39 protein-coding genes and 1 pseudogene are annotated in these 46937 nt (G+C 70.5%); 22 read left to right on the top strand and 18 right to left on the bottom strand.

Annotated features, from left to right (window positions below):
• From ACFU8Q_RS06875 to ACFU8Q_RS06865, 3 genes are all read left to right on the top strand, one after another.
• A partial coding sequence (locus ACFU8Q_RS06875; RefSeq protein WP_384448854.1) for an alpha/beta fold hydrolase occupies nucleotides 1-149 on the top strand: 149 nt, incomplete at its 5' end.
• A gap of 875 nt (nucleotides 150-1024) precedes the next feature.
• Nucleotides 1025-4078, top strand: a complete 3054-nt coding sequence (locus tag ACFU8Q_RS06870) for an FG-GAP-like repeat-containing protein (protein WP_384448842.1) — start codon at nucleotides 1025-1027, stop codon at nucleotides 4076-4078.
• 598 nt (nucleotides 4079-4676) lie between these two features.
• Complete coding sequence (locus tag ACFU8Q_RS06865) at nucleotides 4677-6494, top strand: glycoside hydrolase family 15 protein (RefSeq protein WP_384448851.1); 1818 nt, start codon at nucleotides 4677-4679, stop codon at nucleotides 6492-6494.
• Nucleotides 6495-6533: 39 nt separating this feature from the next.
• Here the strand turns inward: ACFU8Q_RS06865 and ACFU8Q_RS06860 are convergent, their stop codons facing one another.
• The gene (locus ACFU8Q_RS06860) at nucleotides 6534-7373 is read right to left on the bottom strand and encodes an SDR family oxidoreductase (RefSeq protein ID WP_384448839.1); all 840 of its coding nucleotides are present in this window, start codon (nucleotides 7371-7373) and stop codon (nucleotides 6534-6536) included.
• 474 nt (nucleotides 7374-7847) lie between these two features.
• Between ACFU8Q_RS06860 and ACFU8Q_RS06855 the strand changes: the two genes are divergently transcribed.
• Genes ACFU8Q_RS06855 through ACFU8Q_RS06845 form a run of 3 tightly spaced genes read left to right on the top strand, consistent with a single transcriptional unit; the run spans nucleotide 7848 to nucleotide 10697 of the window.
• On the top strand, nucleotides 7848-8075 hold the full coding sequence (locus tag ACFU8Q_RS06855) for a ferredoxin (RefSeq protein ID WP_384448836.1): 228 nt from the start codon (nucleotides 7848-7850) through the stop codon (nucleotides 8073-8075).
• Nucleotides 8072-9463, top strand: coding sequence for an NAD(P)/FAD-dependent oxidoreductase (locus ACFU8Q_RS06850; RefSeq protein WP_384448833.1), 1392 nt, complete (start codon nucleotides 8072-8074; stop codon nucleotides 9461-9463). The genes ACFU8Q_RS06855 and ACFU8Q_RS06850 overlap by 4 nt, the downstream gene beginning before the upstream one ends.
• 13 nt (nucleotides 9464-9476) lie before the next feature.
• A complete protein-coding gene (locus tag ACFU8Q_RS06845) occupies nucleotides 9477-10697 on the top strand; it encodes a cytochrome P450 (RefSeq protein WP_384448830.1) in 1221 nt (406 codons plus the stop codon).
• 69 nt (nucleotides 10698-10766) lie between these two features.
• Here the strand turns inward: ACFU8Q_RS06845 and ACFU8Q_RS06840 are convergent, their stop codons facing one another.
• The 3 genes from ACFU8Q_RS06840 to ACFU8Q_RS06830 form a co-directional block, all read right to left on the bottom strand.
• A complete protein-coding gene (locus tag ACFU8Q_RS06840) occupies nucleotides 10767-11444 on the bottom strand; it encodes a GAP family protein (RefSeq protein WP_384448827.1) in 678 nt (225 codons plus the stop codon).
• Nucleotides 11445-12068: 624 nt separating this feature from the next.
• On the bottom strand, nucleotides 12069-12851 hold the full coding sequence (locus tag ACFU8Q_RS06835; protein WP_384448825.1) for a polysaccharide deacetylase family protein: 783 nt from the start codon (nucleotides 12849-12851) through the stop codon (nucleotides 12069-12071).
• Nucleotides 12852-13205: 354 nt separating this feature from the next.
• Nucleotides 13206-14210 carry a helix-turn-helix transcriptional regulator gene (locus tag ACFU8Q_RS06830; protein WP_384448824.1) on the bottom strand — a complete coding sequence of 335 codons (1005 nt, stop codon included), beginning with the start codon at nucleotides 14208-14210 and terminating at the stop codon, nucleotides 13206-13208.
• Between the two features lie 125 nt (nucleotides 14211-14335).
• Between ACFU8Q_RS06830 and ACFU8Q_RS06825 the strand changes: the two genes are divergently transcribed.
• A complete protein-coding gene (locus ACFU8Q_RS06825) occupies nucleotides 14336-15073 on the top strand; it encodes an NIPSNAP family protein (RefSeq protein ID WP_384448821.1) in 738 nt (245 codons plus the stop codon).
• 224 nt (nucleotides 15074-15297) lie between these two features.
• Here the strand turns inward: ACFU8Q_RS06825 and ACFU8Q_RS06820 are convergent, their stop codons facing one another.
• From ACFU8Q_RS06820 to ACFU8Q_RS06810, 3 genes are all read right to left on the bottom strand, one after another.
• On the bottom strand, nucleotides 15298-16605 hold the full coding sequence (locus tag ACFU8Q_RS06820; protein WP_384448818.1) for an LAETG motif-containing sortase-dependent surface protein: 1308 nt from the start codon (nucleotides 16603-16605) through the stop codon (nucleotides 15298-15300).
• A gap of 232 nt (nucleotides 16606-16837) precedes the next feature.
• Nucleotides 16838-16978: a hypothetical protein gene (locus ACFU8Q_RS06815; protein ID WP_384448815.1), complete on the bottom strand. Its 141-nt coding sequence runs from the start codon at nucleotides 16976-16978 to the stop codon at nucleotides 16838-16840.
• Nucleotides 16979-17421: 443 nt separating this feature from the next.
• On the bottom strand, nucleotides 17422-17739 hold the full coding sequence (locus ACFU8Q_RS06810; protein ID WP_384448812.1) for a hypothetical protein: 318 nt from the start codon (nucleotides 17737-17739) through the stop codon (nucleotides 17422-17424).
• A 425-nt stretch (nucleotides 17740-18164) separates the two neighbouring features.
• Between ACFU8Q_RS06810 and ACFU8Q_RS06805 the strand changes: the two genes are divergently transcribed.
• Nucleotides 18165-18722, top strand: a complete 558-nt coding sequence (locus ACFU8Q_RS06805) for a hypothetical protein (protein WP_384448809.1) — start codon at nucleotides 18165-18167, stop codon at nucleotides 18720-18722.
• A gap of 69 nt (nucleotides 18723-18791) precedes the next feature.
• Nucleotides 18792-23396 carry an HAD-IC family P-type ATPase gene (locus ACFU8Q_RS06800; protein WP_384448806.1) on the top strand — a complete coding sequence of 1535 codons (4605 nt, stop codon included), beginning with the start codon at nucleotides 18792-18794 and terminating at the stop codon, nucleotides 23394-23396.
• Here ACFU8Q_RS06800 and ACFU8Q_RS06795 read toward each other — a convergent pair.
• Nucleotides 23356-23562 carry a hypothetical protein gene (locus ACFU8Q_RS06795; RefSeq protein WP_384448857.1) on the bottom strand — a complete coding sequence of 69 codons (207 nt, stop codon included), beginning with the start codon at nucleotides 23560-23562 and terminating at the stop codon, nucleotides 23356-23358. The genes ACFU8Q_RS06800 and ACFU8Q_RS06795 overlap by 41 nt on opposite strands.
• On the opposite strand from ACFU8Q_RS06795, the pseudogene ACFU8Q_RS06790 reads away from it, so the two are divergent.
• Nucleotides 23563-23864, top strand: a pseudogene (locus tag ACFU8Q_RS06790) (cytochrome P450); the annotation flags it as partial.
• Between the two features lie 289 nt (nucleotides 23865-24153).
• On the opposite strand, the gene ACFU8Q_RS06785 reads toward ACFU8Q_RS06790, so the two are convergent.
• The 3 genes from ACFU8Q_RS06785 to ACFU8Q_RS06775 form a co-directional block, all read right to left on the bottom strand.
• Nucleotides 24154-24366 (bottom strand): DUF4287 domain-containing protein, encoded by a 213-nt coding sequence (locus ACFU8Q_RS06785; RefSeq protein ID WP_384448802.1) that lies wholly within the window; start codon nucleotides 24364-24366, stop codon nucleotides 24154-24156.
• A gap of 25 nt (nucleotides 24367-24391) precedes the next feature.
• On the bottom strand, nucleotides 24392-25111 hold the full coding sequence (locus ACFU8Q_RS06780) for a DUF998 domain-containing protein (protein WP_384448799.1): 720 nt from the start codon (nucleotides 25109-25111) through the stop codon (nucleotides 24392-24394).
• 240 nt (nucleotides 25112-25351) lie between these two features.
• Complete coding sequence (locus ACFU8Q_RS06775) at nucleotides 25352-26482, bottom strand: site-2 protease family protein (RefSeq protein WP_384448848.1); 1131 nt, start codon at nucleotides 26480-26482, stop codon at nucleotides 25352-25354.
• Nucleotides 26483-26725: 243 nt separating this feature from the next.
• Between ACFU8Q_RS06775 and ACFU8Q_RS06770 the strand changes: the two genes are divergently transcribed.
• The 8 genes from ACFU8Q_RS06770 to ACFU8Q_RS06735 all read left to right on the top strand — a co-directional run bounded on the left by ACFU8Q_RS06770 (nucleotide 26726) and on the right by ACFU8Q_RS06735 (nucleotide 35022).
• Nucleotides 26726-27013: a hypothetical protein gene (locus tag ACFU8Q_RS06770; protein WP_384448796.1), complete on the top strand. Its 288-nt coding sequence runs from the start codon at nucleotides 26726-26728 to the stop codon at nucleotides 27011-27013.
• A 268-nt stretch (nucleotides 27014-27281) separates the two neighbouring features.
• On the top strand, nucleotides 27282-28208 hold the full coding sequence (locus tag ACFU8Q_RS06765; protein WP_384448793.1) for a serine/threonine protein kinase: 927 nt from the start codon (nucleotides 27282-27284) through the stop codon (nucleotides 28206-28208).
• 4 nt (nucleotides 28209-28212) lie between these two features.
• Nucleotides 28213-30414, top strand: coding sequence for a protein kinase (locus tag ACFU8Q_RS06760; protein WP_384448791.1), 2202 nt, complete (start codon nucleotides 28213-28215; stop codon nucleotides 30412-30414).
• 40 nt (nucleotides 30415-30454) lie between these two features.
• The gene (locus tag ACFU8Q_RS06755; protein ID WP_384448788.1) at nucleotides 30455-32539 is read left to right on the top strand and encodes a PQQ-binding-like beta-propeller repeat protein; all 2085 of its coding nucleotides are present in this window, start codon (nucleotides 30455-30457) and stop codon (nucleotides 32537-32539) included.
• Nucleotides 32540-32745: 206 nt separating this feature from the next.
• On the top strand, nucleotides 32746-33156 hold the full coding sequence (locus ACFU8Q_RS06750; protein WP_384448785.1) for a VOC family protein: 411 nt from the start codon (nucleotides 32746-32748) through the stop codon (nucleotides 33154-33156).
• A gap of 126 nt (nucleotides 33157-33282) precedes the next feature.
• On the top strand, nucleotides 33283-33723 hold the full coding sequence (locus ACFU8Q_RS06745; protein WP_384448783.1) for a helix-turn-helix transcriptional regulator: 441 nt from the start codon (nucleotides 33283-33285) through the stop codon (nucleotides 33721-33723).
• 10 nt (nucleotides 33724-33733) lie between these two features.
• Nucleotides 33734-34357 (top strand): glyoxalase, encoded by a 624-nt coding sequence (locus tag ACFU8Q_RS06740; protein WP_384448780.1) that lies wholly within the window; start codon nucleotides 33734-33736, stop codon nucleotides 34355-34357.
• A gap of 188 nt (nucleotides 34358-34545) precedes the next feature.
• Nucleotides 34546-35022: an iron chaperone gene (locus tag ACFU8Q_RS06735; RefSeq protein WP_384448777.1), complete on the top strand. Its 477-nt coding sequence runs from the start codon at nucleotides 34546-34548 to the stop codon at nucleotides 35020-35022.
• 239 nt (nucleotides 35023-35261) lie between these two features.
• Here the strand turns inward: ACFU8Q_RS06735 and metG are convergent, their stop codons facing one another.
• Nucleotides 35262-36866 (bottom strand): methionine--tRNA ligase, encoded by a 1605-nt coding sequence (gene metG, locus ACFU8Q_RS06730; protein WP_384448774.1) that lies wholly within the window; start codon nucleotides 36864-36866, stop codon nucleotides 35262-35264.
• 42 nt (nucleotides 36867-36908) lie between these two features.
• Nucleotides 36909-37094 carry a hypothetical protein gene (locus ACFU8Q_RS06725; RefSeq protein WP_384448771.1) on the bottom strand — a complete coding sequence of 62 codons (186 nt, stop codon included), beginning with the start codon at nucleotides 37092-37094 and terminating at the stop codon, nucleotides 36909-36911.
• Between the two features lie 197 nt (nucleotides 37095-37291).
• On the opposite strand from ACFU8Q_RS06725, the gene ACFU8Q_RS06720 reads away from it, so the two are divergent.
• Nucleotides 37292-37945, top strand: coding sequence for a response regulator transcription factor (locus tag ACFU8Q_RS06720; RefSeq protein WP_384448845.1), 654 nt, complete (start codon nucleotides 37292-37294; stop codon nucleotides 37943-37945).
• Entirely contained in the window at nucleotides 37942-39189 is a 1248-nt protein-coding gene (locus ACFU8Q_RS06715; protein ID WP_384448768.1) for a sensor histidine kinase, read from the top strand. The genes ACFU8Q_RS06720 and ACFU8Q_RS06715 overlap by 4 nt, the downstream gene beginning before the upstream one ends.
• Here the strand turns inward: ACFU8Q_RS06715 and ACFU8Q_RS06710 are convergent.
• A complete protein-coding gene (locus ACFU8Q_RS06710) occupies nucleotides 39123-40880 on the bottom strand; it encodes a VWA domain-containing protein (RefSeq protein WP_384448765.1) in 1758 nt (585 codons plus the stop codon). The genes ACFU8Q_RS06715 and ACFU8Q_RS06710 overlap by 67 nt on opposite strands.
• Before the next feature lie 489 nt (nucleotides 40881-41369).
• Between ACFU8Q_RS06710 and ACFU8Q_RS06705 the strand changes: the two genes are divergently transcribed.
• Nucleotides 41370-41771, top strand: a complete 402-nt coding sequence (locus ACFU8Q_RS06705; RefSeq protein WP_266747186.1) for an RNA-binding S4 domain-containing protein — start codon at nucleotides 41370-41372, stop codon at nucleotides 41769-41771.
• A gap of 252 nt (nucleotides 41772-42023) precedes the next feature.
• Here ACFU8Q_RS06705 and ACFU8Q_RS06700 read toward each other — a convergent pair whose 3' ends face one another.
• The 4 genes from ACFU8Q_RS06700 to ACFU8Q_RS06685 all read right to left on the bottom strand — a co-directional run bounded on the left by ACFU8Q_RS06700 (nucleotide 42024) and on the right by ACFU8Q_RS06685 (nucleotide 46333).
• Entirely contained in the window at nucleotides 42024-43982 is a 1959-nt protein-coding gene (locus ACFU8Q_RS06700) for an FUSC family protein (RefSeq protein WP_384448761.1), read from the bottom strand.
• A gap of 22 nt (nucleotides 43983-44004) precedes the next feature.
• A complete protein-coding gene (locus ACFU8Q_RS06695) occupies nucleotides 44005-44268 on the bottom strand; it encodes a DUF2630 family protein (RefSeq protein WP_384448758.1) in 264 nt (87 codons plus the stop codon).
• Between the two features lie 83 nt (nucleotides 44269-44351).
• Nucleotides 44352-45359: an NADP-dependent oxidoreductase gene (locus ACFU8Q_RS06690; protein WP_384448755.1), complete on the bottom strand. Its 1008-nt coding sequence runs from the start codon at nucleotides 45357-45359 to the stop codon at nucleotides 44352-44354.
• A gap of 89 nt (nucleotides 45360-45448) precedes the next feature.
• Complete coding sequence (locus ACFU8Q_RS06685) at nucleotides 45449-46333, bottom strand: hypothetical protein (RefSeq protein WP_384448752.1); 885 nt, start codon at nucleotides 46331-46333, stop codon at nucleotides 45449-45451.
• A 145-nt stretch (nucleotides 46334-46478) separates the two neighbouring features.
• On the opposite strand from ACFU8Q_RS06685, the gene ACFU8Q_RS06680 reads away from it, so the two are divergent.
• Nucleotides 46479-46889 (top strand): hypothetical protein, encoded by a 411-nt coding sequence (locus ACFU8Q_RS06680; protein WP_384448749.1) that lies wholly within the window; start codon nucleotides 46479-46481, stop codon nucleotides 46887-46889.
• Nucleotides 46890-46937 lie beyond the last annotated feature (48 nt).

Here is a 46937-nt window from a genome sequence, read left to right as displayed (position 1 = left end):
TGCCGCGCCTGATCCCCGGGGCCCGCGCCGAGATCATCGCCGCGACGGGCCACGGACCGCAGATCGACCATCCCGACGTGGTCAACGCCCGGATGTTGAGCTTCATGGAGGATGTCGACTCCCTCGACCCGGCCGCATTCGACGCGTAGGACCTGCGGCTGGGGAACACTGGCGCCGGTGTGGCGGCTCCAGTCAGAGCACGTGCAGCGGTGGTACGACCAGGACCACGGCGAGGAGACGTGGCCTTGTCCGGGGGTGTGCCTGTCTCGAACCATCCGCCGGAGGCGAGCATGTGACGGCGAGCCGTGCCGGGGGTGGGATCACCGAGTTCGGCCGGGTCGATGCCGAGGTCGGCAAGTTCGACGATCTGGTCGGCGACGGCCTTCATCTCGTCGCGCACAGCCTTCGGGTAGCCGGCCTCGTCCTCAGCTTGGAAGGCGTACTCCCATACCCAACGGTCGTCGGTCACCCGGCGGCCCCGCCGGCGGTACGGATGCCTGCCTCGGCGGCGGCGCTGCGAATGCGGCTGATCTCGGAAAGGGGGAGTCGGCTGATCCGCGAAGCGCTCAGACACGGGGCGCCGAGGTTTCCTCACACCAGACAGGAGCCGTGCGGCGTCTGCGGCCGTGCCACAACGTGCCAGTAGAGGCGGTAAACAGCGGTCGGTAAAGCATCCGACGCGGCAGTCCGGCCGGCGCATTTCGCGGCTGTTTCCGCAGGTCAGCAGCCATGCTTACTCCCAAGCGCCGGGTGATTCCCAAGCTCAGAGCGCGAGTTCGATTCTCGTCACCCGCTCCATGATTGGGACCAGGTCAGGAGCCTGGGTCTTGTTGTAGTGCGCGGTGATCAGTCATCACCATACTCCCCGGCCCGTAGGTCATGCACAGGTAAAGTGCTAAAATCCGGCCACTCGCCTGGGGGGGTGTCTGAACGTCATATGTGCCGCGCGTCCATGACCTGCGGCTCAACGGCGTACGCACAAGTCTCTCCAAGCCTTCACCTACTGTCCCCGGAGAGATTCTGCATGGGCAGACGTGCGCTCGTACGAGGCGCCACCGCCACGGCTGTTTCCTTCACGCTCGCCCTCGGGCTCGGCCCGCTCACGGCAGGCAGTGCGCATGCGGAGACGGTCACCGGAGAGGTGGTCGTGCCGGCCACCATGGCCCTGGCTCCCCGGACGGGCCTGCTGAGCGCGGGGCCCTCGGGGTTCCTCCGGTACGAGGAGGGGCGGGGCCAGCTGTGGACGACGTACGCAGGTGTCGACACGGTCGTCGACGCCTCGGGCACGGACGTGTACGGCGTCACGAGTGCCGGCGCGGGCTCGGACGTCGTCGCCCGCTACGACAGCTCCGCCAGGACCGTGACGCTGCGGAACATGACGTCCGGGCAGGTCAGTATGGTCGCGCTCCCCGACGGACACTCGTACTTCAGCACCCTCGGGTCGACGGTCGTCACGACGGCGGGAACCCCGGGCACCGACTCCGGGTGGCATCTGCTGGACGCCCGGGCCGACGGCTCCGTCACCGACCGCACGGTGGAAGGCGTCCCCTCCGGCGTCTACCTGTGGTCCGCCGCGGGGCTGGGCGACGCGCGCGGACAGGTCGTGCGGTACCGAAAAGGCGATGACGAGGTCACCGGGTGGCTCGATGTCGGGCAGGGGCGCTTCACCGCCCTGCCGTACACCGTGCAGTCGTGGCACCACCTGGTCGCGCTCAGCGCCACCCACCTGGTGTGGTTCTACGACGGCACCCTGCACGTCGCCTCCCGCCAGGACCCGTCCGCCGCCGTGCGGACCGTTCCGGTCGGCGACATCGCGCAGGTACTGGGCCTGGTCGGGGACACCGTCGTCGTGTCCCGGTACGACTCCTCCCTGGGCCGCTACGACATCAGCCGCGCGGTCTCGCGGGTGGAAGCCGTCCCCCTCGACGGCTCCGCGCCGAGGACGCTGCTGGCCAGGACGTCGCGCCAGGCCGTGCCGACTCCGGACGGCGGGCTGCTGGTCGCGGGCGGCGCCGACCCGGACCACTGGGGCGTCTCCCTCATCGAGACCGCCAGGGGCGGCGGGGTCACCGTGCGCCGGATCGCGGACGCGTACCCCCGGCAGATCGCCCGCACGGTCTCCCAACTGACTCTCACCCAGGGGCGGTTGACCACCGTGGAACAGGATCCCGTGGGTGACTGGACGTATCTCCACACCCGTGAGACCGGAGTGGCCGACTCCCCCACTGCGGGGGCACGCACCACCCGCGGCCGTATAGCGCCGGAGAACTACTCGGAGGGCCGCCCGCGCCTCATCGACACCGGCGACGGCCGGACGGTCGTCTCCGGCTACGGCACGAGCGCCGCCCAGCAGCCCCAGCTCCTCGGCGCCGCCCAGTCGCTGCCAGGCACCCGGATCGACAGCTCCCGCAGCTACCAGACCGCGACCGCCGCGGGCGGCCGCTTCGCCGCCCTGACCAGGCCGTACGACAGCGCCGGCGTGGCGGAGACCCGGATCGTCGATCTCGACTCCGGGCGCACGGTGTACACAACGACGGATGCCGTGCGGGCGGTGTGGGGCACCACCCTGTGGGTGATGTCGGGCAATGACAGCGTGACCCCTGTCGACCTGCCGACCGGGCGGCAGGGCGAGCCGGTGTGGTTCGGGCGCGGTTGCCTGCTGAACGACTTCCAGGCGGTGGGCCGTTGGCTGCTGTGGAACTGCGTGCTCGCCTCGGAGGGACAGGGCGTCTACGACACCGTCACGAAGCGGAACCTGACCCTCGTCTCCGGCTCCGGCCGGGAGCAGGCGCAACTCGGCGACGGCTTCGTCGCGACGGTCGAGGCCGGCCGGCTGAAGGTGATCGACGTCCGCAGCGGGACGCCCGTGTCGCACACCGCCGGGAAGTTCGAGGGGAACGCCTGGGACGTCGACCCGTACACCGGCGTGATCGCCCAGCTCCGCTCCGACAACACCATCCGTCTGACCTCCAGCGACGTCCCCGTCTCCGCCCTCGTCCAGCGCGACGCCACCGTCGCCGCCTCGGTGGACGTCAAGGGCGGCGCCGCGCAGTGGAGCCCGAAGTGGTGGCTGAACAAGCCCGCGGCCTCCTGGAAGCTCGTGATCAACAACAGAGCCGATACGGCCGTGCGCACGCTCTCCGGCGGTCTGGCGCGCGGCGTGGTGACCCCGGCCTGGAACGGCAAGGACGGCTCCGGCCGGCTGGTGCCCAACGGCGCCTACACCTGGAAGCTGACCGTCGCTCCCGCGGACGGGCAGGGCGCGGCGCTGACGAAGACGGGCACGGTCAAGGTCACCGGAGCCGCCGCGGCCCGCCGCGACTTCGTCGGATCGGACGGCTTCGGCGAGCTGATGACGCTGAACGGCTCGGGCGGGCTGACGTACCAGTACGGGACGGGGAAGGGAACGTTCACCGGGAAGCGAACGGGCTCCGGGTGGCCGACCACGGTGAAGGCGGTGCCTTTCGGCGACCTGAGCGGTGACCGGTGCAACGACGTGCTCGTCCGGTTCAGCAGCGGTGCGTTGCGCGCCTACCGGCCCGCGTGCGGGGCGGCGGTGACGCCTTCCACCGCATACACCTCGCTGGGCACGGGCTGGAACCAGTACGACGTGCTGACCTCGCCCGGGGACATCAGCGGAGACGGCCGGGCCGACCTGATCGCCCGCCAGTCCTCGACCGGCGACGTCTACCTCTACAAGGCGACGAGCACGGGCAAGCTCTCCGCCAGGGTGAAGATCGCGTCCAAGTGGACGGGTTACAAGAAGATCCTGGGCGCGGGTGACCTCAACGGCGACGGTTACGGCGACCTGCTGGTGCAGGACAGGTCGAACGAGCTGTGGCGCTACGACGGCACCGCGACCGGCAAGTTCAAGAGCCGCGTGAAGGTCTTCAACAACTGGGGCTCGTCGTACAACGTGATCGTGGGCGTCGGCGACATCACCGGCGACGGCAAAGCCGACATCGTCTCCCGCGACACCTCCGGGACCGTCTGGCGCAACAACGGCAACGGCAAGGGCTCCTTCGGCGGCCGTACGAAGATCGCCACCGGTTGGCAGGGGTACAAGGGCCTGTTCTGAGCCGGTCTTCGCCACTGCCCCGCGGGCCCGGACGAGGTGATTCGTCCGGGCCCGTTCCATGCCGCATGCCCAAGACACCCCGGCCACCGCTGCCCGGCGAACGAACCGCGGGCGAATTCCGGCTCTGCCCCCGGTCCGGAACTCGAACTGCTCATTCTGCTCGCAGGCCATGACCTGCGAGCAGAACCATTTCTACGGTCCCGAGCAGTACGCCGACGGCGGCACGACCGACAAGTACGTCGAGAACACCGACGTCCGCGAGTGCGGCGCCGGATGTCGGGTGCGCCAATCAGTTGCGCACGCAACGCCGTTCAGCAGGCTTGAACCACCCTGCGCCTGGCACGCTGCCCACACGGCTTTACCGTGGTGCCGGACCACACAGTCCGGGGCCGTGCCCCATCCCTGCCCGTAAGAGCGTGGCTCGGCCGCCACGCCGGGGGCAAGGCGCCGGAGCAGTGGCTGAGGCGGGTCGAGGACGGCACCGGCACGCTCACCTCCTGACGGTGGCCCTCGCATCTCCCTCGTGACCACATCCCGTGGCAGCCTCGTCGCGCAGGGCGGACAGTGGAATCGGGGGCATCAGGGAAGCGAGATGATCATGGACCGTTACCCGCCCATCGCCGACCACGGCCTCGTCGGCGACCTGCAGACCGCTGCCCTGGTGTCGTCCCAGGGGGTCGTCGACTGGTTCGCGGCTCCCCGGTTCGACTCGCCCAGCGTCTTCGCTGCCCTGCTCGACCACGACCGCGGCGGCTACTTCCTGTTCGCGCCGGAAAGCCGGAACACCACCTGCAAGCAGCTCTACTACCCCGACACCGCAGTCCTGGTTACGCGGTTCATGTCGCCGGACGGGGTCGGCGAGATCTTCGACTGCATGCCACCGGATCGCACCGGCACCCCCACTGACAGGCACGTGCTGATGCGCGGTGTGCGAGCGGTGCGCGGAACGGTGCACTTCACTTTGGAGTGCCGTCCGCGCTTCGACTACGGCCGGGCCACCCACCATCTCGACATGCAGGACGGTGACGCCACGTTCCGGGCACCGAACGTCACCGCCCATCTGCAAAGCACCTTCCCCCTGCAACAGGACGGCACGGACGTGCGGGGAGCAGTGACCTTGAGGGCGGGTGAGGTGGCCGCGGCGGTGTTCACCTTCGGCGGACCCGATGACGACCCCCCGCCGCCGATCACCCCGGACCGGGCGATGGAACGGTTCTGGGACACGGTGGACTTCTGGCAGCGCTGGGTGCGCTCCTCGCAGTACCGCGGCCGGTGGCCGGGTGTGGTGCACCGCTCGGCTATCACGCTCAAGCTGCTCACCTATGCGCCCACAGGTGCGCCCGTCGCCGCCGCGACCATGGGTCTGCCCGAGCAGATCGAGGGTGAACGCAACTGGGACTACCGCTACACCTGGGTCCGCGACGGCTCCCTGTCCGTGCGTGCCCTGCTCGACCTGGGGTTCGCCGAGGAGGCGGCTCAGTTCACACGCTGGATGAGCGACCGCCTCCAGGCCCGGGAGGGCGTCGGTGGCGAGCCGCTGCAGATCATGTACCGCGTCGACGGAGACCCCGAGGTGCCGGAAGAGGTTCTCTCGCACTTCGAGGGCTATCGGGGTTCGTATCCGGTGCGGCTGGGGAACGCGGCGGCCGATCAGCTGCAGCTGGACATCTATGGGGAGGCGCTCTACGCCTTGTCGGAGGGGCGCCAGGTCACCATGGGAGGCAGCTACCACGGCTGGAAGAACGTCGCGCGCACGCTGGACTGGCTCGCCGATTCCTGGGACCGCCCCGACGAGGGCATCTGGGAGACCCGTGGCGGGCGCCAGGACTACACCTTCAGCCGGGTGATGGCGTGGGTGGCCTTCGACCGGGGACTGCGCCTGGCGAGGGAGCACAGCCGCCCGGCCGACGCTCCTCGTTGGACTGCGGCTCGCGACGCGATCCTCGAACAGGTGATGGAGCGGGGCTGGAACGAGAAGGAGCAGGCCCTCGTCCAGCACTACGGAAGCGATGTCCTCGACGCTTCGCTGCTGCTCATTCCGCGCGTCGGATTCCTGGCGCCCAGGACGGTGAGCTGGCTGTCGACCTTGGACGCGATGGAACGCACGCTGGTGTCGGACAGCCTCGTCTATCGCTACGACCCCGCGGCCTCCCCGGACGGTCTGCGGGGCTCCGAAGGCACCTTCAGCCTCTGCACCTTCCTCTACGTGGACGCTCTTGCCCGTGCCGGACGGATTCGTCCGGCACGCTATGCCTTCGAGAAGATGCAGACCTATGCCAACCACGTCGGCCTGTTCGCCGAGGAGATCGGCCCCAGTGGCGAGCAGTTGGGCAACTTCCCGCAGGCTTTCACGCATCTGTCGCTGATCATGGCCGCCACCACCCTGGACGACGCCCTCGACCAGCAGCGTGACTGAGTACCGCGGTCCGGCTGTCGCCCTGAATCGCGTGGCGGTTCAGCCGCCCGTGGCGAAACCAGGAAAGAGGGTCATGCCGCCGTCCACGTAGAGGGTGGTGCCCACCACGTAATCCATGAGGTCCGAGGCGAGCCCGACAACCGCGTGGGCGATGTCCTCCGGATCACCGACGCGCCCGTAAGGAATCAGCTCCAGCAGGTCCTTCTCGGCATCGGGAGTGTCCCAAGCGCCGCGGTTGATGGGCGTCCTGATGGCTCCCGGAGCAATCGCGTTGACCCTGACCCGGTGGGGGGCGAGTTCCTGGGCGAGCGTCTCCATCATCATCTGCACGCCGCCCTTGGAGGCCGCGTAGTTGACGTGACCGGCCCAAGGGATCAACTGGTGCACCGAGCTCATGCAGATGATCTTCCCAGCCGCGCGCGACACCTCAGGGACGACCCCTCTCCTCAAGAACTCCTTCGTCGCCTCCCGCGCGCACAGGAACTGGCCGGTGAGGTTGACGTCCAGCACCTTCTGCCACTGTGCCGTCGTCATCTCGGTGAACGGAGCGTCGCGCTGCAGCCCCGCGTTGGCCACGAGGATGTCGATGGTCCCGAACTCCTGCACCATCCGTTCGATCATCGCGACGACCTGGTCCTCCTGGGACACATCGGCCTCGTACGCCATCGCGCGCACCCCGAACCCGGAGATCTCCTCGACCACCTGCTCGGCCTCCCCGCGCCCGGCGACGTAGTTCACGACCACGTCGGCTCCGGCCCGCCCCAGGCCGATGGCCGTCGCCTTGCCGATGCCCGAGTTCGCGCCGGTGACGAGTGCCTTCTGGCCTTTCAGCAGATGCCCGGGAATGACGCCCTGAGGGGCTCCCTGAATCACGCTCACGCCGGTACTCCTTCTCGAGTGGCTGCCCTCACGACCTCATGCGGGTCAGGTCGGCCTCTCTCGACACCGAATCATCCGGGAGCCCGGGCCACACGCCGGGCGCGGGCAGAATGCGCCGATCGGTCGAACGCGACCGGGCGACCAGGACATGTGGCTCCGGCACCGATCGGCAGGGCAGCCGTTTCCCCGGGTGCGGGCGATGTGTGCGCGGGATAGGCTTTTTCAACAGGAAGGTCAGGATCCCTGGAAGGTCAGGATCTCTGGGCGGTTTTACCCGCCGGTCGCCCTATGGGCGATGGCCAAATCTTTCTGCGGTGACCGGACGAGCGCGGTGCCCCTCCTCGCGTCCGCGGAGGTGGGCAACGGCCAAGTCCCTTTCTCTCTCACCGTCCCGCTCTCTGCCGTCTCGCGCCTTGCGCGCCGGAGTGGCGCCGGCTTCCGGGCCCGCAGCTCGCAGTCCCTGTGGAGGTCGGGATGAGAGTTGTCGTTGATCTTTCCCGATGTGAAGGGTATGCGCAGTGCGCCTTCCTGGCTCCGGACGCGTTCCGGATGCACGGCGAGGAAGCGCTGATGTACGACCCGAACGCCGCCGACGCCCGGCGCGACCAGGTGCTGCGCGCCGCGGCGGCCTGCCCGGTCCAGGCGATTCTGGTCGACCAGTTGGAGGGACGGGACGCACCGGCGGAGGCGTCGCCGTCATGACCAGCGCCGACAATCTGCAAGCGTTCAAGCGCGATGGCCGCATCGTGGTCGTCGGGGCGTCGCTGGCGGGGCTGCGCGCTGCAGAGACGCTGCGCGACGAGGGTTTCACCGGTTCGTTGACCATGATCGGCGACGAGCTGGGCGAGCCCTACGACCGGCCTCCCCTGTCCAAGCAGGTACTGACCGGGTGGGTGCCGGCCGGGAACACCAAGCTGCCGCGACGTCGTGAGATCGATGCGGAGTGGCTGCTGGGTGTGCCGGCCAGTGGGCTGGACCTGGCGACCAATCACGTGCGTCTCGCCGACGGACGCGAGGTTCCCTTCGACCGGGTGTTGATCTCTACCGGGGTTCGGGCCCGGCCTTGGTTCGTCGAGAGCGAAGCGGCTCTGGACGGGGTGTTCGTCGTGCGTACGCGCGAACACGCAGAAGGCCTGCAGCGGGCCCTCGCCGCCGGACCCTCCCGCGTACTGGTCATCGGTGCGGGATTCACCGGCTCCGAGATCGCCTCCATCTGCCGCGAACGGGACATCCCGGTGACCGTCGCCGAACTCGCGCCGGCCCCGCTGGTCGGGGCCCTCGGCGCCATGATCGGTGAGGTCGCGGCGGACATGCAGCGCGCTCACGGTGTGGACCTGCGCTGCGGTGTCAAGGTGACCCAGCTGGAGGGCGACGCGCAGGGGCGGCTTCGCCGCGCTCACTTCGACGACGGCACCACGATCGACGCCGACGTGGCGGTGGTGGCACTCGGGGGCATCCGCAACACCGAGTGGCTGCAAGGCTCAGGACTGGCGGCGGGCGTCTGGGGAATCGCCTGCGACACGGGGTGTCGCGCCCTCGACCTCAACGGCCTGGTCACCGACGATGTCTTCGTCGCCGGAGACGTGGCACGCTGCCCGAACCCGATCTACGAGTACCGGCTCATCTCGCTGGAGCACTGGGCCAACGCAGTGGAGCAGGCCGAGGTCGCGGCACACAACATGGTCAGCGCCCAGGCGGACCGCTGGCCCCACCTGTCCATCCCGCTGTTCTGGTCGATCCAGTTCGGCGTCAACATCAAGTCCGTCGGCGTGCCGACCTTCGCCGACGAGGTGGTCGTCACCCAGGGATCGGTGCCCGACCACCGCTTCGTCGCCGCATACGGCTACCGGGGCCGCGTCACCGCGGCAGTGAGCTTCAACAGCGCGAAGTGGCTGGACCACTACCGGACGCTCATCGAGACGGCCGCACCCTTCCCGCCTCCCTGTCCCGCGCCCGACCAGCCCGCCGACATGAAACCGGCGCCCGTCGACTTCCCCGGGCCCGCCCTGCTCGCCCAGGGCGCCACCGTCGTCGTCACCGGCCACGACCCGGGCGAGCGACGCGTCACGGCCGCGTACCAGCACCGGTAGGAGGGAAAGCGAGATGACCACGACCAAGACGCCCGACATGCTGCGCCGGATCCTCGACTACTCCTCCCGGGCCGACCCGTATCCGCTGTACGCCGAGCTGCGCAAGACGCCGGTGGCCCGGCAGGACGACGGCAGCTACGTCATCAGCACCTATCGTGAGATCACGGGCATCCTGCACAACCCTCACCTGAGCTCGGACACTCGCAATCTCTCGCATCCGACGGCCGGAGCCGAGGAGCAGACCACGCCGGCGTTCATCAACCTCGACCCGCCCGAGCACGACCGCCTGCGGCGCATGGCGATGCGCCATTTCGGCCCCCCGCACACCCCGGGGCTGGTGACCGGCATGGAACCCGCCCTGACCACCGTCGTCAGCGGTCTGATCGACGACTTCGCGGGCAAGGGGCAGATCGACATCGTCGACGACTTCGCCTACCCGTTCCCCGTCACCGTGATCTGCCACCTGCTCGGCGTGCCACGCGAGGACGAACCGCGGTTCCACCTGTGGGTGAACGACATCATCAACTCGATCGACTACGACCCCAAGACCGATCCGAAGGAAAAACTGGACAAGGGCGTACAGGCCCGCAAGGACTTGCGCCAGTACCTCGGCGGGCTGCTGGAGCAACGCCACGGCCGGCCGGGCGACGACCTGTTGTCACGGCTGGCCAACGACGACGGGCCGGATGGGCGGATGACCGACGAGGAAATCGTCAGCACCGCCAACCTGCTGCTGATCGCCGGCCATGAGACCACCGTCAACCTCATCACCAACGGCATGCTGACGCTGCTGCGCCACCCGCAGGTGCTGCAGCGCCTGCGCGACGAACCGGGCCTCGTCGTACCGCTGGTCGAGGAACTGCTGCGTTACGAGCCACCCGTGCACATCATTCCCTGGCGGGCGGCGTACAGCGACATCACCGTCGCCGACACCGACATACCCAAGGGTTCGCAGATCATGCTCATGCTGGCCTCGGGCAGTCGCGATCCGGACCGCTTCCACGATCCGGACCGCTTCGACCCCGATCGACGTGACAACCAGCACCTCGGGTTCGGCAGCGGCATCCACCTGTGCTTCGGCGGCCCGCTGGCCCGGCGGGAAACCCAGATCGCACTGACCGAGCTGGTACGCCGCCTCGACCGGATCAGGCTGGTCGCCGACCCGCCCCCGTACCGGCGCAGCCCCATTCTTCGCGGTCCGATCCATCTGTACATCGAGCAGAGTGAGGAATGACGCGACTGCCGAGGGCATCGAGCCGTACGAGAGCCGGCGTGCCGGCTCCAGCCCGGTACGCGCAGCTTCTCAGGCGGCGAGGATGCTGATGCCGTCGCCGAGGAGCTTGAGGCCGAGCACGAAGAACAGGGCGGCCATGACCGCGACGTTGTGCTGCTCGGCCCAGTCCCGCCAGTTGCCGAGGATGGTTTTGGCAGGTTCGCCCATGACCAGGTAGACGGCGAGCGGTGCGAGCACACCGAGAGAGGAGATGACCACGAAGATCGCGAGCGTTCCGATCTGCTGGGGTACCGGGAGCCCGGCAGAGCTGATCGAGGCGCCCGCGGCGATGGTCAGGGGCGCGTTCTTGAGATTGGCGGCCGAGAGCAGCAGCCCCAGGCCGAGGATCTTGACGGGAGTGAAGCGATCGATCGCTGCCATCCACTTCGGGAGTTGCGCCTGAGAGGCGTCTTTGGGGCGGCGCTGCCATTGACGGGCGCCGAAGAGGGCAAGGAGCACGCCCAGGGCGAGTTTGAGGGCTCCGACCCAGGTGGCCGGATGCTTGTGGGTGGCGGCTCCGCCTGTGCCTCCGACGACCAGCATGACTGCGCCGAGCGCTGCGAGCCCGAGAACCCAGCCGAGGGCGAACAGCGGTCCGTTGAGGCGCCCCTGCGGGGTGGCCAGGATGAGGATGATCGCCACGATCGGGAGTGGGCTGACCGCGACACCGGCGGCCAGGCCCAGCACATCACCGACAGCATGTCCCACCGCGGCCTCCGAGGAGAGAGACGGATGATCCGGAGCGGACTGCCCACATCGGCCGACTCGAAGTCGGCGTGTGCCCGGCCCCTGGTGCGGGCGCAGCCCTCTTCGCCATCGTGGGGGTCTCCGGGTCCGTCAGCCATCGGCCGGTGGCGAACGGGTGACCAGGCCACCGGCCCATGAGGAGTCCGGTCCTCGCCGTGCGAGGGCTTTCGCGTAGGCGCGGACTGCGTGGTGACGACGGAAGGCCGGATCACCACGCCGGACGTGATCAGTCCGGACGCGAGACCACTACGCGCGGGAACGGCGAGAAGACCACGGGGTGGCCCGTCCACCCGCTATGACCAGTCAGCCCCACCCTCCGGGGCAGAGACACGTTCCTCAGGTCCTGGTCGTGCTGCCGGACTTCCGCGCGGTGTCCCCCGCCGCGGGACAGCTGAAGGAGCGGTGGACACCTGACCGCGAAAGCATGGGCCAGTGGCGTCCCGCCGCCAATCGCTGCACGAGTGACAGGTCTTCGGCCATCGGTTGCACGACGGGGCATCAGCCGTATTGCCTGGTGTGGTCCCGAGGTCGGAGATTCAACGCGCTCAGGACACCTCGACGCCGGTCAGTGCGGGCGAGCCTCACTCACCTCACGGGGAAGCCGAAGGAGTACCCCTGCTGCTTCAGCCAGGGCAGGAGCTCGCGCAGAGCGGCCAAGGTCTGGGAGCGGTCCCCTCCCGCGTCGTGGAAGAGGACGGTCGGCCCGTTGGAGATCTCGCTCTTGACGGTGGCGACCATGGTGTCCACACCGGGACGCTCGAAGTCCTTGGAGTCGACGTTCCAGCCCAACGGTCGCATCCCCCGGGACGCGGCGAGCTGCCGGCTGTACGGGGTGAAAGCACCGCCCGGGGCCCGGTAATACTGCGGACGGACGCCTCCGGACGCCTTGGTGATCATGCGTTCGGCATCCAGGATCTGCTGGGACTGGTATGCCTCGGACTTGGTGTCCATGGTGGTGTCGTGCGAGACCGCGTGGTCGCACAGCCGGTGCCCGGCCGCCACGACCTCTTTGACCAGGTCCGGGTGTGCCTGGGCCTGGGTGCCCACCATGCAGAACGTAGCCTTCACACCGTTGTCCTTCAGCAGTTGCAGCACCTGCGGCGTCCAGACCGGGTCCGGTCCGTCGTCGATGGTGATGTTGACGCCCCGGGCGCCGCGGTCCGAGGCGTGCGCGATGTCCGCCGCCACCTTGGTCACGGTGCGGTCCTGAGGCCGGGCGTCCGGCGCTGAGACACGCGCTTGCGGCTGCCGCCCTCCCGCGGTGTCGGCCTGCGCGGTCCACACCGAGGTGGCAGCGGCCACCGCTGTCACCCCGAGCGCCGCCGCGAGAAGCCGGCCGTGCCATCCCCTGCCCTTGTGCCTTGCCATGCCCACCCGCCCCTTTGCTGTCTCCGCCGATGCCGTTCCCTCATGAAGACATACGAACGCCCGCACAAGATCCCTCTGTTACCGATCGCGGACGAATCCGCAGGGGGCCGGCGACAAACGCAGGAGCCCCGCGACAGATGAGGGGGCGCAACGGCCTCGAAAAGGTTCCGGCGAGGGCGCCGGACGCCGATCCGCACGGATTCCTGCGGAGGCACCCACGCATGCGTCGAATGGCTCGCGAAGCAGGGCCGATGGCCGTCCCTCGGCGGGATCTCTTTGTCCACGCCGAAGTGTTCCGCTCTTCCACGAGGCCCCGGGTCAGCGACCTGGGGCCTCGTCGTTGCCCGGACTTCCCTAAGGGCTGACCAACGCACCACCTGGCCCCTTGCTCTCGTAGGCTCGGGCGAGTATCCCTACGGTGGCGGCCATGGCCTGGCGGAGTTCGGCCGGTGCAACGACCTCGACGTCCCCACCGAGCCTCAGCAGCTCACCGCAGGCGTGCTCGGTGCCCTCGACCGGGATGACCGCCTCGACCCATCCGTCGTCGCCGACGGCGGTCGCGGTGGAGTCGACCGCCCGCACCACCTCCGGGGGGACGTTGTCGGGCAGGCGCCGGCGTCCCCGGGGAGACAGGCGGACGGTGGCTGTGCCGGTGTAGCGGCGAGCCTGGAAGTCATCGAGGTAGGAGACCCAGTACGCGCCCAGGTCGAAGTCCCGCGGCCGGTCGAACCGTTCGTCGCCCAGCACCGCGTCGAGGACTTGGGCGACGCGGTAAGTCGCGGTCCCCTTGTCGGTGGCGGCCACGAGGTACCAGGTACCGGACTTGAGTACCAGGCCGTAGGGGTGGAGGTGGCGATTCACCTCCTGCGGGGCGCGCCAGCGGCGGTAGCGCACATCCACCGCACGCCGGGTGAGAACCGCGTCGGCCAACAAGGGGAGATGCGGAATCTGTTCGGGCTCCCGGTACCAGCCGGGGGCGTCCAGGTGGAACACCGCCGCAGCCCGTGCCGCCTCCTCCCGCGGTCCTGCCGGCAGCGCGGCGAGAAGCTTCAGCCGGGCCGCCGACATCTCGGCCGTGAATCCCAAGTCGGCGGCGGGCCCGGGCAGTCCGGCAAAGAACAGTGTCCGCGCCTCGCCCTCGCTCATCCCGGTGAGGCGGGTGCGGTAGCCGTCGAGCAGCTGGTAGCCGCCCCCGCGGCCCGGCTCCGCGTAGACCGGGACCCCTGCGGACTGCAGGCGCGCCACGTCACGGTAGGCGGTGCGCACGGACACGTTCAGCTCGTCGGCGATTCCTCGCGCGGACATACGGCCCCGCGATTGCAGCAACAGCAGCACCGAGAGCAGTCGACTGGCAGACATGCGCGCATTCTCCTCGGAAACCCTGACAGCACCTGTCACACAGCTCCCCTACCGTCGAACCACTTCCCGGCTACGACCGAACAGGACGGAGCCCTGCGCGGAGAACACCGAACAGGAGTCTTGCTGTGCCACCCACCGAACTCGTCGGCCAACCGACCGTGATCGAGCTTCGCCAGTACACACTGCGTCCCCGCCGGCGCGACGAACTCATCGAGCTGTTCGACCGGGAGTTCGTCGAATCCCAGGAAGACGTGGGGATGAGTGTGCTCGGCCAGTTCCGGGACCTCGACGATCCGGACCGCTTCGTCTGGTTGCGCGGATTCCGGGACATGGAGGCGCGCCATCGCGCGCTCACGGACTTCTACGGCGGACCCGTCTGGGCCGAGCACGGTCCGCAGGCGAACGACACCATGATCGACTCCGACGATGTCCTCCTCCTGCGCCCCGTGTCGGCCGGGGACGGCTTCACCGGCTCCCTGTCCGAGCGGCCCCCGGTCAGCGCTCCGGCGCCTGACCGGTTCATGTCCGCCACCGTGTGGTCCTTCCCTCCCGGACGGCAGAACGGCATCGCGCTGATCCGGGACGGCCTCCTCCCCGCGCTCCAGGAGACGGGACCCGCGCCGCTCGCCTTCCTGACCACCGAGCACGCGCACAACACATTCGCCGGGCTGCCGGTCCGCGCCGGCGAGAACGTCGCCGCGATCTTCACCTCGTACCCCGACGAGAGTGCGCACTGTCGGCACCTCGCCGACATGCAAGTCCACCCCCTCGCACGGGACGAGATCGTGCCGGGTGTCGAGCGGGAACAGACAGCAGCACCTCAGGTACTCCGGCTCGGGCCCACCGGTCGCTCGCTGATCTGACTCCGAACCGGCGCCTCAGGAAGGACGGTCGAGAGAAGGTCTGGACTTCCTGCTACGGGCCCTGCTGCCGCGCTCCGAACTCTGGGCCCGTAGGTGTTGGTCTGCAGGTGGCTATGCGCCGGGGCGGTCGTGTGACCACAACGGGCCCGACACCGCTCGGTGTCGGGCCCGTTGGGCGGTCAGCGCGTGGGCCGGGGCGAATGGTCGGCGCCCCGCCTCATGCGTCAGGCGTGGGAGCCGGCCTTGCGACGGCGTACGACGAACACCGCGCCCGCGCCGATCGCCAGGGCCGCACCGCTCGCGAGGGCGAGCTGCGACGTCGCGGAGGACGAGCCCGTGGCGGCGAGGCTGCCACTCACGGGACTGGCCGTCGCGCCGCTCTGCGGCTTGAGGTCCGAGGTGTTCGGCTTGGTCTTGCCGGGCTTGGCGTCGTCGACCTTGCCGGGCTTGGCGTCATCGACCTTGCCGGGCTTGCTTCCCGCGGCGGCGATCAGGAACTCGTAGCGCTCAAAGTCCGCGCTGCCGCAGTCGCCGTTGGGGTCGTTGAAGTAGTCACCGCCGACGAAGGTGACGCCGTTGCCCGCGGGGGCCGAGGCGTCGATCGTGAGGCGCATCTTGACGTCGGCGTGGGCGCCCGCCTTCAGCGGGCTGATGGTGTCCATGTAGTGCCTGTTGTCGACGGTCTTCCACGTCGAGGACGAGGCGGACAACCACTGCAGGTGCACCAGGTCGTCGATGCCTTTGAGCCCGCTCCGGTCGGTCGCCTCGATGGTGGCGAACGGAAGTACCTTGTCCATCGTCTTGTCGGTGCCGTTGGTCACCCGGAGATTGAAGTCGACCTTCGTGCCGGCGGCGACTGTGGACGGCAGACCCGTGAGGACCATGGTGAGCTTGGCCTCGGCGACGCAGAAAGGGCCGTCCTCGCCGCCCTCGCCGCCCTCCGCCTTCGCCTTGGCCAGTGCCTCGTCGGCGGCGGTCTTGGCAGCGAGCGCCGCCTTGGTGGCCTTCTGCGCCTGGCCCAGCGTCCGGGCTGCGGCGACCCGCTCGTCGTCACGCGCGTCCAGGGCTTCCACGACCTTGGCATCGGCGGCGGCCTTGGCCTCACCGGCGGCTACGGCGGCGGCTTCTGCCTCGGTGAGAGTCGTCGCCGCGGCGGTCTTCTCCTCCTCGGTGGCCGTCTCCGGGAGGGCGTCGACCGCCGCCTTGGCGTCGACGACCGCCTGGTCGGCTTCGGTCTTCGCGGTGGCGGCGTCGGCCGCCGCGGCCTCGGCGGCCTTGGCTGCCACGGCCAGGGGAGCGGTGTCGGACAGGAGCGCTTCGAGAGCCGCGTGGGCGGCGCTCTCGGCCGCTACGGCGTCGTCGTACGCCGCCTTCGCTGCGGCGGCGGCCTTTTCCAGCTCCGCGATGGACGGCTTCTGCTGCGTCTGCGCAGCCGGCTTGTCGTCGGCGAACGCGGGGGTGGCCGACAGCATGAAGGCAGGCGTGGTCACTGCGGCGGCAACAGCTGTGGCAAGAATCCGGCGAATCTTCACAAGAGCCCTTCAGGGTCCGAAAAGAAGAAGAAAGGGTCGCAGCGGAATGGGACACGCAGATGCGACTTGAGGTGATCGTATGACCGGGGCAACGGCCGACCGTCACAAGTTTTTCACCTGTTCCGGCCGACACCACAACACCGGGGCAGACAGAAGAGACGAAAGGGTGCAGTTGCTTTCACTGCCTGTGCTTCCACTGTGAGGAATGCCACATGACCCTGGATGCGTCGCTCTACGCCTCCCCGGCGCCGCCCCACCCGGCGAGCACCCGCACCTGTGCGTACGCGGCCCTGCCTCCGGAGCGCATCCCACCTGGGCAGACATCGCCTATGACCTCGACCGTCCCGAAGACCTGGCCCGTCACCCGCTCCATGGGAAGGCCCCGGGCCAGAGGCCCGGGGCCCTGTCGTCGGCGGCAAGCAGCAGGCCGCCGGCCGGCCGCTGCATGACCTGCGGCCTGTGCGCCCCCCCACCGGGCAGCCCGCCGCGGCCCCTCGACCAGCCCCGGCTGCGGATGAGTTACTGCCGCATCGTTATCGCCGAGGGCCGGCACGACGCAACAGCTCGGTGCCGCACTCGACACCGCCCGGACAGAGGCCCCGAACGACACCGACGTGGAATCCCTGCGCGCCGACAGCCGGCCGCAGGTTTCGATTCCCGTCACCCGCTCCATGGCAAAGCCCCAGGTCGCAAACCTGGGGCTTTGCCGTTGCCCAGACCGGATCAGGCGCCGCGCGCCGCCTCCGCACCGCATCACGTCATTCGACGTCCGAGGTGCCGCGAATCGACCCGTACGGCCGTTTCGCAGAACGTCGCTCAGGGCGCAGGCGGACGGGGAGCCGGCGAGGACGGCGATCCATGGGGTATGGGGCTCGCCATGGCGGCAGGTGTGCCGGTGCCGAGTGACCGCCGGGCAAACCGGAGGGCGTACGGCAGTGCGGCCCGGGTGAGCGGGCCGGCACCGACGGCTATGGCTGTGGCCGCGACCACGGGCTCTGCGTACGCGACGACGCGCAGAAGGACGGCAGGCGACCACAGTCGGCTCGCGTGGCGCAGGGCGGGCAGGTCGGGGAGCGCGAGGGTCAGGGTCCGGTCGTCGGTGTCGGGGTGCGACCAGGTGAGCTCGATGCGCATGAAGCGGCCTCCACAGGAAGTAGGGCTTGATGGCTGCGGTCCGCATGGCGTTGCCACCGCACACGTTGGAGCAGCCTGGCCCAGTGGAAAGGTGCGGTGCAGGGCGGGTCGGTCGGCGAGCGTTGGGGGGGGGCCGCTGTCAGGCGGTGACGGTGGTGAGGGGTGGGCGTCGGGAGTACGGCTCGGAACGCGGCCGGGTACTCATGCCATCACCTCCTCACGGCCGGGACGCGCGCCGGGCGGGTCAGCGGTCAGCAGCGGCCTCTGCCGGGACCGCGGACTTCACCGCCGGCTACGTCATACGGCGGCAAATCGATATGTCCAGACTTGCCGAAGTTGCCGGATCTGGTCAAGGTTGTCGGAAAGGTGAGATGCGTCACGGCCTCGTTTGCATGCCTCACCTGCCCTACGGAGGGAGAGCGACCATGACTGGCAGTACCCATGCGCACGGCTCAGGGGACACGAAGGTGCGGCATCCCGTCCAGGAGACGCTGGCGCACCCCGTGCAGATGGTGACGACGGCAGTGGAGAAGGTCCCTGGCACCGAGAAGGTCAAGGTGATCTTCGACGGTGTTCTGGACTCCGTCGGGATCGTCTCGCCCCACGCACGGCGTGTCGCGGCGTACACCGGTGCCGGGCTGCTCGGCGTGGCCGGTGTGGTCGAGTGGCCAGTGGTCGCGGCGGGCGCAGCCGTGGTGTGGCTCACGCAGCCGCGTCCCAAGGACGCCGCGGCGGCCCAGGCAGCCGGCGAGGCCCGCGCCGAAGGATTGCAGGCGAAGCACGCCGCCAGGTCGGCCAAGGCGTCGGCCGCCACCGGGAAGGCGAAGACCCGTCCGGGCAAGGCCACGTCGGGGACTGCGAAGACCCGTGCGCCCAAGTCGACGAGCACCTCGGGCACGGCGAAGGCCCGCTCGTCCAAGCGCGCCGCCACGAGCGCCACGAACACCTCGCGCACCAAGACAGGTGCGCGGAAGAAGCCTTGACGCCGGCCTTCCACCGCTCTGACGACCGTTCCGTCCCCGGCCCATGCGGCACGCCCGCGCAGGTGAGACATGCTGCTTCGCTTACTGACCGGGCTGCCCGCCGTGGTCCTCCAGAACGCCTTGGCTGCCCCCGTCGAGGCCACACGCCGGATCACCGCGCCGACCACCGACACGGCACGGATGGTCGCTGAGCTTGTGGGCGCCGGTGCGCGCGGCGTTGCAAGCGGCGCGGCGGCGGTGTCGGCGACCGCACTGCGGGTCGGCAGGGTCGCTCGCAACGCCGTGACCCCTCAGGTCGGTTACTGGCACGCCGGGTCTCGCATGCACCTCGCACTGCGGCAACATCCGGACGCGCGGGAATCCACCGTGGAACGGCTCGAAGCCGCCTGCGAGAAGGTGGCCGTCGAGCTGGCCGAGCACCCTGATGTGCTGACCGCCTACTGGGACGGCGGCCTGGGGCGTCTGGTCATGCAGACCACCGAGGGAGCGGTGGATGAGCAGTTGGTCGACCGGGTGTCCGAACTTGCCGCCGAACACGGGCTGGTGCACGTCACCGACCGGACACTGGAACACACGCACCCGGGTGCAGCCGGGGGCGTGCGCGCCAATGCTGTCGCCGTGGCGTGCGACGTGGCGGGCATCGCCACCGCCCTCGCGGCAAGGACGGCCTTTCTGAAGACCGTGCCGGAGGTCGTCGTGGCCGCGGTCGTCGTGATGCGCGAGGACTCCCGGGTACGGACGGTGCTGAGCCGCGCGCTGGGCTCGGACATGGCCGACCTGGTGCTCGCCGCGGCCCATGCGGCTGTCTGTGGGATCGGGCAGTCACCGAGTCCGCTCCTGCTCGACGCGGCATTGCGGACCGCCCAGTTGGTGGAGTCGGTTGCCCAGCTCGCGACGTTCGACGCCCTGCACGACACGCTGTGCGTCCCGGACAGGCCGACCGTGGCCGGAGACGATGTCGTACGTCCGCCGCTGCGTTCGTGCCCCGGCGAGGAGTATGCCGACGCCGCGATCAACGGGATGCTGGGCGGCGCCATCACCACGCTCCTGTTCACCCGCAACCTCGATGGGGCGGCCGAGACCGCATTGGCCGGTTCACCCAAGGCTGCGCGCTACGGTCCGGCGGCCTTCACCGCGGCGCTCGGCAGTGTCCTGGCGCGCGAGGACGTGCTGGTCCGCAGCCCGGAGCGGCTGCGGAGACTGGAGCTTGTGGACACCTTGGTCCTGCATCCCGGAGCGCTGCGCAGTACTCGGCGCGCCGTGCTCGAGGTCCATCCCAGCATGACCGGCTGGGATCACCGTCGGCTGTGGCGGGAGTGCACCGCAGCTCTGAGTGCGCCCGGGGACGGGGCCATGCTGTCCGGGGAGCCGAGACTCGGCCTGCGACCGGTGCCCGACGAGATGGCCTCGAGCACGGGACTTTCGGACACGGGACTGATGATCGCGTCGGTGCGCGGCACAGATGTCGGTACCGTCCTGGTCGGCCGGGAGGTCGACCCGATGGCCGAGGCCGTGTTGGACGCGGCACGCCGGGCCGGCCTGCACGTTGTTGTACTGGACGATCACTCGCTCGGCGAGTTCGGGACCCTGGCCGACCAACTCGCCCCTGCCGGGCTCCCCTTGGCCGAGGTGGTGGCCGGCCTGCAGAGCGACGGGCGGACGGTGCTCACGGTGGCGTGCGTGCCGGCCGACCGGGCGGCAGCGGAAAGGGCGTTGACCGCTGCCGCCCGCGACGTACTCGAAGGGCTGCTCCGCAGTGACATCGCCGTCGCCGTCGCCGACGAGCGCAGCGCTGTCGTCTGGGACGCGGACATTCTGCCCCTGCGCGGGCTGGAGGGTGCGTGGCGGTTGCTGTCCGCCGTGCCCGCGGCACGGGCGGCCAGCCGACGGGCCAAGTTCCTCGCCGAGGCGGGCGCCACGCTCTCCGAGCTCCTGGTGCTCACCCGCGGGGCCCGGACGCAACGGGTTCCTTTCCCCCTCGAACTGCGGATCAGCCCAGTCAACATTGCCACTGCCGCGGCTCTGGTGTCGGGCTGGTGCACCGCGCTGGGTGCTGCCGCCAGTACACCCCCGCACCCCAGGCCGCGGGTGCCCTGGCACGCCTTGCATCCGGAGGAGGTCATGGCCCGACTGGCGAGGGCGCCGCGGGCCGCGCCCACCGCTTGGGCGGCGGTGCGGACCCGGGCCGACCACGTCGTGGGCGCCGTAGCTACTCACCCGGCCTTCGCGCCGGCACGGCTCGGCGCACGTCTGGCAGGCGCCACATGGGCCGAACTCGACGATCCGTTCACCCCGATCCTGCTGATCGGTGCCACCGCGTCCGCACTGCTGGGATCCGCCGTGGACGCGTTCCTCGTCGTCGGCGCCGTCGCGGGGAACGCCGTGGTCGGCGGAGTACAGCGGCTGCGCGCGGAGAAGGCGCTGTCCGAGCTCGTCACAGGGCAACGGCGAACAGCCCGGCGTCTGCCCGACCTGTCAGCAGATGAGGCGTCCGTCGTCGAGGCCGACCGACTGGCGCCCGGCGACATGATCGAGCTGCGCACCAACGACGTCGTGCCGGCCGACGCGCGCCTGCTGGAGGTCAACGGCTTCGAGGTCGACGAGTCCTCGTTGACCGGCGAGTCATTGCCCAGCCGCAAACAAGTGGCCGCCGTATCGGAGGTGTCCGTCGCCGACCGCAGTTCCATGGCTTTCGAGGGCACCACTGTGGTGGCCGGCCGCGCCCGCGCCGTGGTGGTGGGCACCGGCGACCAGACCGAAGCCGGCCGTGCGGCGTCCCTCGCCGCCCGGGTCCCCACCTCGGCAGGGGTCCAGGCACGACTGCACCAGCTGACCCGCCGGGTCCTGCCCCTCACCCTCGCCGGCGGCGCCGCGGTGGCCGGGCTGTCCCTGCTGCGCGGCCGCCCGGTGCGCACCGCGCTCCAGGGCGGGCTGGCAGTCGCGGTGGCCGCCGTCCCCGAAGGCATGCCCTTGGTGGCGACGGTGGCTCAGATGGCCGCGGCACGGCGGCTCAGCAGGCTGGGTGTCCTGGTCCGCACGCCGCGCAGCCTGGAGGCCCTGGGACGCGTGGACACCATGTGCTTCGACAAGACCGGGACCCTCACCGAGAACCGGTTGCGGGTCGTCCGCCTGGTCACTGCCGCCGGCGCCGAGCACCCGGCGTCGGGCCCCGAAGCGGAACAGATCCTTCGCATCGCCGCCCGGGCCTGCCCCCGCGTCGCCGAGCAGCCGGGCGTCCACGCTCACGCCACCGACGAGGCCGTCCTGGTGGCCGCCCCGCGCGAAACCGGGTGGACCACCGTGCGGGCCCAGCCCTTCGAGGCGAGCCGGGGCTACGCGGCCGCCATCGGACGGGACGCCGACGGCGAGGACATGCTGGTCGTCAAGGGAGCGCCTGAAGTCATGCTGCCGTGCTGCCCTGATGCGGATCCGACAACCGTCGACACCGCACACGCTCTTGCCGCCCAGGGCCTGCGGCTGCTGGCCGTCGCCCAGCGCCGCCTCGCGGCGGACGAGGCGGCGGAGGCCCTGGACAAGCCCCTTGAACTGCTGGAACTCATCGGGTTCGTGGCACTTGCCGACAGCCCTCGCGCCAGTTCGGCCCCGCTCGTGGCCGGTCTCGGCGAGATCGGCGTACGACCCGTCATGCTCACCGGCGACCACCCTCAGACCGCCCGTTCCGTGGCGGTGGCTCTGGGCTGGCCATCGGATGTCACGGTCGTCACCGGCGACGAGCTGGCCGCACTCGACCGGGCGGGGCGGGCGCGCCTGCTCCGGGACTGCGGTGTCGTGGCTCGCGTCGCACCCGAGCAGAAGCTGCAGGTGGTCGAGGCGCTCCGGGAGGCGGGACGCGTCGTGGGCATGGTCGGGGACGGCGCCAACGACGCCGCCGCCATCCGCGCCGCCGATGTCGGGATCGGCATCGCGGCCCGCGGATCGGCCGCCGCGCGCAACGCCGCGGACCTCGTGATCACCAACGACGAACTGTCGGTTCTCATCGACGCCGTCGGTGAGGGCCGTGCCCTGTGGCGCAGCGTGGCCGACGCGATCAGCATTCTGCTCGGAGGGAACGCCGGCGAGGTCGGCTTCTCCGTACTGGGCACCTTGCTGTCCGGTACATCGCCACTGTCGACGCGTCAGCTGCTGCTGGTCAACCTGCTCACCGACATGTTCCCGGCGATGGCGGTCGCGGTCACCCCCCACGAGCCGGAACCCACCGGTGAGCCCACCGCAGCCGACGGCGCACCCGTGGGCCTCGCCGTCCTCGGCCCGCCACTGACCCGCCAGATCCGCGATCGTGGCCTGATCACCGGAATCGGCGCGGCCATCGCATGGCTGCTCGGCAGACTCACTCCGGGCTCGGCGCGGCGCACCAGCACGATGGCCCTGTGCGGTGTGGTCGGCGCCCAGCTCACCCAGACCGTCGTCGGACGCCGCCACAGCCCGCTGGTCCTGGCCACCGTCCTCGGCACCGCCGCCGTGCTCATCGCCCTCGTCCAGACGCCGGTCGTCAGCCACTTCTTCGGGTGCACGCCGCTGGGCCCACTGGCGTGGGCTTGCGTGGCCGTCGCCGTCGGCGCAGCAGCCCTCGGGCCCCGCGTACTGCCACAGGCCGACCGGCTGCTGGCCGACCTCACCTCGCGCGTGCGTCCCGTGGTGCGGCTCGTCCGCTGACGACCTGAAGGTGATTCAGCGCGGCGACGAGCGTCAGCAGCATGGCTGCCAGGAGCCGGGTTTTCACCAGGGGACCGTGCAGGTCGTCGTGGTCGTCGCCGAACAGGGAGCAAAGGCCCGGCTCGTTCGTAGACCGACCGGGCAACCCGCCGATGTCGAACTGCACGACGACGTCCTGCTGCTGCCCCTGTTGTCCCACCGGGACCCGGCCTTGTGGGACGACCCGGACAGCTTCCGCCGCCGGAGCGCTGGAAGGATCTCGACCCTGACACCACACCCGGCTACCTGCCCTTCGGCCACTCGTCGGAGCGCTGCTGGGGCCGGCACATGGTGATGCCCCTCGCTGAACTGCTGCTGGACCTCATCCGCGGTTCCGGACGAGGGGTCGATCCGGACCAGCGGGTCGGCAAGGTGCCCCTCCTCGGTCTGCTGGGCGTGGACGACGAACGGCTGACGCACCGGGCCTGAACGACCTCACCCGCGACCTCGGCCCGCACAGCGGGGAACCCCAGAACCTGCGCCGGGCCACGGCCGTCGCCCGTGCCCATTCGTGCCCTCCAACAAGGTCAACAGCGGTCGAGAGGGGTACCGAACTGGACTCCGGACGGCATCTGATCTGACCATCCGCCCAGGCCGGAGCCCGTCCTCACCGGGGCTCAGCTCGTCTTCACCATCGTTCGCAGGAGGAAGGGGGGACTTCCGAGACCTCGGACCGACGCCTCACCGCCGCACGCGTGAGTTGAGGCCGAAGCCCCGGTCACCGGCCGCTGTCCTCGGCGAGGGTGTGGGCGACCAGGGCATTGGCGTGGCCGTGGCCCAGACCGTGCTCGGACGTGAGCCAGGCAACCAGTTCCATGTGCTTGGTCAGCGGCGAAGAGCGGACGAGGCTCTTCCATTCGGAGATCGGGCGGCCGTACTTCTTCTCGATCGAGGGGAAGTAGGCGGCAGGGCCCTTCACGGCGCCGGTCATGGGATGTCCCGTCTGTCGAACGACATCATCTTGCTGTCTCGGAGCAGTTGGCGGCTGGATCAACGCCTGGCCGGTGCTTGTCCGGCAGCGTCTCGGTGAGCAGTCGGGCCGTGACGGCTGCCAGCCAGCAAAGGCCGAGGCCCGCTCCGGCGGTGAACGCCAGGACAGAGGCGGCAGAGGCCATGAACCCGGCCAGGACGGCGACCGGAGCGGCACGGGAGGCCAGGGCCCAGCCGCGGTGGCCCCGGGCCGCGAGCGGACGGGCCAGGACGAGGAACGCGGCGCACAGCGCGAGGTAGCCGATCGTCCCCCCACCCATGTGGACGGCTCCGTGCCCGCTCATCGGGGACGCCTCGGGAGCGCCGACGGGGAAGCCGGCCCCGGCGTCGGCCCGAAAGGCTGCGGCGACCAGGAACGAAGCACCGAACACGCCGATCAGGACCGGTCCCCAGGTGCCGCCCGGCTCTCCTCGCAGCACCCGGCGCAGCCCGATCGCCCCGCTGAACAACAAGGCACCGGTGAGCAGGAAGTTCGCCGTCTGGATCCACCCCATGTCACCGAGGGCAAGCTGGCTGATCGCGTTGCGGGTGAAGTCGAAGCCCTCCCGCGTGAGCCCCTGGACGATGCCTGCCCCGAGGAACAGCGGTCCGGCGACGAACGCGCCGGCCAACAGCCCCCGTGACGCGGGCGAGGAGGCGGCCGCGGTGCGGACAGCGGGCGGGCGGGCGCTGAGCGTCTGGGTCATGGCGGGCCTTCCTCGTTCGGGTGTTGTCACGTGTATGACCGGCGACGAACGCGGAAGTCATCGATCCGAAACGCACGACCTGCCCACGGGGCGTCCGGAAGCCGCCGGAGCGCAGCCGCCCGGAACACGAAGCTCGGTTGTCCTACGGGTCCCGGACCACCGGTGCTGTAGTTGCCCGGGACAGCGTCACAACGGCTTCGGGCGGGGTGCACGTCGCCGATGACGCTGCGGGCCCCGGGCTCAGTCGGGCCCCTGGCCCTCCAGTGTGTGCCGCTGGATCAGCCTTGAAATGTCCTTCGCGGTGACGATCCCCACCAGATGGTGCCCGTCCACGACGAGAATGCGCATGCCAGTACTCGGGCGGAGGTTGTCGAGAGCCTCACTCAGGAGATCACTCGGGGCGGCAACCACGCACTGTGACAGCGGGATCGCCACCTCGCGTACGCGCAGCGCCTCCCGGCTCGCTGCCGGTATCCGGGCAAGCTTGCGTATCTGGACGATCCCGCTGGGACGGCCTTCGAAATCGAGCAGCGGCACGGCGGAATGGCGGGAGTTCACTACCACCTCGTCGATGAAGTGCCGGATGGTCAGCCAGTCGGCGCCGGTGGTCACCGGGCTGGACATGGCATCGGCGACCTTGACGCCCCGCAGTTCTGTGTGGATCACGGCGCGCTGCCGTTCGGCGCCGGCGACGACCATGATGAAGAGACCGACGAAGACGAGCCACAGCCCGCCCGGCGCCCCGCGCAGGAAGGAGATCCAACCGAAGGCCATCAGCAGCCCGCCCACGACCTGACCGCTTCGGGAGGCCACTCGATCCGCACGTTCCCGGTCTCCGGTGCGCCACCACAACAGCGCCTGCACCACCCTCCCGCCGTCGAGCGGCGCAGCGGGAAGGAGGTTGAATGCGCCCAGGAACAGGTTCGCCCAGCCGAGCCACACCAGAACGGCGGCGGGCACCGCCCAGCCTGACGTCACGTGCAGCCCGATTCCCGCTCCGAGCGCGGCGCCTCCGATGGCCAGGCTGGTGAGCGGCCCGCTGATCGCCACTGCGAAAGCCACCGCGGCCGTCGGCGGACGCCCCATCCGGGTCATCCCGCCCAGTGCCCACAGCGTCACATCCTGTACCGCGATCTTCTTCCTGCGGGCAGTCGCGGCGTGTGCCGTCTCGTGGAGCAGGAGGCTGCCCATGAGCAGCAGGGCCCCCACGGCACTGGCGAAGGTGTAAACCGCATCCGAGTGCCCTGGGGTCCATGCGGGGAGGGTCTGACGGCCGAGACCGTAGGCGAACACGACCACCAGCAGCGGCACGCTCCAGTGCATCCGCAGTGGTACCCCGACAACTTGTCCGACACGGACCGAGCCGTTCATCGTCGTCTCCCGCAGGCTCGGCACCCGGTCCACGGGCAGGACCTCGCGACCTGACTCCATGAACCGACCAGCCCGGCACCCACCCACAATTGTCGCTCTCGGAATCTCCCGCTGTCGGCCAGGCACCAGGACGCGTCCCCTCCTCGGTTCCGTGGACTCCGTTCAGCACATCGCTGCGCAGATACGGTCGGGGAGGGCGCCGGATCTAGGCTGGACCTGCCGACAGCACTGTGGAGGTGCGTCATGGGGCACAGCCATCACTTCCACCTGGATCAGGGTGACCACTCGATCACCGTGAACGTCGGGCCCGGAAGAAACGGAGAGATCGAGCTCCTGGTCGACGGGAAAGTGGTCGCGTGCCAGAAGCAGCACGCCCCGGGGACGAGCCTGCTGACCGGCGAACTGCCCGAAGAGCCCGCCCGCCCGTTCCGGGTCCGGGTACGCCAGCCGCATCTGGTCCCCTCCAGACCCAGATGCACGCTGGAGCTCGACGGCATGGAGCACCCCATGCCGGACCGGCCCGAGCTGTGAGTTCCGTGCTGCGCGGCTGCGGGCGGGATCAGGTACACAGCGTGCTCCCCCGCCAGGTCCGACGAAGCCGCACCTTCGATGCAATGTGCTGCCGCGAACCAATGGAGACTTCGAACACGAGTTCGATTCTTATGGTCGTCAGGCATGCTCCTTCTTCGTCCCGAGCCGGCAAGCCGGTCCTGAGGTCCGCCGACCCGCCCCTCGCGTCGACCCGCGCCGTCACGCCGGTAGTCTCATCTGGCCGTAGTCGTGGCTGGGGGGTTCGCAGATGGAACGAACACGCACGGAACGCTCACGCCCGGACGGGTCGCGACGGATCGGCCCGTACCACCTCATCACCCGTCTCGACCCGAGCGGCCCCGGCCAACTGCCGGTCCCTGTACGCCGGTTCATCGGGCGCAGCGCGGACGGTGACCGTACGGTACTCATCAGCGCGCCACTCGACGGCGCCGATCCGGGGCGCTTCCTCGTCGAGGCCGACGCGGGCCGCCGGCTCCTCGGCCCGTGGGTACTGCCCGTCGCCGAACTTGCCGCCCCGTCCGAGACCCCCTGGTACGCCGCTCCGTACCTTCCCGTACTCCCGCTCCCGGTGGCGCTCGCCGTACACGGCGGCCCCCTGCCCGAGCGCACAGTCCGAGCCCTGGGCGCGGCCCTGGCTGAGACCCTTACGGGCGTGCACGCCATCGGCATCGCGCACGCCGGCCTGTCCCCCGCCTCTGTACTCCTCGCCTGCGACGGACCGCGCCTGACCTGCTTCGGCGCGGTCCGCGCGGCGGCCCCGGACGGCGAGCAGCGCACCGGCCTGCCCGGGCTCGAGCCCGGCAGCCTGGCCCCCGAGCAGGCATCGGGCGGGCGGCCCCGGCCACCCGGCGACATCTACGGACTGGGTGCGGTTCTGGCATACGCGGCAACTGGCCATTCGGTCCCCGATTCCGCGGAACTACCCGAGTCACTGCAGTCGTTGGTCGCACGCTGCCTGACGCGCGACGCCGCCGCCCGCCCGACCGCGCCCGAGGTACTGCGCGCGCTGCCCGGAGCGTCGTCCACCCCCGTGGCGACGGTCCTGGACTCGGCCGGTGCGCTGCTGGGGCCGGGCTGGCTGCCGAGCCGGGTGGTCGCGGCCATGGCGCGCCAGTCCGCGGAGGTCCTCGCCGCGGAAGTCCGTACTCCGACCACTCGGACGGCCAGGATCTGACGCGATGCTTTCCCCTCTGACCCATGACGATCCGGCCGGGCTGGCGGGCTTTCGGCTGCTCGCGCGGCTGGGCCACGGCGGAATGGGAACCGTCTACCTGGCTCGTTCGGCGGGCGGCCGCACCGTCGCTCTGAAGACCATGCACCCGTCCATCGCAACCGACCCGGCGTCGCGCACCCGCTTCCGCCTGGAGACGGACGCGGCCCGCATCATCGGCGGCCACCACGGCGCTGTCGTCGTCGACGCCGACCCACTGGCGCCCACCCCGTGGCTCGCCACCGAATACGTCCTCGGCCCGCCCCTCGACGACGCCATCGACCTCTGCGGCCCTCTGCCGGAAGGGTCCGTACGCGCCCTGGGCGCCGCACTCGCCGGAGCCCTCGCCCAACTCCACGCCTCCGACGTCGTCCACCGCGACCTGAAGCCCTCGAACGTGATGGTCACCGCCTACGGCCCGAAGATCATCGACTTCGGCATCGCCCGCGCCTCCGGCGATGACCGCCTCACCCGCACCGGAGTGGCCGCCGGAACCCCTGCCTTCATGTCCCCCGAGCAGGCCATCGGCCAGGAACACACACCCGCGGGCGACGTGTTCGCCCTCGCCGGAGTCCTTCTTTACGCCGCCACCGGCCACGGCCCCTTCGGCACCGGGCAGCCGGCGGACCTCCTCTACCGCGTCCGCTACGCCGACCCGGACTTCACGGGCCTCCCCCAGGCCCTGGCTCCGATCCTCGGCCCCTGCCTGGCCAAAGACCCGGCACGGCGACCCACCACTCACGAACTCGCCATCCAGCTCCACGGCGGTCAGGGCCACTTCGCCGACCATCTGCCCGATGCACTATTGGCAGACATAGCCCGGCGGGCGTCGGAGGTCTGGCAGCACCGGCCGGAACGGCTTCCCACCCCCGCCGATCACGCAGCCGCCGAGACCGTCCCGGTCACCGCCGCGCCCGGCATGAGCCGCCGCAAGCTCCTTACCATCAGCGGCAGTTCGCTGCTGGCCACGACAGGGATCGGCGCGGGTGTGTGGGCGTCGACGAGAAAGCGGGACTCGGACACGCCGGAATCCACGGGCTCGGGCAACGCTCCTGCGGCTCTGTGGCGGAGAAGCATCGCAACGGCGGCACCCGCTGAGCTGGGGCGCCCGCTGGTGGTCGGCGACAAGTTGATCGTGGCCAACGAGGCCGGAGTGAGCGCCGTCGAGGCTTCGAGCGGGCGGAGTCTCTGGTCCGGCAACCCGGTGCTGAATTCGTGGGACGTGGCCACGGACGGATCGAAGCTCTTCGCGGTGGACTACTCCCTGTCCCCGAGAGAAGGACTCCGAATCGCGCAGATCGACCTCGACGACGGAGCGCTGATGGATCCGGCCGTCAGCGAGAAGGCATACAACGGGAAGCTGCTGGGAAATCAGCTTCTCTGCGTCGGCGATGACCTCGCTTGGCTGCTCACGGCGCGGGTACGGAAGGAAGACACCGACGAGTCGAGCGGTGTCGGTCCCGAACGAGGCTGGCTCATCACCTCCTTCTCGCTCTCGACGGGCAAGAGACGCACCGAGCTGGTCCTGGACGAGCCTGCGCCCGAGGAATACCCCTGGGTGACCGGCGTGCGCGCGATCGGCTCGAGCCTGGTCCTCTTCTTCCGTACGAAATCCGGCGGGGTCGACGTACTCGTCTGCGACACGCGCACAGGAACCGGCGTCTGGCGGGCGCAACTCGGCCTCAACGCCGACGATGCCGCCCGCAGTCCCATCGCCGTGGACAGCAAACACCTCTACACCGCGTCGGACGCGGTGCGGGCGCGGCGCATGACCGACGGCAAGGAAGCCTGGAGGTACCAGGGAACGAACGTGACCGCGTACGGACCTCCCACGGTGAAGGACGGAGTCGTCTACGCGGTGGAGGCAGCGGGAGCGCGGGGTCTCGTGGCCATCAGCGCAGACACCGGCGCACTCCTGTGGCGGGAGAAGAATCCCGTGTCGTCCGGGCACGAGCTGAAGGTGGCACCCACTGTCGGCGACAAGTACATCTACAAGCACTGTGCGGCGGGGCTGCGCGCGATCGATCTTCGGACCCACGAAACCGCCTGGCTCCACCCGGAAAGTCTCGACAGGTTCTCCGCCCTGATCACGGCGGGACTGCTCATCGGCGTCGGCGAAGGTCCCGTGGTCGCTCTTCCGCTGGAGCCTTCGGACCATGCCTCCTCGTAGGCTCCCCACCTCAATCACCACGAAGGGCTCGGGTCACACCATGCAACCTCTCAGTTTCGGCGACCCGATCCGGCTGGGGCCGTACCGCCTCGCTGGAGTGCTCGGCGAGGGCGGCATGGGCAAGGTGTACGTAGGTCACGACAGTTCCGGCCGCCTCGCGGCCGTCAAGGTGCTGCGTCCTGAACTCGCGCACAGCCGGAACCTCGTCCAGCGGTTCCTGCGCGAGGCCCAGACCGCGCAGGCTGTGACCAGCACCGGCGTGGCACGCGTCGTCGGTTCGCAGACCGAGGGCGGGCGCCCCTGGATCGCCACCGAGTTTCTGTCCGGGCCGACACTGGAGCAGGCGATCACGGACCACGGGCCGCTGGACGACGCCGGCGTACGCGCGCTGGCCGGCGCCCTGGCATCGACGCTGCAGGAGATTCACGCGGCGGGGCTGATCCACCGCGACCTCAAGCCGGCCAATATCGTGCTCACTTCCTCGGGCCCCCGCATCATCGACTTCGGCATCGCACGCCCCGAGCACGGCCTCACCCTCACCACCACCGGCCAGGCACCGGCCACCCCCGGATACGGGGCACCCGAGCAGATTCTGGGTCAGCGCGTCGGCCCGTCGGCCGACGTGTTCTCCCTCGGCGCGGTACTGGTGTACGCGGCAAGCGGCAGGCAAGCGTACGAAGGTGCGCATGTCGCGGCGGTGCAGTACGAAGTGGTGCACGGAAGCGCCGCCCTCGACGCCGTGCCGCAAGCGCTCCGCCCCCTCATCGCCCCCTGCCTGGCCAAAGAGCCCGCACACCGCCCGCACCCCTCGTCGGTCATCCAGACATTCGCACCTCCTCGCGGCGCACACCGACTGTGGAGACAAGGCGTTCTCGGCAAACAGATCAAGGAGTACGAGACCCGGACACATCAGCTCACCACTCTGGCCGCCACCACTGTTCCGGGGGCGAAGCCGTCACGGCGGCGCTTCCTCACCTCGCTCGCCGCCGGCGGAGCGGTGCTGGCACTGGGAGGAGGCGCAACGGCCTGGTGGCTGACCAGGGGGCCCGATCTGCCCGACGCTGCGGACGCCGAACCGGCAAAGCTGCTGAACTCCGGCGAGTACAAGCCGGGCACGCCTCCGGAACCCCTGTGGGGGCCACTGAAGGCAGCCGCTCCGAGCGCGTCCATGTTGTTGCCGGTGCGGGATGTCGTCATGTTCGCCGGCCCGTCGGGAGGACTTACGGCGCACAGGGTGACCGATGGCCGGCAGAAGTGGTCGCTTCCGGAGGTGTCACCGTCCGCGGGCTTCCTGCGGCTGACAGCCGAGCAGTTCGTCGCGGCCGATGCCGACGGCAACGTCCTTGCCTTCGACGCGTCCACCAGTGAGCTGCAGTGGAGTGCCCCGGCAAAGGCGGAGAAACTGCTGGCCACCGCACCCGACGCGGCGCTCGTGTACGTGCTGACGAAGGACGGCGAGGTGGCCGCGGTCGACACGGAAGCCCGCAAGGTCCGCTGGACCGCGGAGGCCCCCGCGGACATCCTCATCGACCCGGCGGCCGTGGCCGGTGCCGGACCCGGCCGACTGGTCGTCTGTACGGCGGACGGGAACTACTTCGCCCTCGACTCGGCCGACGGCAGCAGCGCCTGGCAGTTGGGCGGCCATGCCGGAACGGCGCTGACACCGGCCGTCGAAGACCGATTCGTCTACGTCGGTGGGAAATCGCTCCTGGCACTCGACCTGCAGAGCGGCGACGAGGTCTGGTCCGCGGCTTCGCAGTCGTTGAACCCCGATCAGGCCGGATGGGGCTCTCCCGCGAAAACCGACGACTACATCGCCGCCATCGACGACGGCCGTCTCTACCGGGTCAACAAGGCATCCGGCAGCGAAGCCGGTGTCTCATGGCCGGACGGCACCCTCCCGTCCCGCACTCCACCGGTCGTCCAGGGCAACACCCTGTGGATCGTCGAGGGGGGCACCTCGTCAGGCGTATCTGCCTTCGGAAACATCCCGAGCGGCGAATCGGACGGTCGGCTCATGTGGACCTACGAACCCGAGTCGGAAGGTCCCTGGCACATGGCCGCCGCGGGCAACCGGGTGTTCCTGCTGAACAAGGGATCGGTCGTCGCCCTGCCGGTGTTCTGACGCTCGCTGCCCGGACCCACCGGTGCCACCGTACGGCGGACGCCGGTGTGGCGGGCCGGCCCTGAGGGCGGGTACGGCCCGGCGGCTGGTTCTTCCGAACGGCGTGATCGTCAAGCGGGATCGCATCAAGCCGATCCGGGGCGGGGGACCGGACCGGTCAGGAATCGAGAAGCGTCGGTCACCGGACCGCAACTAGCGTGATGGCCATGGACCTCACCATTCACACGACCATCCTCCCGCACGACGACCCGGACGCTGCCGTGGCCTTCTACCGCGACACCCTCGGCTTCGAGATCCGCACCGACGTCGGACAGGGCAAGATGCGCTGGATCACGGTCGGACCCGTCGACCAGCCCGGCACCTCCATCCTCCTGGCGCCGCCGGCCGCCGACCCCGGGGTCACCGAGGACGAGCGCCGCACCATCGTCGAGATGATGGCCAAGGGCACCTACGGCTGGATCCTGCTGGCCACCCGGGACCTCGACGGCACGTTCGAGAAGGTGCAGGCCGGCGACGCCGAGGTCGTGCAGGAGCCGACCAAGCAGCCGTACGGCGTCCGCGACTGCGCCTTCCGCGATCCTGCGGGCAACCTGATCCGTATCCAAGAGGTTCGCTGAGGCGTTCGGTTGTCGGTCCGGCCTCGGTCGGGCCGGTGCCACGCCCCCTCGCCGCCCGCCCCGGGGGCAGCCCACGTGCTCATGAACATCGATGAACGGAGTTCTGTCATGTGTCATCCTGCCTGGATGAGCGCACTGACCGCGGCGCAGCGCCTGAGCGACCTCGCGCGCCTGCGCCGCGTCCGGGATCGGATCGACCGGGAGTACGAGCAGCCGTTGGACGTCGAGGCGCTCGCCCGCGGCGCGAACATGTCGGCCGGACACCTCAGTCGCCAGTTCCGGCTGGCCTACGGTGAGTCGCCGTACGCCTATCTGATGACGCGGCGCGTCGAGCGCGCGATGGCGCTCCTGCGCCGTGGCGACCTCAGCGTCACCGAGGTCTGTTTCGCGGTCGGCTGCTCGTCACTGGGCACTTTCAGCACCCGCTTCACCGAGCTGGTCGGTGTGTCTCCCAGCGCCTACCGGCGCCGGGAGGCGGGCGGTGCGGCGGGGATACCGTCGTGTGTGGCGAAACAGGTGACCAGACCGGTCAGGAATCGAGAAGCGCCGGCGACGAGCCGTAACTAGCTTGACCACTATGACCTCCATCGAGTCCGTCACCCTTGAGGTGGCCGATCCCACCGCCGCCGACCGCTTCTACACCGCCTTCGGTTCGGGTGCTCAGGTGCACCTGCGAGCCTCAAAGGCACCGACGACCGGGTTCCGTGGGTTCGCGCTGTCGCTCACGGTGGCCCAGCCTGCCGATGTCAACGGCTTCATCGGAGCCGCCCTCGACGCCGGTGCCACTGCGCTGAAGCCTGTCTCGAAGTCGCTCTGGGGTTACGGCGGCGTCGTACAGGCTCCGGACGGGACGATCTGGAAAGTCGCGACATCCGCGAAGAAGGACACCGGCCCGGCCACCGGACGGATCGAGCAGACCGTACTTCTGCTGGGGGCCACGGACGTGGCCGCGAGCAAGCGGTTCTACGTTGACCGCGGCCTCACCGTGGCGAAGAGCTTCGGCCGCAAGTACGTCGAGTTCGCCGCACCGGCGAACTCCGTCAGGCTGGCGCTGTACGGGCGCCGTGCCCTTGCCAAGGACGTCGGTGTCCCCATCGACGGCAGCGGCTCGCACCGGCTCGTGCTGGGCGGCGACGCCGGGTCCTTCACCGACCCGGACGGGTTTGCCTGGGAGGCCGCGTCGGTGACGTCCACGCCCTGAACCGTCGCACCGCCGAGGACGCGGATTCACCGGTGTTCGCGGGCCACACGGTGTCGCCGGAGGGCGTCGAGGTCCCCGGTGGTCTCCTCAGCCGGGCGACAACCGATCCGTTCTGAAGAAGTCGGCGCCGCGGCGGATCCCTGGCACGAATCGGTCCTGATCAAGCCACCCGAGAAAGGAATCCCGCAATGAAGAGCACGCAGACATCCACCAAGACCACCGGCGCAGCCGACGAGAAGTACGACGGATTCACGGACGAGGAACGCGGCGCGATGAAGGAGCGCGCCCAGGAGCTGAAGAAGGCCGCGCGCCGTGCTCCGCGTGCGGCCAAGGCGGACGGGGAGAGCGAGGTGCTCGCGAAGATCGCCGAAATGCCGGAGACGGACCGCGTCCTCGCCGAGCGGATTCATCACATCGTCAGAACCAGCGCGCCGGGTCTCTCGCCGAAGCTCTGGTACGGGATGCCCGCGTACGCCAGGAACGGCAAGATCGTCTGCTTCTTCCAGAGCGCGCAGAAGTTCAAGGCGAGGTACGCCACGCTCGGCTTCAGCGACCAGGCGAATCTCGACGAAGGCACCATGTGGTCCACCGCCTACGCCCTGACGGAACTCACCGCCGCCGACGAGGCACGCATCGGCGCGCTCATCAAGAAGGCGACGAGCTGAGACCGGTCCTTCCCGCGGACGCGACGCTCACTGCGGCCCGGCCCGACCGACCGTCATGCGGGCAACCGCCCTACCGCGACCACCGCGAGTACAGCGACCTCGAAGAGCGGCCCGACCGGTCCCTCGGTGATCACTCGCTCACGACGGCCTGGTCCCGGACCCCGACCACAGAACGCCCGGCCGGGAAACCCCGGCCGGGCGCCTGTCTGAATCCCGGCCCCTCGCCGTGTCTGCGTGCCTTACGCCGGCTTCTCCTCCAGGCGGGGGAACAGCACCGCGCCCTTCGTCACCGTCGCACCCACCGGGAGCCGGCCCCAGGTGCCCGCGTCCTGTACGCGCTGGTCGGACAGCGCGCCCAGGGACGCCTCGGCACCGAGGGAGTCCCAGAGCTTCTGCGAGGTCTCCGGCATCACGGCGTTCAGCAGGACCGCGACACCGCGCAGCGACTCGGCGGCCGTGTACAGGATCGTCGCGAGGCGGGCCTGGCCCTCCGGGGACGTGTCCTTGGCGACCTTCCAGGGCTCCTGCTCCGTGATGTAGCCGTTGACCTGCTTCACGAAGTCGAAGATCGCCAGGATGCCGGTCTGGAAGTCCAGCTCCTCGCCGATCTTCTCGTCGGCCGTCGCGACGGCCTTCGCCAGCCCCTCCTGGACCGCCTTCTCGGCGTCACCCGCGGCCGTGGCCTCGGGGAGCGCCCCGCCGAAGTACTTCCCGACCATGGCGGCGACGCGCGAGGCGAGGTTGCCGTAGTCGTTGGCGAGCTCGGAGGTGTAGCGGGCGGAGAAGTCCTCCCAGGAGAACGACCCGTCGCTGCCGAACGCGATGGCGCGCAGGAAGTACCAGCGGTAGGCGTCCACGCCGAAGTGCGAGGTCAGGTCCTGCGGCTTGATGCCGGTCAGGTTCGACTTCGACATCTTCTCGCCGCCGACCATCAGCCAGCCGTTGGCCGCGACCCGGCCCGGCAGCGGCAGACCCTGCGCCATCAGCATCGCGGGCCAGATCACCGCGTGGAAGCGCAGGATGTCCTTGCCGACCAGGTGCACGTCGGCCGGGAACGTTCCGTCGAACTTCTCCTGGTTGGCGCCGTAGCCGACCGCCGTGGCGTAGTTCAGCAGGGCGTCGACCCACACGTAGATGACGTGCTTCTCGTCCCACGGCACCGGGACGCCCCAGTCGAAGGTCGAGCGGGAGATGGAGAGGTCCTGCAGGCCCTGCTTGACGAAGTTCACGACCTCGTTGCGGGCGGACTCGGGCTGGATGAAGCCGGGGTTGTTCGCGTAGAACTCCATCAGCTTCGGGCCATAGGCGCTCAGCTTGAAGAAGTAGTTCTCCTCCTTGAGGATCTCCACCGGCTTCTTGTGGATCGGGCACAGCTTGACGCCGTTCTCGTCCTCGATGAGGTCACCGGGGAGCTTGTACTCCTCGCAGCCCACGCAGTACGGGCCCTCGTAGCCGCCCTTGTAGATCTCGCCCTTGTCGTACAGGTCCTGCACGAACTCCTGCACCCGGTCGGTGTGCCGCTTCTCCGTCGTACGGATGAAGTCGTCGTTCGCGATGTTCAGGTGCTCCCAGAGGGGCTTCCAGGCCTCCTCCACGAGCTTGTCGCACCACTCCTGCGGGGTGACGTTGTTCGCCTCGGCAGTGCGCATGATCTTCTGACCGTGCTCGTCCGTGCCGGTGAGGTACCACACCTTCTCGCCGCGCTGGCGGTGCCAGCGCGTGAGCACGTCGCCTGCGACGGTCGTGTAGGCGTGGCCCAGGTGAGGAGCGTCGTTGACGTAGTAAATGGGGGTCGAGACGTAGTACGCCGTCGCCCCCTGCTTCTCGGATCCAGTGGCCGCCATGGTCGAAATCCTAACGGCCTGCAGAAGATCCACTCACACAGATTACGGTCGGCCGCGCTCGGACCCGGGGCCGACGGGGTCCTCGGCGTGGACGGAGAAGGCGACGATGTCCAGCAACTCCGCCGGGGCAGGCACGACCGGGAGGTCGGTGCCGTCGCCACGATCCGAGCGGCAGATGAGGGCGTCCGCCAGGTCGAGCCGGTCGTCGCCGTCCGTGGAACCGGTCACCGCACGCCTTCGTTCATACACGGGTCCGACTCATACACGGGTCCAACACCTTGAGCGTGTAACGCTCTTGAGGCCGCAGTTGCTTCCGGGAGCCCGGTGACAGGCTGTGCGGAGACCTTTGCGAAACATGCTTTCCCGTAACAAAGACGCATCCTGGGAGAGAGTGGACGCGCATGCACGAGGCAGGGGACATCACGATGCGGGTACTGGTCGCCGAGGACGAGGAGATGTTGGCGGAGCTGGTCGCCACCGGGTTGCGGCGTGCCGGGTTCGCCGTCGACACGGTGTACAGCGGCGACGCCGCCGTCGCCTACCTGGGGCTGCACGACTACGACGTCGTCGTCCTCGACCGCGATCTGCCACGGGTGCACGGTGACGACGTGGCGCGCGGGCTCGTCGCCTCCGGCTCCCGGACCAGGATCCTGATGCTCACCGCCGCCGGTTCCATGGAGGACCGGGTCGCCGGGCTCGATCTCGGCGCCGACGACTATCTGGGCAAGCCGTTCGAGTTCCCCGAGCTGGTGTCGCGGGTACGGGCGCTGCGGCGGCGCAGCGCCCGCCCCGTACCGCCGCAACTGGAGCGGTACGGCATCCGGCTCGACACCGTACGGCGCACCGCTTCCCGGGAGGGGCGGGAGCTCGACCTCTCGCCGAAGGAGTTCTCGGTGCTCCAGCTGCTGCTGGAGGCGGACGGCGGGACCGTCAGCGCGGAGGAGCTGCTGGAGCGGGCCTGGGACGCCAACGCCGATCCGTTCACCGGCGCCGTACGCGTCTGCATGAGCAAGCTGCGGGGCAAACTCGGGGAACCGGCCCTGATCCGTACGGTGCAGGGCGTGGGGTACGCCCTGTGAAGCGCCCGTCACGCCTCCCGGGCGTCCTGCGCGCCGCTCGTGTCCCCCACGTCCAGCACTCCACGATCCGGACGCGTATCGCGCTCGTGTACGGCGGGGTGTTCCTGGTGCTCGGGACGGCACTGCTCGCCACCGTCAACCTCGCCTCCCGCGCCGGTACGGACTCCCAGGCGCGCGCCATCGCCCGCACCGCCGCGGTCGTCCAGCCCGGCTACGCGGTGAACGGCCCCCTCGTCACCCGGCGGACTCTCGGCCCGCCCAGCGTCTACGACCTCACCGACCACGTCAGCGACGCGGCCGGTCATCAGCTGCTCATGTGGTCCGTGGCCGCGCTGCTCGTCATGACGGCCTGCGCGGTCGCGGTGGGGTGGTGGACCGCGGGGCGGGTCCTGCGGCCCGTCCACGCCATGACCGCGAAGGCGCGCCGGCTCTCCGAGCACACCCTGCACGAACGGATCGCGTCCAGCGGCCCCGACGACGAACTGAAGGAGCTCGGCGACACGCTCGACGCGCTGCTGGCCCGGCTGGAGAAGGCGTTCGACAGCCAGCGCCGGTTCATCGCCAACGCCTCGCACGAACTGCGCACCCCCCTCGCCACCCAGCGGGCCGCGATCCAGATCGGTCTGGACGACCCGTCCCAGGAGGATCTCGTACGGACCCGGCAGACGCTCCTGGACAACAACCGGCGCAGCGAGCGGCTCATCGAGGGACTGCTGGTCCTGGCACGCAGCGAACGCGGACTCGCGGCGAACGAGCGGGACGCGGTGGACCTCACGCAGGTGGTGGCGGAGGAGGCGGCCCGGCACCCGGGCGTGAACGTCGACGCCGGCCGGTGCGCGGTACGGGGGAACCGGCTGCTGCTCGCCCAGCTGGTGGCGAATCTGCTGGCCAACGCCGTCACGTACAACGTGCCCGACGGGAGGGTGGACGTGTCCCTGGTGACGGCCGGCGGCGAGGCACTGCTGGAGGTGCGCAACACCGGGCCGGTGGTCGACGCGGCGGACATCCCCGGGCTGTTCGAGCCGTTCCGGCGGGGCGAGGGCAAGGACCGGATGGGGCGGGGGTCGGGGCTCGGTCTCTCGATCGTGCGTTCTATCGCGGTGGCGCACGGCGGTACGGTCACGGCGGTGCCGGGCCCCGCGGGCGGGCTCGCCGTGACCGTACGCCTGCCGGTGGATCAGCCTTCGGGCGCCGCTTCGCGCGCCGCGACCCAGGCGGGGAGGGCGGCGAGGACCTCGCGGTAGAACGTGGCGTCCGCGACCTCGCGGGGGGCGGGGCCCGCGTGGAAGAACCCGGCGTTCGGGACGTCCAGCTTCCGCAGGAAGTCGAAGCCCTTCGCGTCCTCGTCTCCGAACGCGACGAACTGGAAGAACAGCGGCAGCCGCGCCGCGTCGGCCAGCGCCTGCTTGGCGGGCTGCTTGGCGTCCGGCGGGCCGTCCGTCTGGAAGATCACCAGCGCGGGGCCGGTCGCCTCCGACTTCTCGTAGTGCGCGACGACCTCTTCGACGGCGCGGTGGTAGTTCGTACGGCCGAGACGGCCGAGGCCCGCGTTCAGTTCGTCGATCCGGCCCTCGTGTGCGGCGAGGTCGACCGTGCCGGTGCCGTCGATGTCGGTCGAGAAGAAGACGACGGGGACGGTGGCGCTCTCGTCCAGGTGCGCGGCGAGGGCCACGGTGCGGTCGCCCAGGTGCTGGGCGCTGCCGTCCTTGTAGAACGGCCGCATGGAGCCGGAGCGGTCGAAGACCAGGTAGACGGTGGCACGCAGCCCGGTCAGCCCGTGCGCCTCCAGCGCGGCCCGGGCTGCCTTGTACGGCTCGACGAGTCCGGGCGCACTCGACGTGACCCGGGCGAGGGGGAGGGCGGGCTCGGGCGCCCCGGGGGCGGGGGTTGCTTCGGCTTCGGAGGCGGGGGCCGGGGCGGGGGCCGACGTGGCCTCCGGCTCGGTCTCCGTCTCGGTGGCGGGTGCGGTCTCCGGCCCGGCGGGGGCCTCCGCCATGACGGGCTCGACCTCGGCGACCGGATCCGCCTTCGGCTCGGCGACGACTGCGACCGGCTCGGGCTCAACAGCGGCCGTCGGCTCGGCGACAACTGCGACGGGCTCGACCTCGACGGTGGCGGCCTCCGGCTCGGTCTCGGTGGCGACAACGACCTCCGGCTCGGCGGGGACCTCCGCCATGACGGGCTCGACCTCGGCGACCGGATCCGCCTTCGGCTCGGCGACGACTGCGACCGGCTCGGGCTCAACAGCGGCCGTCGACTCGGCGACAACTGCGACGGGCTCGACCTCGGCAGTGGCGGCCTCCGACTCGTCCTCGGTGGCGACAACGACCTCCGGCTCGGCGGGGACCTCCACCGTGACGGGCTCGACCTCGGCGACCGGATCCGCCGTCCGCTCGGCGACGACTGCGACCGGCTCGGGCTCAACAGCGGCCGTCGACTCGGCGACGACTGCGGCAGGCTCGACCTCGGCGGTGGCGGCCTCCGGCTCGGTCTCGGCAGGAACGTCGGCCTCCGCGACGACCGTGGCCTCCGGCTCCGCGGCGACCGGCACCGGCTCCGGCTCGGTGGCCTCCGCAGCCACCGGCTCCGTGACCTCGGCCTCCGCCGGCTTCGGCTTCGGGGCCGAGCCCTGGGACGGGACCGTGGGCAGGGACGCCTTGTCGAAGGCCGCCGCCACCAGGTCCGATGCCAGACCGGTATCACCGGTGGCGGACCGGGGCGAGGCGGGGGCCGGTACCGAGGCCTTGGTGGGCGGGGCGGTTTCGCGCACCGGGGCGGTTTCCTTGGCGGGCTCGTCCACCGTCGTCGTGACCGGCTCCGACTCCGCGGGCGCGGTGCGTTCGGTCTGGGGCGGGACCGTGGCCGTCGGCGCCGGCGCGTCCTGCTCCGCGCGGTCGCGGCCGAACACCTTGCGCAGCAAGCTCCGAATGCCCATGGGCGAGGCCTTTCGCGTGAGTTGGGTGCGATAAATGTCCGACCTGCGGGATTCATCCCTGGCCAGGGCGGATACGTAAGGTTAGCGGCCGGATCCGGCCGTTCGGCGGTGCGGCCCGCCCGTGGGACAACTGAGCCGCAACCGAGTTCCGACCGAGTCCTGTGCGCACGCCGCGCGGACCTGATGTACGTCGTTCAAATTGTGCCCACCTGGGCCCGAGTCGCCTCGTTGGCGTGAGCGGACGGTGCGCCTGACACATGATCAGGCGAACTGTTGTCCGTTTTGCTCGCATGTGCTGTCAAGAACGGCCCCCACGTGGGAAAACGATCTCGCAGAACCCGGTTCGCGGCCTGTGCCGTGGTGGCAGGGGCGATGCTTTCCGTCCTCGTTCCGGCAGGCGCAACCGCCGCCCAGGTGGCCGCCCCGCCCTCCTTCGGCTGATCCGCTCAGGGCCTGCCCCGGGGCCCGCGCCGCACTAGAGTCGGCTGCATGGTTTCCGGTGAGGCGCCGCAGGCGGAGGGCAGCGTTCGGGTCGATGTCTGGATCTGGTCGGTCCGGCTGACGAAGACCCGTTCACAGGCCGCTGCCGCCTGCCGCGCGGGTCATGTGAAGGTCGCCGGCGAACGCGCCAAGCCCGCCCAGGCGTTGCACGTCGGCGACGAGGTACGGCTCCGGCACGCGGGCCGGGACCGGATCGTCGTCGTGTCGAAGCTGGTCAAGAAGAGGGTCGGCCCTCCGGTGGCGGCGGAGTGCTTCGTCGACAACAGCCCGCCCCCGCCGCCGCGCGAGGCGGCGATCCAGGTTCCGGTACGGGACCGGGGCGCGGGGCGTCCCACGAAGCGGGACCGGCGGGAGATGGAGCGCCTGCGAGGGGCCGGGCCCACCCCCTGACGAGGAGCGCGTGGGCCGCGACCAGGGTCTTTCGTCTGGATCGGGCCGGGTCAGGGAGCGGCCCGCCGCGGAGCGGCCGATGTCACCGTGGTGCCGTGCGTCGCAAGGCGGAGGAGGGATGCGGATGGGGTCTCCCCTGCTCGATCGGAGCCGAGCGCTTGGGGAAGGAGCCCTGGTGACTGACGCCAACGCGGCGAGGCGCGGTGCCGGGGGCACGCGAGCCCGGCGTGATCCGAACGAGAGGCCCTACGGCTATGGCTGCGGCGACGCGATCGCCCGCGCCGCCGCCACCTCCTGGCGCAGTGGAGCCAGTACCCCTTCCTCGTCGCCCGGCAGTTCCGCGCGTACGCCGAACAGGGTCTCGCTCGCGCGTATCCCCTCGGCCAGTTCCCGCAGCTGCTGCTGGATCCCGGCCACTTCCGCGGCGGACGGTTCCGGTGCTCCGTGGTCGACGCGGACCCGGGCCGCCGTGGTCGCGTCCACGATGCGTTCGACCGCGACGACCAGCGGCCACCAGGCAGCGGCCCGGGTGCCGACCGGCGGCGGTTCGGTCAGGGCGCGCTGGAACTCGGAACGTACGACGGACAGGTCGCGGTAGATGCGGCGCCGGGCCCGCACTCGTTCCGCCCGGTCGCCGGGGCCGCCCGGCTCGAAGGCGTACGCCACGTAGTCGGCGATGTCCGCCACCGCGTCCGCGAGCCGGTGGCCGATCCGGACATGCCAGCTCTCCGGCCACAGCAGGTAGCCCGCCACCAGCACGATGGCGCAGCCGATCAGGCTGTCCAGGAAGCGCGGCCAGACCAGGTGGAAACCCTGGTGGTTCAGCAGGTCGGACAGGAGCAGGATGACCGGGGTGATGGCCGCGGTCTGGAACGCGTACCCATTCGCCGTGAATGCCGGGATCAGTGCGGCGAGCACCACCATCACCGGCACGTCCCACCAGCCGATCGGCACCGCGGCGAGGATCGGCGCGGCGATCACGAGACCGGCCGCGGTGCCCACCGAGCGCAGCACGGCCCGCGAGAACACCGAGCCGAAGTCCGGCTTCAGGACGAACGTGACGGTCAGAGCGACCCAGTAGGAGCGGGGCACCGGGATCAGCGAGGTCAGCGCCTGCGCCAGGCCGATGCAAAGGGCCAGACGCAGTCCGTACCGCCACGAGGACCCGGAGAGCAGCACGTCGCGAGCCGTCCGCCGGATCCGTACCCCGAGCGCGGCGGGGCGGCCGAGCCGGTCGTCGACGTTGTACGGGTCGGGGTCGGCCTCGTGCACGACGGTCGCCGCGTGCCGCAGCGCGCTGTCCACCGCCCGGGTGGCGGGTGAGTCCGGGGCGGGCAGGGTGAGTTCGGCGTCGCCGGTGCGGCTCTCCTCGACGGCGGCGGCGAGTTCGCGTACCGCCGCCGGGATCTCGTCCGGGAGCGGGCATCGCCGGACGTGTACCGCGGGCGCGGCCTCGACGAGCGGGATGACGACGTTGAGCTGGGCGAGCAGCCGCACCATGGCGTTGCTGCGGCCGTGGTAGCGGGCCCGGCGGGCCAGGATCAGGTCGTAGGACGTGTTGAGGGACTGGGTGACGGCCTGCCGCCGCTCCTCGTACAAGTCGGTGCCCGCGGCGGCGAGCAGGTCGGCGACCGCGAGGTAGGTGCCCGCGACCGCGACCCGTTCCGGCAGTTTGCGCCGCAGCGGCCACGCCAGCAGCGTCATGGTGAGGACGAACAGGCCGCCGACCGTCAGCAGCAGCGGCGCCACCCACCAGGGCTTCGGCATCGGGAGCCCCGCGCCGACCACCGCGTTGAGCAGGAGCAGCAGCCCGGACACGGAGGCGACGGCGCCGATCGTCGACATCATGCCGGAGACCAGAGCGACCAGGGTCAGCGCGGCGACGGCAGTCCAGCCGGTACCGAAGACCAGCGTGCCCAGCATGATGCCGAGCGCGCCGAAGAGCTGCGGTACGGCGATGTTGAGGATGCGCATCCGGTACGCGTCGGCGGTGTCGCCGATGACTCCGGAGAGCGCCCCCATGGAGACGAGCGCGCCGTACGCCGGCCGGTCCAGCGCGAAGCCGACGGCCAGCGGGCCGGCCAGGGCGAGGGAGGCGCGGACGGCCGCGGCCCAGGGAACGGGCGTGGCCGACCGGGGGCGGAGTCCGCTCAGCAGCCAGGGGGGCGGTGCGGCACGCCTGCGTCCGGATCCGGCCTCCGTGTCGGTCAATGCGTCCCCCTGTGTGGTGCGTTCAGCCCTGGTAACCCTCGACCTCGTCGGCCGGCCGTACCGTCGCCGCGGACGGGTCCTCGCCGAACTCCCTGAGGGCACGGCGCTGGCGCAGCAGGTCCCAGCACTGGTCGAGCCGGACCTCCACCGTACGCAGGCGGGATCTCTCGTCCTCGGTGAGGCCCGATTCCCCGGTGGAACGGTTGCGCAGGTCCCGCTCCTCGGCGATGAGTTCGCCGATGTTGTCGATGATGTCGTGTTCGATGTCGCGTTCCCGATCGTCCATGGTGTCCCCTTCGGGTCTGCGCGCGTGGTCCGGGCTCGTGTTGTGCTGACGGTCTCGGCTCGGGTTGTGCTGACGGTCTCGGCTCAGAGCGCGATGACGGTCTTGCCGCGTGCGCCGCCGGTCCGGTTCCGGTCGAGGGCCTGCGGGGCCTTCTCCAGCGGGAGTTCTATGTCGATGGGCACGCGCAGTACGCCTTCGGCGGCGCCCGCGGCCAGGACGTCGAGCAGGACCGGGCTGGGTTCGAGCCGGAAGTCGATGCCGGTCACGTCCGCGGGGAGCGTGGCCCCGGCGGCGACGCCCCGCGTGGTGAGGGCGATCCCGCCGGCACGTACCAGCGCGGCCCGGGCGGCGAAGGCGCCGGGGGTGGCGGAGACCAGGTCGACCAGTGCGTCGACGCCGTCCGGGCAGCTCCCCCGTACCGCCGCTTCGAGGGGGGCTTCCGTGGTGTCGATCGTGACGGTGGCGCCCAGGGCCGCCATCCGCTGGTGTTCGTCGCCGCGCACGACCCCGATCACGCGTACGTCGCGGGCCGAGGCGAGCTGGGTCAGGCAACTGCCGACGCCGCCCGCCGCCCCGATGACCAGCAGGCTCTCGTGGCCGCGGAGCACCACGGTCTCCAGGATCTGGGCCGCCGTCATCCCGGCGGACGGCAGTGCGGCCGCGGTACGGAGGGGGAGGCCGGCCGGGACGAGGGTGATCGCGGAGTCCTGCGGCACGGTCACGTAGTCGCAGTAGGTTCCGGCGCGGCCCGTCGGCCCGTCGGCCCGGGCGGAGACCCGGTCACCGGCCCGGACGGAAGCCTGGGCGTCGCCGATCCGGCCGAAGACCTGGTCGCCGACCCGGAAGCGGTTCGCGCCGCGGCCGATCATGTCCACCCGGCCCGCGAAGTCCACGCCGACGACCAGCGGGAACCCTCGCGGGGCCGGTCCGGGGTCCGGTGAGCCCCGGGCGGCCTGGCCGGCCTGCCAGTCGCACGGGTTGAGTGCGGCGTACTCGATCCTGACCCTTACCTCCCCGGTGCCCGGCTCGGGTTTGGGCAGCTCTACCAGTGCGGGTTCGGCCCCGAACGTGCTGACGGCTATCGCTCGCATACGGAAGACCTCTCAGTCGCCCCCGATCCGGCAGTCACGAGAACCACTCTTCCCCGGCCCGTCCGCCGCCGCACGTCGAACCGGGCCTGCTACGGAACCGTCCGCCGCCGGGCCGCCCACCACCTCCCGAGCAACGCGCAGACCGCCACCGCCAGCCCCGTACCGAACACGATCCACGCCGTCGTGCGCAGGGAGCCCGTGAGCGCGTCGTACACCGCCGCCGCACCGCCCGTCTCGCTGTCCGGCACCTCGGCGAGCACCCGGTCGCGGGCGACGGCGATCAACGCACGCAGCACGAGCGCCCCCAGCGCGAAACCGGCCCCGGCCACCGCCGTCGCCGAGAGCGCGGCGCGCCCGGAGCGCCCGCGCCCCGGCCCGCCGCGCGCCCAGGCCACGAGCACCGTCAAGGCGGCGAACACCACCGTTCCCACGGCGGGCCGGACACCGGCGGCGCGCAGCCACCGGAAGGTCTGGCGCAGCTGGTGGGCGCGGTCGGCGGAGATGAGCGTGATGTCGGTGTGCTGGACCGGAATCCGGTCGGCGAACGGCACCCCGCTCCCCTCCAGATTCTGTTTGACCTGTTGGGTGATGGGTGCCAGGTCGATGGTCACGGCCTTGCCGGTGTTGCTGTTCAGCGCGGCGGTGACGGCCTCGTGGGCGGTGCGGTTGGCGGCGCTCCACGCGGCCCGGAAGGCGTCCGTGGTGGTGAAGGACATGATCGCCTGGTGGAGGAAGTCCCGCACCGTGCTCTGGAGCGGACCGGCGTCGACCTGCTGCATCGTCGCGTCGGTGATGAGGTCGCTGACGGTGCTCTGCACGTGCGGGTCGGAGGCGAGCGGGGCGACCGCGGCCACGTAACGGTCCGTGTTGTCGATCTCCAGATCCACCCAGGCGGAGAGCGCGCTCAGCGGGACGAGCACGGCGAGCAGCACCAGTACCACCGCTGCCGTGACCGCCGAGAGATACGTCCGCACCCCTCCAGGGAATCCCGTACGGAGGCGGTGCGCCCCGGGCCGTACGCCATCCGAGTTGCCGGGCGGCGCGGCCGGGTGTGCTCTGGAGGGACGAGACCGCCCCCCGACCGGACGGTCTTGAGGGGCGACGGAAGGAGTCCCCGCCATGGCCACACATGCAGCGATGCCGACACGCGGACGGCCGCGGAGACGGACACGTACCCGTCAGCACACGGCGTACGCCTGGGCCGTTCCTGTCACGCTGGGTGCGGCGTACGGCCTCTACGCGTCGTTCGTCCTCCGCAACAACGGCGCGAGCGGCGGCCGGCAGTTCTGGTACGGCCTGATCACCGCGGTGGTGCTCGCCGTGCTGTGCTTCGCGCTGGGCCGGATCCAGCACACCCTGCTGCCCCTGGTGCGGGGGGTGGCGTACGGCGCGCTGACGGCCGCGGCGATCGGCCTGCTGGTCGGACTGACCGGTTCCAGCGTGCTGCGGTCCTCGGCGCTGGGACTGGCGGTCGGACTCGGGATGTTCATCACGACGTTCTACATCTTCTACACGCACGAGCGGACGTGAGCGCGCCTCCCGGCGCATCGGGAAGTGAGGACGGGCCCGCGCTCGGCG

Source organism: Streptomyces sp. NPDC057543, assembly GCF_042801895.1.
GTDB lineage: Bacteria > Actinomycetota > Actinomycetes > Streptomycetales > Streptomycetaceae > Streptomyces.
This window is presented reverse-complemented; position numbering and strand designations above follow the sequence as displayed.

Excerpts from the sequence above, each read along its gene's own strand:
- ACFU8Q_RS06720 (WP_384448845.1), top strand. The coding sequence starts at position 37,292 with ATGCGGGTACTGGTCGCCGAGGACGAGGAGATGTTGGCGGAGCTGGTC.
- ACFU8Q_RS06850 (WP_384448833.1), top strand. The coding sequence starts at position 8,072 with ATGACCAGCGCCGACAATCTGCAAGCGTTCAAGCGCGATGGCCGCATC.
- ACFU8Q_RS06765 (WP_384448793.1), top strand. The coding sequence starts at position 27,282 with ATGGAACGAACACGCACGGAACGCTCACGCCCGGACGGGTCGCGACGG.
- ACFU8Q_RS06750 (WP_384448785.1), top strand. The coding sequence starts at position 32,746 with ATGGACCTCACCATTCACACGACCATCCTCCCGCACGACGACCCGGAC.
- ACFU8Q_RS06870 (WP_384448842.1), top strand. The coding sequence starts at position 1,025 with ATGGGCAGACGTGCGCTCGTACGAGGCGCCACCGCCACGGCTGTTTCC.
- ACFU8Q_RS06780 (WP_384448799.1), bottom strand. The coding sequence starts at position 25,111 with ATGACCCAGACGCTCAGCGCCCGCCCGCCCGCTGTCCGCACCGCGGCC.
- ACFU8Q_RS06680 (WP_384448749.1), top strand. The coding sequence starts at position 46,479 with ATGGCCACACATGCAGCGATGCCGACACGCGGACGGCCGCGGAGACGG.
- ACFU8Q_RS06735 (WP_384448777.1), top strand. The coding sequence starts at position 34,546 with ATGAAGAGCACGCAGACATCCACCAAGACCACCGGCGCAGCCGACGAG.
- ACFU8Q_RS06845 (WP_384448830.1), top strand. The coding sequence starts at position 9,477 with ATGACCACGACCAAGACGCCCGACATGCTGCGCCGGATCCTCGACTAC.
- ACFU8Q_RS06835 (WP_384448825.1), bottom strand. The coding sequence starts at position 12,851 with ATGGCAAGGCACAAGGGCAGGGGATGGCACGGCCGGCTTCTCGCGGCG.
- ACFU8Q_RS06770 (WP_384448796.1), top strand. The coding sequence starts at position 26,726 with ATGGGGCACAGCCATCACTTCCACCTGGATCAGGGTGACCACTCGATC.
- ACFU8Q_RS06800 (WP_384448806.1), top strand. The coding sequence starts at position 18,792 with ATGCTGCTTCGCTTACTGACCGGGCTGCCCGCCGTGGTCCTCCAGAAC.
- ACFU8Q_RS06760 (WP_384448791.1), top strand. The coding sequence starts at position 28,213 with ATGCTTTCCCCTCTGACCCATGACGATCCGGCCGGGCTGGCGGGCTTT.
- ACFU8Q_RS06775 (WP_384448848.1), bottom strand. The coding sequence starts at position 26,482 with ATGAACGGCTCGGTCCGTGTCGGACAAGTTGTCGGGGTACCACTGCGG.
- metG (WP_384448774.1), bottom strand. The coding sequence starts at position 36,866 with ATGGCGGCCACTGGATCCGAGAAGCAGGGGGCGACGGCGTACTACGTC.
- ACFU8Q_RS06865 (WP_384448851.1), top strand. The coding sequence starts at position 4,677 with ATGGACCGTTACCCGCCCATCGCCGACCACGGCCTCGTCGGCGACCTG.
- ACFU8Q_RS06740 (WP_384448780.1), top strand. The coding sequence starts at position 33,734 with ATGACCTCCATCGAGTCCGTCACCCTTGAGGTGGCCGATCCCACCGCC.
- ACFU8Q_RS06785 (WP_384448802.1), bottom strand. The coding sequence starts at position 24,366 with ATGACCGGCGCCGTGAAGGGCCCTGCCGCCTACTTCCCCTCGATCGAG.
- ACFU8Q_RS06810 (WP_384448812.1), bottom strand. The coding sequence starts at position 17,739 with ATGCGCATCGAGCTCACCTGGTCGCACCCCGACACCGACGACCGGACC.
- ACFU8Q_RS06805 (WP_384448809.1), top strand. The coding sequence starts at position 18,165 with ATGACTGGCAGTACCCATGCGCACGGCTCAGGGGACACGAAGGTGCGG.
- ACFU8Q_RS06745 (WP_384448783.1), top strand. The coding sequence starts at position 33,283 with ATGAGCGCACTGACCGCGGCGCAGCGCCTGAGCGACCTCGCGCGCCTG.
- ACFU8Q_RS06690 (WP_384448755.1), bottom strand. The coding sequence starts at position 45,359 with ATGCGAGCGATAGCCGTCAGCACGTTCGGGGCCGAACCCGCACTGGTA.
- ACFU8Q_RS06855 (WP_384448836.1), top strand. The coding sequence starts at position 7,848 with ATGAGAGTTGTCGTTGATCTTTCCCGATGTGAAGGGTATGCGCAGTGC.
- ACFU8Q_RS06705 (WP_266747186.1), top strand. The coding sequence starts at position 41,370 with ATGGTTTCCGGTGAGGCGCCGCAGGCGGAGGGCAGCGTTCGGGTCGAT.
- ACFU8Q_RS06710 (WP_384448765.1), bottom strand. The coding sequence starts at position 40,880 with ATGGGCATTCGGAGCTTGCTGCGCAAGGTGTTCGGCCGCGACCGCGCG.
- ACFU8Q_RS06695 (WP_384448758.1), bottom strand. The coding sequence starts at position 44,268 with ATGGACGATCGGGAACGCGACATCGAACACGACATCATCGACAACATC.
- ACFU8Q_RS06755 (WP_384448788.1), top strand. The coding sequence starts at position 30,455 with ATGCAACCTCTCAGTTTCGGCGACCCGATCCGGCTGGGGCCGTACCGC.
- ACFU8Q_RS06830 (WP_384448824.1), bottom strand. The coding sequence starts at position 14,210 with ATGTCTGCCAGTCGACTGCTCTCGGTGCTGCTGTTGCTGCAATCGCGG.
- ACFU8Q_RS06815 (WP_384448815.1), bottom strand. The coding sequence starts at position 16,978 with ATGGAGCGGGTGACGGGCCAGGTCTTCGGGACGGTCGAGGTCATAGGC.